The sequence below is a fragment of the Afifella sp. IM 167 genome, assembly GCF_020144925.1.
Lineage (GTDB): Bacteria > Pseudomonadota > Alphaproteobacteria > Rhizobiales > Afifellaceae > Afifella.
On record NZ_NSLC01000004.1, the window covers coordinates 219986 to 276853 of the forward strand.

Here is a 56868-nt window from a genome sequence, read left to right on the forward strand (position 1 = left end):
CGTACGGTGTCGCCGACTTCCACGAAGGGTCGGGCGCCCGGCGAGGAAGCGCGATATGCCGTGCCGACCATCGGCGAGGGAACGCAGCCGGGATGGCGCGCGGGGTCACCATAATCATCCGATTCGTCGCGCCCTGCCGGGGCCTTTCCGGCGCGCGGCGCCTCCTCGGGAACGGCGACCGAGAGGCTGCGGGCCGGGGCCGAGAGGTGACGCGCCACGCGGATGCGCAGATCCTCGTTCTCGATCTCGATCTCGGAGAGCTCCGTCTCCTTCAAAAGCTCGGCGAGCTCGCGCACCAGCTCCTTGTCGATCGCATGTTTCTTGTCGCCCATGCCTCTACTCTCAAGCCTCCCCGGCTTCGTTTATGTGGATCAGCGCCTCGGCGGCGAGCCAATAGGAATACGCACCGAAGCCGCAGATGACGCCGCGCGCCGCCGGTGCGATATAGGAATGATGCCTGAACGCTTCACGCGCGAAGACGTTCGAAAGGTGCAGTTCGACGACCGGCACGGAAACGGACCGCACCGCATCGCCGATCGCCACCGAAGTGTGCGTGAAGGCGCCGGCATTGATGGCAATGCCCTTACCCCCGTCGGCCGCATGGATGAACTCCACCAGCTCGCCCTCGTGGTTCGTCTGGCGGAAGACAAGGCCCCAGCCTCGCTCCTCAAGCCGGGCCGCCAGCATCGCCTCGATGTCGGCAAGCGTCTCCTCGCCGTAGATCGACGGTTCGCGCATGCCGAGGCGGTTGAGGTTCGGACCATTGAGGATGTGGAGGAGAGGCGCCATCTTGCCATTGCGGAGGTGGGCAGTGCGGCGTGTTTTAGACGTTTTCATGGCCTGGTCAAAGGGCAGCACCTCTCAATGCCGTAACCATTTCGCCGCGCCGTACGTAAGAAGAAGATCATGTCCCGCCAAAGTCACCCCGCCCCCGCCCTCAAAGCCAAGCTCGCCACCTTCTTCTCGCCTTCCGCCCTCTGGCAGTCCTCGGCGCTGCGCCTTGCCGATATCGTCACGCCGCATTCGGGCTACCGGCGGACGAAAGACATCGCCTACGGCCCCCATCCCCGCCAGCAGCTCGATTTCTACGCCGCCAGCCAAAGACGAGCCGGCTCGCCGCTGATCGTCTTCTTCTACGGAGGGGGCTGGGACAGCGGCGAGAAAGGCGCCTACCGCTTTGCCGCCCAGGCGTTCGCGGCCGAAGGCTACGACGTCGCGATCCCGGACTATCGGCTCTATCCGCAGGTGCGCTTTCCCGCCTTCGTGGAAGACGCAGCCGAGGCCGTTGCCCTCCTCGCAGAGCGCAAGGATCTCGGCGCAGGCCGCGACATCGTGCTGATGGGCCATTCTGCCGGAGCGCAGATCGCCATGCTCCTGGCGCTCGACCAACGCTATCTGGGATCGGCAGGGCTTGCGAAAGAAGAGCGGGTCGCAGCGGCGATCGGCCTTGCCGGACCCTACGACTTCCTGCCTTTGAAACAGGAACGATACCGGCGTGTCTTTCCCGAGGAGAGCAGAGGGCAAAGCCAACCCATCCGGTTTGCGAAAGCCGGCTCGCCTCCCGTCTTCCTCGCCGTTGGAACCGGCGACCGGACCGTCGATCCCGGCAACTCCAGCCGGCTTGCGGCCCGGATCCGGAGCGAGGGAGGCCAGGTCAGACTCATAACCTATCCCGGCAAAGGCCATGCTGCCCTCGTCGGCTCTCTGCTTGTCCCGCTTCGCCAGGGCACACCCGTTCTTGCCGACATCCTTGCCTTCCTCGAAGAAATCGCCGCCCGCTCCTTCCCGAACCAACCGATGTCGCCACAAGCCGCGCAAGCGCCGGCGACCCGCTAATCCGGCAAGGGCGCGCGTCAGGGTCGCGGAAAGGCATACCCAGAAGGCTTCATCTTTCGCTCGCCTGGCGGGGGCAAACGATGGTTTCGAAGCGCCCCGTGGGCGTCCCACGACCAGGCCAAGAGCGCCAAACATTTGAGATGTTGGACCTTTTTACGGTCCGCTGGACCACCCTCGCGCTCAGCCGACCACTCGGAGGAACTTTGCCGGCTACGTCGGGATTAGCGTTCGCAGTCTGTTTTTGCGCCGGCAGCAACGTTACCGGTAGACAGGTCGAGCCAACCGAGGGTCCGCGGTCGCAACATCAGGCCCGATCGCAGGCCCCATAAAACAGAATGAATCGCGCTCATGCCGCACGAGCGTGTAGGGTGCGATTCGAGAGGGACGGAATTGTTTCACGGCTACTTGAACCGCGCGGCGAGCGCGACGGCCACGGAGCACGTCGATGCAATCGCCAAGGCGAGCTCGCTGATCATCTGGCGTGCGGCAGCGGACGGCACGCCGCTGCACACCCGCGCGGTCCCCCTGGAGACGCCGGGAAGCGAAAACGAGCCCGCCTCTGAATCCTGGATCAACGGCCTGCATCCGCAGGATCGCGAGGACGTTCGCCGGATCTGGCGGCGTGCCCTGCGTTCGGCATCCCCCTTCGAGGCGAGCTACCGCCTTATTCAGGACGACGGCAGCTACCGTTGGTCGAAAGGCCATGGAACTCCCCTGTGGAATGCAGACGGCTCCGTGCGCGAATGGATCGGCACGATCACCGACATCCATGACTGGGTCAAAGCGGAGCACGCGGCAACGCTCAGCGAAGACAGGCTGCGGCTGGCGCTCGAAAGCACCGGGCTTGGCATCTGGGATTGCGACGTGCAGGCGAGATGCGTGTGGCTCTCGGAGACGGCGGCAAGCATCATCGGGGCCCCCTCCGCGCGGTACATCACTTCCGAGCAGGGGTGGAGCTTTATCTATCCAGACGACGTCCCCGTCCTGCGGAACCTGAGCGAGAAGGCGCTCAAGAACCCCAAGAGGCGCGGCGATGCGCGGTTTCGTATCGTGCGCGCCGATACGGGCGCTCTCGTCTGGGTCGTCTGCTCCGCCCAGTTCGAGTTCGACCAGCAGGGAAACCCGGTGCGCCTCCTTGGCACGCTCGGCGACATCACCGAGGAGCGACGCCGCAAAGAAACCCTCTTTCGCCTCGCCCATTACGACCATCTGACCGGCCTGCCCAACCGACGGCGGCTGGCGCAGCGCAGCGAGGAGATTTTCAGCGCCGGGCGCGGCGCGGCCTTCTTCGCCATCGACATCGACGGATTCCGCGAGGCGAACGACCGGCTCGGCCACGAGCACGGCGACGAGCTTTTACGCATGGCGGCAAGGCGATTGCACCAGGTATTGCCGGCCGACGCGATCATCGGCCGGGTCGGCGGCGACGAATTTGCCGTCCTGGCCCCCGGTCTCACCAGCGTGGAGGCCGCGGGCAGACTCGCCGAGCGACTGCATGGCGCCTTTGCGGAGCCGCTCAGCATTGCCGAGCGCAGCATTCATGTCAGCGCCTCGATGGGCATCGCCATTACCGGCGAGCCCCCGCGCTGCACGAACGGGCTGATGGTGGAGGCTGATCTCGCCCTCAACGCCGCCAAGACGCGCGCGCCGGCCGCGACGTATTTCTATGCCGACGAGCTGCGCAAGGAGCTCAACGAGCGCCAGCAGCTGATCGACGACCTGCAGGTGGCGATCGCGGAGAATCAGTTCGAGCTCTATTATCAGCCCCAGGTGCGGCTCTCGGACGAAGCCATCGTTGGGGCGGAAGCGCTGTTGCGCTGGCGCCACCCGGTGCGCGGGCTGATGATGCCACGCGATTTCCTGGACGTGCTTGCGAACAGCAAATGGGCCCGGACGGTGGGAGACTGGGTGATCGACACGGCGATCGCCGACGCTGCCAGGCTCGTCGAGCTTGGACATCCCACGCGCATCGCCGTCAATCTCTTCTCCGCCCAGTTCCAGAGCGGCAAGCTGGAGGACATTGTGCGCGCCCGGCTGGCGAAACACGGGCTGGCCCCTGAACTCCTGGAAATCGAGATCACCGAGAATGTGATCCTTTCCAACGACGACCGCACGGTGGACAGCCTCGCCGCCATCCGCGCGATTGGCTGCTCGCTCGCCTTCGACGATTACGGCACCGGGTATGCCTCCCTCTCCATGCTGAAGCGATTCCCGATGACGCGGCTGAAGATCGACCGCAGCTTCGTCAACCGGATCTGCGACGACGAGGCCGACGGGGCAATCGTCGACGCCATCCTCTCGCTCGGCCGTACTTTCAGGCTCTCCGTCACAGCGGAGGGCGTGGAAACGCCCGAGCAACTGGAATGGCTCAAGGACCGCGGCTGCGAGGAAGCCCAAGGCTTCCATTTCGGCGGGCCGGTGCCGCTTGTGGATTTCGAGTATCGCATACGGCAGCGAGCAGGCATGCGCTGAGCAGCTGACGCAGGGTTCGCGGGCAGTCCAGCGCCGTGGGCCAGATGGCCCGTGCTTCGACCGCGCTTTGACCGACGCCCGCAAGGCCCTCGCAGCAATAGCCTTTTCGATCCGAAATTGGCACTCCCTCCACAATATCTCGATTTTATGACGCGCGGACATACAAGGGATTGACGCCACACAGGCGAAGCACATAGCTTTGCGGATTGTCGGCGCGGGAAACGCGCCTGCAGTTCCAAGTCAGCGTAAAATCACGGTTCTTCGGCGCGACGAAGCCCTTCGCCGCGAGCCGTCTTCGTGTGCCCTGAACTGGGTGGAAGCTGTCACGAAAACGCAATATGTGGTGGATTTAAGGGTTCGTTTACACTACATATGGAGGATGGCGAGGTCGCTTGGGGGCGATCGGCTTCGCTTTCCAAAATTTGAGGATGAAGGGCCTTGCGGAGGCCCTCAGAGCGCCGGCGGACCGCCCAGCGGGCCGGCAGGGGATGAGGAAGAACGATGCGGATTGCGCGCCACTACACGACGGCCGGGGAATCTCCCTACGCCTCCATCGAATTTCGCACGGCCACGAGCGAGATCCGCAATCCGGACGGCTCGGTCGTGTTCCGGCTGGAAGACTTCGAAGTCCCGGCGCAGTTCAGCCAGGTCGCGGCTGACATCCTCGCCCAGAAGTATTTCCGCAAGGCCGGCATTCCGGCCCGCCTGACGCGATTCGAAGAGCATGACGTGCCCTCCTTCCTGTGGCGCTCCGTCGCCGACCAGGAGGCTCTGGCGGAGCTGCCGGAAGAGGAACGTGTCGGTCCGGAGAGCGATGCGCGCCAGGTCTTCGACCGGCTCGCCGGCGCCTGGTCGTACTGGGGCTGGAAGGGCGGCTATTTCGACAGCGAAGAGGATGCCTCGGCCTTCTTCGACGAGCTGCGCTACATGCTGGCGACGCAGAAGGCGGCGCCGAACTCTCCGCAGTGGTTCAACACCGGCCTGCACTGGGCTTACGGCATCGACGGGCCGAGCCAGGGCCACTATTACGTCGACTTCAAGAGCGGCAAGCTGACGAAGTCGAAGACGGCCTACGAGCACCCCCAGCCGCATGCCTGCTTCATCCAGTCCGTCAGCGACGACCTCGTCAACGAAGGCGGCATCATGGATCTGTGGGTCCGCGAGGCGCGCCTGTTCAAGTACGGCTCCGGCACCGGCTCCAACTTCTCGCATCTGCGCGGCGAGGGCGAGCGGCTCTCGGGCGGCGGCAAGTCCTCCGGTCTGATGAGCTTCCTGAAGATCGGCGACCGGGCGGCCGGCGCCATCAAGTCGGGCGGTACGACGCGTCGCGCGGCGAAGATGGTGATCGTCGACATCGACCATCCCGATATCGAGCAGTACATCGACTGGAAGGTGCGCGAGGAGCAGAAGGTGGCCGCGCTGGTCACCGGCTCGAAGATTGTCTCGCAGCACCTGAAGGCCGTGATGCGCGCCTGCGTGAACTGCGAAGGGCCGGACGGCGACTGCTTCGAGCCCGCCAAGAACCCGGCGCTGAAGCGCGAAGTGCGCGCCGCCAAGAGGGCGCAGGTGCCGGAGGCCTATATCCGCCGGGTGATCCAGTTCGCCCGCCAGGGCTATACGGACATGGAGTTCCCGATCTTCGATACCGACTGGGATTCGGAGGCCTATCTCACCGTCTCGGGCCAGAACTCCAACAATTCGGTCTCGGTCAAGGACGACTTCCTGCGCGCCGTGGAGGCGGACGGGACCTGGGACCTCATCAACCGCATCGACGGCAAGGTCGCCAAGCGCGTCTCCGCCCGCGAACTGTGGGATCGCATCGGCTACGCCGCCTGGGCCTCGGCCGATCCCGGCCTGCACTTCAATTCCACGATGAACGACTGGCACACCTGCCCGGCTTCGGGGCCGATCCGCGCCTCCAATCCGTGCTCGGAGTACATGTTCCTCGACGACACGGCCTGCAATCTCGCCTCGCTGAACCTGCTGCAGTTCCTCGGCACCGCGGGTGAGGACGGCAAGCGCCATTTCGACGTCACCGCCTACGAGCATGCCGTGCGGCTGTGGACGGTGGTGCTGGAAGTCTCCGTGCTGATGGCGCAGTTCCCGTCCAAGGAGATCGCCCAGCTTTCCTACAAGTACCGCACCCTCGGCCTCGGCTACGCCAATATCGGCGGCCTGCTGATGAGCTCCGGCATCCCCTATGACAGCGAGGAAGGCCGGGCGATCTGCGGCGCGCTGACGGCGATCATGACCGGCACGTCCTACGCGACCTCGGCGGAGATGGCGAAGGAGCTCGGCCCCTTCCCCGGCTTCGGCCCGAACCGCGAGCACATGCTGAAGGTGATCCGCAACCATCGTCGCGCGGCGCACGGCCTTGGCGGCCGCGAAGCGGGCTATGAGGGCCTCAACGTCCATCCGGTGCCGCTCGACCACGCGGTCTGCGCCGGCGCCGGCATCGGTGGAGCGCGCCTTTCAGAGCGCGCCAAGGCCGCCTGGGACGCCGCCCTCAGCCTCGGCGAGGCGCATGGCTACCGCAACGCGCAGGCGACCGTGATCGCGCCGACCGGCACGATCGGCCTGGTCATGGATTGCGACACGACGGGCATCGAGCCGGACTTCGCGCTGGTGAAGTTCAAGAAGCTCGCCGGCGGCGGCTACTTCAAGATCATCAACCGCGCCGTGCCGGAGGCGCTCAGGATGCTGGGCTACACGCCCGAGCAGATCTCCGACATCGCCGATTACGCGGTCGGCCACGGCTCGCTCGACGAGGCGCCCGGCATCAGCATCGCCGCGCTGAAGGAAAAGGGCCTGTCGGACGCGGCGATCGAGAAGGTGAAGGGCTCGCTCGCCTCCGCCTTCGACATCAAGTTCGTCTTCAACCGCTGGACGCTCGGCGACGGCGAGTTGACGGCGCTCGGCATCGACCTTGCCGAGGCTTCCGATCCTTCCTTCGATCTTCTCGCCCGCCTCGGCTTCTCGAAGGCGGATATCGAGGCGGCGAACACCTGGTGCTGCGGGGCGATGACGCTGGAAGGCGCGCCGCATCTCAAGGACGAGCATCTTGCCGTGTTCGACTGCGCCAATCCCTGCGGGCGGATCGGCAAGCGCTATCTTTCGGTGGAAAGCCATATCCGCATGATGGCGGCGGCCCAGCCCTTCATCTCCGGCGCGATCTCCAAGACGATCAACATGCCGAACGATGCGGGCGTGGAGGATTGCAAGAACGCCTACATGCTGTCCTGGAAACTGGCGCTGAAGGCCAACGCGCTCTACCGCGACGGCTCCAAGCTCTCGCAGCCGCTCAACGCGCAGCTCCTCGCCGACGACGAGGAAGAGGCCGACGAGATCGTGGAAGAGCTCGTGGCGGCGAACACGCCGCAGAAGGCGGCGCTCGCGGCCGAGAAGATCGTGGAGCGGATCGTGGAAGTCGCCGTGCGCGATCGCGAAAAGCTGCCGAACCGGCGCAAGGGCTACACCCAGAAGGCGATCGTCGGCGGGCACAAGGTCTATCTCAGGACCGGCGAGTTCGACGACGGGCGGATCGGCGAGATCTTCATCGACATGCACAAGGAAGGCGCCGCCTTCCGCGCCATGATGAACAACTTCGCCATCGCCATCTCGCTCGGCCTGCAATACGGCGTGCCGCTGGAGGAATATGTCGACGCCTTCACCTTCACCCGCTTCGAACCGGCGGGCATGGTGACCGGCAACGAGGCGATCAAGAACGCCACCTCCATCCTCGACTATGTCTTCCGCGAGCTCGCCATCTCCTATCTCGGACGGCACGACCTTGCGCATGTGTCGCCGGAGAATATGGGCGCGACGACGCTCGGCGGCGGGGTTGCGGCCGACAAGCCGGCCCCGCAGGCGCCCGTCTCGCACGGGCTGGTGCGCGGCCAGACGAGCCGCTTCCGCCTGGTGCCCGGCAGCGAGCCGAAGGGTTCGGCCGAGACGGCTCCGGCGAAGATCTCCGGGGCGAAGGTGACGGCGGTGAACACCAACCAGCCCACCGCCGCGCGCGGTACGGCCGCGGCCGCCTTCAAACGCGAACTCGCGCCGGAGACCGCAGGCGCCGAGCCCGCCGGCTATGCCGCCAACGCCCCGGAAGAGGCGACGGCGGAAGAAGCGCCGAAGGCCGACGACCGGAAGACGCCCGACAAGGTGACCCAGGCCGCGATGGCCCGCATGCAGGGCTATGAGGGCGAATCCTGCACCGAATGCGGCAACTTCACCATGGTGCGGAACGGCACCTGCCTGAAATGCGACACGTGTGGGTCGACGAGCGGGTGCAGTTGAAAAAAAATTGAAACCTCCGCGCCCACTGAATTACAGCAGAAATTAGCAGAGACCGCATGTGTGGGGCGGCAGACTGACGCCCCACCATTTTTAAGGAGCTAATTTTATTCCGGCAGGAGGGGGAAGTGTTCGCATTTGTTGATGAGACTGGCAATACTGGCTCAAATATATTTGATGAAGCGCAGCCGGATTTTTTTACCGGCGCGCTTATTACCAAATGTAACTTTGATATGCTTTATACGAACGCCGTGCGCGCCATTTACAACAAGCACGGCATCGATTCTCTCCACGCTTCGGTCATCGGTTTCGGACCGATCGAGAAAATTGCCCCCGATCTGCTCAATCTTTTGAAAAAAGTCGACGCGAGGTTTTTTGTTTCGCGTGTCGAAAAACGATATCTTGTTGCGACTAAATTCTACGATATTTTTTTCGATTCGGGCGAGAATCCGGCCGCGGTCTGGAGCGCCTATAATTTACGAATTCTGAGACTGACTCTGTGCTTCAAGGTCGCAACGATCCTTACAGACGAGGTCGCACGCGAATTCTGGTCGATGCTGATGGCTCGGAACGAAAAACAGGCGCGGGCAAATATTCCTGCCATTTGTAACGCCGTATTAAAGAATGTGCACTTTCTTGCGGACCAGAGGTCGAGGCATATCGTGACCGAGACTTTGCTGTGGTCTCGCGACCATCCTGAAGCTCTCGATATCTTCATCGCGGGGCGTCAAGCCAAGAATGGGCATATGCCCAACATGGTCGCATTTGTGAACCTTCTCGATGGTTTGGAGGGCTTTTCCAAGCGGTGGCATCGCTCGCTGAGGAAGATCGTTCACGACCGGCAGTCGCAATTCGAGGGCTCGCTCGAGGAGTGGCACCGCCTGTTCTCCAACGCGTCGGGAGAGACCATCCGACGGCCGGGCGAGACAATGGTACTGCGTATGGTGCCAGGATCGACCTTTGAAATCTCCAGCTCAGACAATAGCGTAGGAATTCAAGTCGCAGATCTCGTGCTGTGGTTGTTTCGACAATTTCTTGCGGGGAGGAAATTACCTGAGCGCTCGGCGGCAATCCTTAACTACGTCTTCAAAAAGGGATATCATCAAGACTTATCGTTTCAAGGTGTCGGGAACCAGGTCGAGCAAAAGCTTCGTGAGATTATGGAGAAAGACATCCCGCCAGAGGCGATGGAAGCAGCTCGGCGTTTTGGCGAAGAGCAGGAGCAATTGCGTCAACACCTCATTGCCAGCTACGAAGAAGATGGTCTGATGCCGTATCAGCGAGGGCCGTTGAAATCGGTATCCAACGACGCCGCGTAGCACGTTCCTCAAATCCGCTTCGCTGTCCGAGACGCAGGGCTTCAACGCCCAATTTCGCCTGCACGATATCTCTGTTCCGTACGCGCCGAAATGAGCAAGGCGAGAGCGCGATGTCGTTCAGGGCGATCTGGCAGGCGTTCAGAGAACTCAGTGCGCGTGGACATGAAGGTGCCGGTGCTCTTTCGCCGTAGCGCATTCCGCTTCTGCTTCCACTCCAACGAAGCCTTGCCTCTCGATCCGCTTCATTCCCGCGTTTGTGCAAGCGGCAAGAAAGCAAGGATCTGGCTGGGATGGGAAGGGGCCAATTGTCCGGCAACCATGCCTCCACCCTGCGAGAATTCCGTGCAATCCTGAAGATTGCGATTTCGCACAGCCGCGAGATACTCGAAGTTCGGCATGACCATTGGGGCGGCTGGGGTCCGGTTCGATAATGCCTCGATGTCGGTGTCGCTTTCCGAGGAGGCGGACTATCCGCGTGCCGCTTGCCTGGTTTCCGCGAAGATATTTCGGTGGCCGGGCTTCTCGTCGGCCGTGGGGACGAGTCGCAGCCGCGCGACAAGGCGGCACTCCGGACGAGATCTCCCCCTCCCAGTGGCTCCGCTGACCAGCCTCTGCCGCCAGAGGAGACGGTGATGCCGCGCAGCTTGCTGGCGCCTCGCTTTAGGGCCGACCAACCCTAGGAGAGATCTGCTCCCCCTCTGTCCGAACTCGCCCTCTGCCCGAAAAATGCAGCCTCGCGGAGGTCAGTCCGCGGGCGTGTCCATTGGCGCGCCAATCGCGGCAAGGCTTGCAAAGGCTCTTGCGGCGACCTCGCCCGGCGGCTGCGTGCGGTAATGGGCGTTGAATATCTCCACGGTCGTCACGCCGCGATAGCCCGCCGCCGCGACAGCCCCCAGGAAGGCGACGGCGTCCTCCACCCCCTCGCCCGGAAAGAGGCGGTAGTTGCGGCTCACCTCGATCGCCGGCAGGCGCGTCGCCGGCATGTCGGCGACCTCCACATGCAGGATGCGCGCGGCCGGGATCTCGGCAATGGCGGCGAGCGGCGTTTTGCGCGCGAAGACGTGGAAGCTGTCGACCATGAGGCCGACCGCCGGATGGTCGGCAAGCTCGATCAGCTCGGCCGCGTCGCGGTAATCGGCGATTGCCGTTCCCCAGGCGACGGCCTCGTAGACGATCTTCTTGCCGCGCTCGCCGGCAAGGTCGCCGAGGCGGCGGAGGTCGCCCGCAAGGCGGGCGCGATCGCCGCTCGCGGCGGGATCGGAATTGGAGGGAAGCGCCAGAAGCTCCGCGCCGACAAGGTCCATCTGGTCCATGAGCTGGCGGGCGATTTCGAGCCGGCCCGCGCGCACCGGCTCCGGCATGCCCTCGTAGTTGCGCAGCGCCTGGTAGACGGAGACCGAAAGCCCGCTTTCCTGAAGCGCCCGAAGGGTGAATTCCGGCCCCTCGGCATGCTCGAAGAGGTCTCGTGGCCACAGCTCGGTGAAGGCAAAGCCCGCCCCGGCGATCGCCTTCAGCTTCTGATCGATCGTGCCGCCGAAGGTGACGGTGGTGCAGCCGGCGCGCATTTTCTCTTCCTTTTCCTCTTCAGCCCCATCTTTCCGGGCCCGCGCTCCCAGGCCCGCCATCAGGGAAGCAGGCGTCGCTCGCGGTAGGCGCGCAGATAGGACAGGAGCATCTCCTCGCTGTCGACCATTGCCGTGAAACCGAAGCGATGGGCCTTGGTGACGGCGGCGACCTGGTGCCAGGCGACGGCGAAGGACGCATCGGCGAAATCCCAGTCCCCCATCGCCGCCAGGGGTGAGGCGACAAGGCCGTTCTCGGCGACGATCCGCTGCCAGAGCGGCGCCTTGTCCGCCATGAACGCGGCGAGCTTCACCCCTCGCGCACCGGCGGCCTTCATGCCGAACGCGGCCGCCACCGCCGGCCAGACATCGCGCCAGCGGAAGCAGTCGCCATTGAGGATGTTGAAGTCCTCGCCGGCGCAGCGCGGCTCCGTCGCGGCCCATTCCATCGCCTCGGTCAGAAGATCGACATCGGTGACGTTGAGAACAGCATCGAAGCTCGCCTCGGGTCCCGGAAACCAGAGCGGTTCGCCAAGCGCCTTCAGGATCGCTGCGAAGGTGCCGATGACGGAAACGATGTTGCTGGGGCTCTCGGTAGCGACGCCGCAGACGAGATGCGGGCGGATCGTCGACCATGTCCAGCCGTTCCGCTCGGCAAGGCCGATGAGCAGTTCGCGCTGCGGCGCATAAAAGCTCGCCTGCCGCGCCGGCGGATCGCTCTCGCGGCCGGGGATCTTCGCCGAGGCGAGGTTGAAGCCGTACCATTTGAGGCCGTGCATCAGCTGAATGTGCTTGGGCGCGCCCCGGGCGACCTCGAGGACGGCCAGAAGGTTCGCCAGCATGGCGACATTGGCGTCGTGATCGATCCGGTACCCCTCGCCGAGCGCACGCGAGCCGAAGAAGACATGGGTGACGGGGGCGAGCTTCGGCGCGAGCCGGACGAGCCTTTCGGCATCGAGAAGATCGGCGGAAAGATGCGGGCACGCGCCGTCGTCGGGGCCGGCGGCCCGGCGCGACAGGGTCGTCACGCGCCAGCCGGGCGATGCGGACAGGCGGTCGATCAGATGCGGGCCGAGAAGGCCGGAAGCGCCGACGACGAGCGCATGGCGCGAGGCGGGTTCTTCCGCGCGCGTCGCCGTCTCAGGCAAGATGGGGATCCGGATCGTAGTTCGGCGGCGCCCCCTTCAGCGGCGAGAGGTTCCAGCCGCCGGCGGTGCGGCGCACGGCATTGGCCTCCATGCGCACATCGATGACGGCAGGCCGGCGGGCAGCGAGCGCGGCCGAGATCGCCTCCGAAAGATCGGCGGGGCGGGTCACGCGATAGCCTTCGGCGCCCATCGACTTGCCGAGCATGGCGAAATCGCTGGAGACCGGCGCGCCGCTCCGCTGCGAGCGGAACATCGTCGCGCAGGTGCGTTCGGCGCCGAAATAGCCTTTCTGGATGTCGCGGATGGAGACATAGCCGCCATTGTTCCAGACGACCCAGACGATGGGCAGATCGTATTCGACGGCCGTCGCCACGGCGCTCGCATGCATGAGAAAGCCGCCATCGCCGACGACGGCGACGACCGGCTTGTCGGGCGCGGCGATCTGCGCGCCGAGCGCGCCGCAGACGCCGAAGCCCATCGTGGCAAAGCCGCCCGACTGGAAGAGCCGGCGCCCCTTCGTCACCTCGAACTGCTGCACCATCCAGCTGTGGTGGCTGCCGATGTCGGAAAGGACGAGCGCGCCATCGGGCACGGCGCGGTTGATCTCGGCCATCGCCCGGTCGGGATGGATCGGCTCGTCGTCGCAACCCGCCGTTTCGGCGATGGCGGCACGCCAGTCGCCGCGCCAGCCCTGCGCCCGCTTCAGCCAGGCCTCGGCCTTTTGGAGCGGGCCGATCCCCTTTTCCCCGGCCGCTTTCAGCAACTGGGCGAGCGCGGCGCCGACATCGGCGGCCATGGCGATATCCGGCCGGTAGTTGCGCCCGATCCGGTCCGGATCGATCTCCACATGGATGAGCTTCTGGGCGGAAAAATCATGGGTGATTCCCGGCTCCCAGGCGCTGGTCGAGCGGTCGCCGAAACGGGTACCGAGGGCAAGCAGCACGTCACAGCCCCGCGCCGCCCGGTTGCCGGCATAGACGCCGTCGCGACCCGTGGGACCCAGCATCAGGGGATGGTTCTCGTCGAAGGCGCCCTTGCCCTGCGGCGTGGTCGCGACGGGAATGTTCAGCTTTTCGGCGAGCGCGCGCACCGCCTCCCCCGCCCCGGCGACCTGGCAGCCATAGCCGGCGAGAATGAGCGGCCGCTCGGCCGAAGCGAGGAGCTCCAGCGCCCGCTCGACGGCCTCGGAATCGGCCTGCGGGCGGAACGTGGCGGCAGGCGCGGCGCCGTCGGCGCGCTCCACATCCACCGTTTCGGTGAAAACGTTGAAGGGCACGTCCAGATGCACCGGACCCGGCCGCCCCGCCACCATGACGTCCTGCGCCTGATCCATGATCGCGGGCAGCATGTCGGCGCGCGGTGCCTGGAAGCTGCGCTTCACATAGGGCCGCATGGCGGTGACGAAATCGGCCTGGAAATGCTGGCCGAGTTCCTGGAAGGGCATCCTGTTGAACTGGTCGGTCGGCACGTTGCCGGTGATCGCCAGCATGGCGGAGGAATCATGCAGGGCCGTGGCGACCGCCATCTGGATGTTGACCGAGCCCGGGCCGCAGGACGTGAAGGTGGCGACCGGCTGGCCGGTGACGCGGTAATAGGCGTCGGCCATGAAGCCGGCCACCTGCTCGTTGTGCACCGAGACCATTTCGATCCGGTTCGCCCGGTCGAAGGCGGCGTCCATCAGCCCGACGATGCCGTGACCGCACAGGCCGAAGAGGTAGGGCACGCCCCGCTCGATGAGCGCCTCGACGATGATCTCTGCGCCGTTTTCCTGATTCATGCTCTCAACGTGCCGCCAGTGCCGGGAAGGGTCGCGCGCCATGCGCGCCGGAAGGAAAGAAGCGGGCCCGGCTACGCCGGAGCCCGCCCCAAGGTCTGTCGTGATCAGTTCTTCTGGATACCCGCCTTGGCGATCACGTCCGCCCAGCGGTTGGTCTCGGACTGCACGAATTCCTTGAATTCGGCGCCCGCCTTGTCGCCTGCCGTCGCACCGAGGCCCTGCAGCTTTTCCTGCACGTCGGGCTTGGCCAGCACCTTCTCGCTCGCATCCACCAGCGTCTTCAGCTTTTCCTCGTCGATGCCGGCCGGCGCGAAGAGGCCCTGCCAGGAACCGGAGGTGAAGCCCGGCACGACCGTGGCGATCGTCGGCATGTCCGGGGCCTGCGGCACCGGCTTGGCGCTGGTGACGGCAAGGCCGCGCACCGTGCCCGCCTTCATCTGCGCCAGAGCCGTCGGCATGTTGTCGAAGCTCATGTCGATGTTGCCGGCAATGACGTCGAGGATCATCGAGCCCGAGCCCTTGTAGGGCACGTGCAGGATGTCGGTCCCGGTCGCCGCCTTGAAGCTCTCGGCCGTCAGATGCTGCGAGGTGCCGGCACCGTTCGAGCCGTAGGTGTACTTGCCCGGATTGTCCTTCAGAAGCTGGACGAGCTCCTCAAGCGTCTTGGCCGGCACGTCCGGATTGACGATCAGCATGTTCGGGCTCTGTGCCGCGAGAGCGACGGGCTCGAAATCCTTGATCGGGTCGTAGGGCAGCTCGCCGAAGAGGCTCGCATTGGTCGCATGGGTGCTGATCGTGCCCATGAGGAGCGTGTAGCCGTCCGGCTTGGCACGGGCGACGTATTCGGCGCCGATGATGCCGGAAGTGCCCGGCTTGTTTTCCACGATCACCGGCTGGCCGAGCTCCTGGCTGAGCCCGTCGGCGACGATCCGCGCCACGGTGTCGGTCGTGCCGCCGGCCGAATAGGGCACGACGATGGTGATCGCCTGGGTGGGGTAGTCCTCCGCCGCGGCAGCGCCGCCGAGGAGCGAGAGGCCCGCCATTGCCGCGAGGGCAAGTCTGGCTATGCGCATGATGTTTCCTCCGAGTTCTTTTTCGTCGTTGCGGGCCGCAAGCGGCTTTCCGCCCTCCGCCCGTCTTCACGCGGGCGCAAGCTGGCAATATTGCCTGGAACTAGAGGAAATCCGTGGCTTTACGGCAAACGAGATTTTCGCCCGCGAGGCTTGAGCATTTGTCATGCCTCGGCCGGATCGTCTCAATCCTCCGGCAGGTGGTAGAGATGGCCGGTGTCGAGCGGGGCGATGGAATTAGGGTCGATCCCCTCTTCGGCGAGAACCCGGCGGGCAATCCGGAAGACGTCGGTGCCGGTCGGGATGCCGCAATACATGCCGATGTGGATGAGAAGCTCGCGAAGCTGCTCCAGCGGCACCTTGGTGCGCACGATGGCATTGCGGAAATGCACCTCGAATTCGTGCATGTGACCGGCGCCGCCCAGCATCGCGAGGTTGATCAGGCTGAAGGTGCGCTTGTCGATGATCCCGCGCGACCAGGTGCCGGCCCAGTTGATGTTTGTCACGTACATCTGCCAGGCGCGGTCGAACTCGCTCATCTCGGAGAAGTTCTTCTCGACCCATTCGTCGCCCGCGACGGCGCGGCGGGTGGCCGTGCCCTCCTCGTTGAAGTCAGCCATCACTCCTCCCTTTCTTTTTTACACGTTGAAGATCGCAAGCCGCTCTTCGCTCATCTCGCGGATGGCATAGCGCGGTCCCTCGCGGCCGATGCCGCTGTCGCCGACACCGCCATAGGGCATCTCGTCGGCCCGCCATGTGGAGGTGCCGCCGACCACGAGGCCGCCGGTGCGCAGCGTCTTCATCGCCCGGCGCGCCAGCGGCAGCGACTGGGTGAAGAGGCCGGTCTGCAATCCGTAGCGGCTTCGGTTCACCCAGGCGAACGGCTCCTCGATATCGCGGTAGGGCACGACGCTGACGGCGGGACCGAATATCTCCTCGCAGACGATCGGCGCCTCGGGCGCCGGGGCGAACAGGACGCTCGGCGCAAGCTGCGCCCCCGCCCGTCCGCCGCGCCGGAGCCCCTCGGCCCCACCGGAGACGGCGCGCGCGACCGCCTCATCGACGCGGATCGCTGCCGCCTCGTCGATGAGGGTGCCGATATCGGTGTCCCCGGCGAGCGGGTCGCCGACCTTCAGCGTGTCGACCACCGCCGCCAGCTTTTCCGCAAAGGGCCGGGCGAGGCTTTCATGCACGGCGATGTTCTGCACGGACACGCAACTCTGGCCGGCAAGGCGCATGGAATTGGCGCCGCAGATCGCGGCCGCGGCGTCGATGTCGGCGTCCTCGGCGAGGATGGTGAAGCCGTTGCCGCCGAGTTCCAGGGCGAGGCGGCGCAGGCCCGCGGCCCGCGAGATCAGCGCGCCGACGCGGCTCGATCCGGTAAAGGAGATGAAATCGGCGCGCGCATCCTCCACCAGAAGCGCGCCCGCCTCTTCGCCGAAGACGGTGTTGATCAGTCCCGGCGGCGCGCCCGCCTCCTGAAAAAGCTCGACCAGCCGGTGGACGGTCAGCGAGGAGGCCGGCGAGGGCTTCAGCACCACCGTGTCGCCGGCCGCGATCGCCGGCCCGAGCTTGTGGCAGGTGAGATTGACCGGCGCGTTGAAGGGCGTGATGGCGGCGACCACACCCAGCGGATAGCGCATGAGGAGGGCGAGCTTGCCCGCCCCGTTCGGCGAGGAATCCATCGGCACATGCTCGCCGGCGATGCGCACCGCCTCCTCGGCGGAGATATCTAGGGTGCTGACGGAGCGGTCGATCTCGCGCCGCGCATCGGCGATCGCCTTTCCCGTCTCGCGCGCCATCGTCTCCGCCAGCATGCCGGAGCGGTCGCGCACGAGATCGGCCGTCCGCCGCAGCAGGGCGGCCCGCTCGGCAGGCGGCGTCTCGGCGGCAGCCTCGCGCGCGGCAGAGGCCGCGGCAAGCGCGGCATCCACCTCCTCGCGCCCGCATCGCGGCACCTCGGCCACGGCGTCGCCGCGATAGGGGTCGCAGCGCAGGGAGAAGCTTCGCGCCTCGCGCCACTCGCCGCCGATGAGGAGCGGGATTCTCTGTGCTGTCATGATCGTTTTCCGGAAATCTGGCGGGACGCTAGGTCGGGAGGCGCGCCCCCGGCAACCGACAAAATCTGCCGGACGCTATGAGCTGAGCTCATCCGGGCCCGAACGGGCGCGCAGCTCGCGCATCCAGGCGCGGAAGGCCTCCACCTTGGAGATGCCCGCCCGGGACGCCGGGACGATGAGGTGATAGCCGATGTCGCGCTCCAGCACGGTCTCGAAGGGCGCGATCAGGCGGCCCTCGGCAAGCTCGGCGGCCAGATACTCGATCTGCCCGATGGCAAAGCCGTAGCCGGAGATGGCGCATTCATAGGCGATGGCGAGCTCTTCCAGATAGAGCGTCTCGGCCTCCTCGGCGCCTTCCACCCCGGCGAGCGCCAGCCAGTCGGCCCAGTCGTGCTGGCGGCGCCGCAGATGCAGAAGGGGAAAGGCGAGAATGTCGGACGGAACGGGCGCGCGGCCCAGACCTTCCAGGAGGCGCGGGCTGCAGACGGGCGTCAGACGGTCGTTGAAGACGGGCTCGGAGACAAGGCCGCGCCAGTGCCCCTTGCCGTAGCGGATGCCGATATCGGCCTCCTCGCGGTCGAAATTCACCGAGCCGCTCGCCGCCACGAACTGCACCTTGATGTTGGGGTGGCGGATCTGAAAATCCGGAAGCCTCGGCAGGAGCCAGCGGTTGAGGAAGGTGGTGTAGCCCTTGATCGTCAGGCTGGTCTCGTTGCGGGCCGCCAGAAGCTCGTCCGTCGCCTGGGAGATCTGCTCGAAGCTGTCGGTGAGAGCGGCGGCGTAGATGCGTCCGCTCTGCGTCAGGGCGAGCCCCCGCGGATGACGCTGGAAAAGCTGGAAACCGAGATGGTCCTCCAGCGCCTTCACCTGCCGGCTGACGGCGCCCTGCGTCACGCAAAGCTCGTCGGCGGCCAGCGTAAAGCTCATGTGGCGCGCCGCCACCTCGAAAGCTCTCAGGGGATTGAGCGGTGGAAAGGGGCTCGCCATCCGGTCCTGGTTTCGGTTTCGCCATCGCTCCGCCGGGAAGGCGGAGGACGGAACAGGGACCTCAGGCTTCGGCTTCACGCTCTTTGCGGCCCCTGATGCGCTCTATCGTGATCCAGGCGATGAGCGCAACGGTGGAGAGAAGAAAGGCGGCGCTGATCGGGCGTTCGACGAAGACCCAGGCCGAGCCGCGCGAGATGAGCAGGGCGCGGCGAAAGTTCTCCTCCATCATCGGCCCGAGAACGAGGCCGAGGAGGAGCGGCGCCGGCTCAAACCGCAGGATCTTCAGCCCGTAGCCGACGAGGCCGAAGATCACGACCATCAGGACGTCGAAGGCCGAATTGCGGATCGAATAGACCCCGACGCAGATGAAGACGAGGATCGAGGGAAAGAGCGCCGAATAGGGGATCGACAGGATGCGCACCCAGATGCCGATCAGGGGCAGGTTGAGGATGACCAGCATGACGTTGCCGATCATGAAGGAGACGATCAGCCCCCAGAAGAGCGAGGGCTGTTCGACGATGAGGCGCGGCCCCGGAATGATGCCGTGGATCATCAGCGCGCCGATCATCACCGCCATGACGGCATCGCCCGGGATGCCGAGCGTCAGCGTCGGGATGAAGGCCGTCTGGGCGGCGGCGTTGTTGGCGCTTTCGGGCGCGGAAACGCCCTCCACCGCCCCGCGGCCGAAGCGCTCCGGCTCTTTGGCGATCTTCACCTCCGTCGCATAGGCGATGAAGGAGGCGATGGTGGAGCCGGTGCCCGGCAACGCGCCGAAGAGAGAGCCGATGGAGGTGCCGCGCAGCATCGGGCCCCAGGAGCGGCGCATGTCCTCGCGCGTCGGCAGCAGCGAGCGCCAGGTGATGTCGCGACTGGCGACGCGCCTTTCCGGCGGGCGCACAAGGCTGGAGATGATCTCGGCAACGCCGAACATGCCGGTCGCGACGATGACGAGATGGATGCCGTCGGCAAGCTCCATGACGCCGTAGGTGAAGCGGAACTCCGCCGTATTGACGTCGATGCCGACGATGCCGAGGAGAAGCCCCACCACCACCATCGCCACGGAGCGCAGCGGCGCGCCGCGGCCGACCAGCGAGGCCGCGATCAGGCCGAGCACCATCAGCGAGAAATATTCCGCCGCCGAGAATTGCAGCGCGAAGGCCGCCAGAAGCGGCGCGAAGCCGGCGACGAGAATGACGCCGACGAAGGAGCCGAAGAAGGAGGCGATCGTGGTGATGAACAGCGCCACGCCTGCCCTGCCCTGCTGGGCCATCGGATAGCCGTCGAGGCAGGTGACGGCCGAGGTCGCCGTGCCCGGCACGTTGAGCAGGATCGAGGCGGTCGAGCCGCCGTACTGGGCGCCGTAATAGATGCCGGCGAGCATGATCAGCGCGTCGGTGGGCTCGTGGCTGAAGGTGACGGGCAGGAGGATGGCGATGGTCGCGAGCGGCCCCACCCCCGGCAGGACGCCGATGAAGGTACCGAGCGTGACGCCGATCAGGCAGTTGAGGAGAGCGGAGAAGGAAAAGGCCGCCTCGATGCCGATGCCGAGATGGGAAAAGATTTCCATCTCAAAATCCCTTCAGCAGCGGCATCGGCATGCCGAGGCCGATGCGGAAGACAAGGGCGGCGAAGGCGGAAAGGCCGATCGCCAGGAGCAGGACCGGCATCGGGCGCGCATCGCGCCAGGCAAAGCCGCCGATGACGACGACGGCCATGGTCGCCGGCACCAGCCCCACCCGGCCGATGAGGAGCGCGAAGGCGGCGACGCCGCCACAGATGCACAGAAGCGGGCGGAGCGCCTGGCGCAGCTCTGCGAGCGTGTCGGCGAGGTCCTCCGGCACCGTCTCGCGCACGAAGAGGATCGCCGCACCGAGCACGGCCAGGATCATGCCGAGCATCAGCGGAAAGAAGCCCGGGCCGATATTCGCCATGCGGCCGAGATCGTGCGCCATCCCCTCGCGGATGGCGACGGCGGCCAGGGCGATCATCAGGCCCCCTGCAATTGCGTTCTGTATTCTCACCCGGACGTTTCCTCCCCGGCCGCTCTGGCGGCGGCCTTGGTCCGATTTCTCCCGTCGCCTCAGTAGCCGTTCATGCCCAAGATCCCGTCCGGCGCGTCGGCGCCGGCCATCAGCCGCTTGCCGATGAGATTGCGCAGGGTTTCCGAAGTGCCGCCACCCAGAGTGCCGTAGCGCGCCCCCCGATAGAAGCGCGAAACCGGGTACTCGTCGGTGAAGCCGAAGCCGCCGAAGATCTGGATCGCCTCGCTGGTGACGCGCAGCGCCATCTCGTTGGTGAAGATCTTCGCCACCGCCGCCTTCAGCGGATCGGGGAAAGGATCGGCCGAGACGCAGGCGTCGTAGAGGAGGACGCGCGAGGCCTCGATGTCCTTGTACATGTCCGCCAGCTTCCAGCGCATGCCCTGGAAATCGCCGATCGGCTGGCCGAAGGCGGTGCGCTCCTGCATGTAGCGGCGCGCCTCGTCGAAGGCGCCCTCCGCAAGGCCCAGCGAGATGGAAGGGTTGAGGCAGCGCTGGGTGTTGAAAGCGTGCAGCAGCTTCTTCAGCCCGTCCTCGGCGAGAACGAGGTTCTCCGCCGGCAGCTCGCAATCGGTGAACTGGACTTCGTGGAGATATTCGCCGCCGAGGGTGTGAAAGCGGCCGGTGACGGCAAAGCCGGGCGTGGTGCGCGGAACGAGCACGCAGCCGATGCCCTTGTTGCCGGGCGTTCCGTCGACGCGGGTGAAGACGACGAACATCTCCGCCTCGTCCGCCCGGCTGATCAGCGTCTTGGTGCCGTTGAGGACCACCCTGTCGCCGGCGCGGCGGGTATTGGTGCGGTAGCTGGCGACATCGGTGCCGGCGTCCGGCTCCGTCATGCAGATGGCGAGCAGCGCCTCGCCGGTGCACACGCGCGGCAGGATATCGGCCTTGATGTGCTCCGGCGCGTAGGTGGAGATGACACGGGTCTGCACGCCGACCTCGCCGAGAACGGCCATCGCCGTCACGTAGCAGGTCTTGGCGATCTCCTCGAGGACGAGGGCCGTATCGAGGATCGACAGGCCGAGCCCGCCATACTCTTCCGGCACCGACATTCCGAGAACGCCGAGATCGGCGAGCTTGCGGATGTTCTCCCAGGGAAAGGTGCCGTCGAGATACTTGATGGCGTTGGGCTTGATCTCGTTCTGCGCCAGATCGCGCACACTACGCACGAGCAGCCGCTGCTCCTCCGTCAACTGCATCTAACCTTGTGCCTCCGCTCGCAGATCGGGACTGCCTGCGACAGCCTCGGCCAGTTCCCTGATGGTAAAAAAGACATGCGCGCCGGCGGCCTGAAGCGCCTCCGCCTTGGAGGCCAGCGTGCCGGCGCCCCCGGCGATCAGCGCGCCGGCATGGCCCATGGAAATGCCCTCGCGCGCGCCCTGCCCGGCGATGATGGCGTAAAGCGGCTTGGCAAAGCCGGTGTCGCGGATCGCCGCCGCCAGCTCCTCTTCCTCCGAGCCGCCGATCTCGCCGACGGCGATGACGGCCCGGGTGGCCGGATCTTCGGCGAAATACGGGAGAAGGTCGGCAAAGCGCGTGCCCTTCACCGGATCGCCGCCGACGCCGATCCAGCTCGACTGGCCGAGACCTGCTGCGACCAGCCGCCAGGAAACCTCGTAGGAAAGCGTGCCGCTCTTCGACATGACGCCGAGCGGGCCCGGCGAGAGGGTCGCGTCCGGCAGGAAGCCGAGCTTCAGGACGCCCGGAATGGCGATGCCCGGCGTGGAGGAACCCACCCAGCGCACCCCCGCCTCCTTCGTCAGCGCCAGAGCGCGCATTGCATCGGCGACCGGCACGCCCTCGGTGATGGAAACGACGAGATCGATGCCCGCCGCAACGGCGTCCTCGATGGCGGGCAGCACCTGCAGGGGCGGCACCATGACGACGCTCATGCGGGCGCCGGTGGCGCCGACGGCCTCGGCGCAGGAGGTGAAGACGGGAACGCCGTCCACCTCGCTGGTGCGGCCGGAGGGCGAGACGCCTCCCACGACATTGGAGCCGGCGGCGCGCATCAGGCCCATATGGCGTGCGCCGATGCGGCCCGTCGCACCCTGGACGAGGACGCCGGCGGAGGCCGGGATGCCGAAGATCGCCGGCTCGGCGTGCGTGTTTCTTTCAGCGAGAGCGGCCATCACGCGCCTTTCCGCGCCAGCTCGGCGGTGCGCGCCAGGGCGACGTCGAGATCGGTTTCGATGGCGAGGTCGCGGCCGGAAGCGGCGACGATCTCCCTTGCCTCCTCCAGCCCGTGGCCGACGAGGCGGGCGACGATGGGCAGGCGGAAATCCGGCACGAGGTCGAGCGCTTCCAGCAGCGTCGTCGAAAACTCGCCGAGATGGGTGATGCCGGCAAAAATGTTGACGAGCGTCACCTTCACGTTCGGCGCCGCCGCGATCCAGCCGAGGAGATGGACGAGCCGTTCCGGATTGCCCTTGAGGCCGCCGGCGCGCAGGTCGCAGAAATTGAACGGGCGCGCGCCCATGGCGGTCAGCTCGTCGGCGACCTGCATGGAGAGCCCCGCCCCGGTGGTGACGAGGCCGACATCGCCCTCAGCATCCAGGACGACGAAATCGAAGCCGTGGGCGAGCTTGAGGTTCGCCTCGCGGTAGTCGGCGGCGCGCGCGCTCAGAAGCCCGACGAGCTCGGCCTGGCGCGGCAGGGCGTTGAGGTCGAGAACGATCTTGGCGTCGCCCGCGACGGCGCGGCCCTGCGGGGTGACGAAGAGCGGGTTGATCTCCAGAAGCGTCAGCTCGCGCGCAAAGAACGCCGCCACGACCTCCGCGGCGACGGAGAGAATTCCGGAACGGGCCGGCTCCGGCAGGGCGCCCACCGCGGACCGAAGAGCGGTGAGAACCGCCTTCTCGTCATAGGCCGCATCGGCCCGCGCCAAAGCATCGCCGGCCACGCTCTCGATATCGACGCCGCCGGCGGCAGAGGCGAGCAGCGCGACACGCCCGCTCGCCGTCTCCAGAGCCAGGCTCAGATAGCATTCAAGGCCCGCAGCCGGCCTTTCCAGGCGGCAGGAGCGGATCTCATGGCCCTTCAGCCGGGTGCCGAAGAGGGCGCCCGCCGCCTCGCCGGCCTCGGCCGGGCCGGCGGCGCGGCGGATGCCACCGGCCTTGCCGCGGCCGCCGACCGGCACCTGCGCCTTGACGATCCAGGGCCCCTCGCCGAGCGCAGCCGCCTCGGCGGCATTCTTCACCAGAGCGCCTTCCGGCACGGCGATGCCGAAGCCGGAAAGCAGACCCTTGGCGTCATGCTCCAGGAGCATCATGTGGCGGCGCTTCCTCTTTTTTCGCGCCGGTCATCGCCCGCAAGGGAACGTGCCGGCCTTGCCGGAAGCGGCCGTCGGGGCGGCGCTTCCGGAGACGGGCGCATTCTTTCAACGCGCCGGGCGCGGCAACAAACGAGTTTTGCACGCGCGCGGAATGACTTTTTCTCATTGCCCGGTTGGGGTCTGCGGAGCCGCGACCCCGGCGGCCGCTCTCGGCCACCCACCTCGCGCATCGGGAGGCCGCCGGTCTTCGCCGCCTCGCCCGAAAGGCCGCTGTCTCGGCCTCAGGCCTTCGTGCGCGCCAGATAGACGCTCTGGGTGAAAGGCCGGTCCTGCAGCGGATTGTGGAAGGTGACGGGCTCGATCCAGGCCTCGGCGAAGACGCCGGCGAGGCGCTCGCGGAAAGCCTCGTCCGGCCTGTCGTCGGACCAGAGGGCGAAGATGCCGCCGGGTTTCAGATGGCCGGCGAGCGCGGCGAGCCCTTCGGGACGATAAAAGCCGGTGCTGCGCGCATCGAGGAGCGCTTCGGGGGAGTGGTCGATATCGAGGAGGATGGCGTCAAAGCGGCGCGCCTTCTCGTCGGGATCGAAGCCCTCGGGGACGGCGGCGAGGGCGAAGAAGTCGCCGGCGACGATGCGGCAGCGCCTGTCGGCGACCAGCTTTTCGCCGAGGGGCAGGAGCCCGTCGCGATGCCATTCAATGACCGGCTCCAGCATCTCCACGACGGTGAGCGAGGCGACGCGCTCGTGGCGGAGCACTTCGGCCGCCGTGTAGCCGAGGCCAAGGCCGCCGACCAGAACGTCGAGGCCGGAGCCTTGCAGCGCCGCAATACCGAGGCGGGCGAGCGCCTCCTCCGAAGCGGTGAAGAGGCTCGACATCAGGAACTCTTCGCCGAGCTTGATCTCGAAGAGGTCGATGCCGAGCTTGGGTTCGCGCCGGCGGCGCAGCGTGAGGGTGCCGATCGGCGTCGGGCGGTAGTCCAGTTCGGCAAAGAGATCGCTCATTTGCCCATGCAACACATACGGGCCGCCATGGAAAGGCGAAGTGCCGGATGGGGCCGGGCCCGCAGACAGGTTTGCGAGCCAAAAGGGGCGCGCCCGCCGGCGGAAAGCCGGGCCGGCGGGGGGCTTTCCTCAGCAGACGTCGAAGGTCCAGGCGAACTGGGGACGGCGCGGGACGGCGAGCGCGGCGACGATCTCGCTCATTTCGACGACGCGGGCGCAGGTCTGCGCGGCCTTCCTCAGCCCCGCCTCGTGCTCCTCCGGCGAGAAATCGGCCATGGCGTCGGCGACCATGATCGGGCGGATGTCGCGCATGAAGGCGTCGATCGCCGTCGACAGGCAGCCGATCGAGGTGTGAAGGCCGGCGACGAGGAGGCTGTCGCGCGAGAGCCGGCGCAGCATCACCTCAAGGTCGGAGCCGAAGAAGGCGGAATAGCCGCGCCTCATGACCTCGTGCGCGGCAAGGCCGTCGAGCCTGAGGCCCGGCGCGGGCGCGCCAGGGCTTGCCGCGTTCCCCCACATATCGCGCATCAGGCCCTCGGCGCCGCCGATGCCGGCAGGGGCCATCTCGCAGATGAAGACCGGCATGCCGCGCGCGGCGCAGAGCCGGGCGAGACGCTCCGCCTCGGCATGGAGCGCGGCCCGCTCGCGGGCGGGGAGCGGGGCAAGGTGCGGGCCCTTCAGATCCTGCAGGAGAAGCGCCGATCGGGCGGGGTCGATCTCCCAGTCGACTTTGTTCGAGACGTTCACCGGCTTTCCCTTCAAGTGGGCCGGCGCGGATCGGGAGAAGAAGAGGGAATGGATGACCTTGCTCGCCCGAAACGCGGCGGCAATGGTCCAAGATGACGACTGCCGCTTCCTAGAGGAAGCGCCAATAACGGGTGGCGGTTCGGAGCACGCGGTCGATCATGGCGCCCTTCTGGCCAAGAGCGGCGCCAAGATCAATCGAAAAATGCCGCCTGCGACGGCAAGGCCGGAGCGCGTTGCAGAAGGGCCGCGGTCGGCACGGGCGGGCCCGGGGCGGCACCGGACGGCCCCGCGCGGCGGGGGCGCTAGAGGCCGGCCACCTTCTCCTCAAGCTCCGCCTTCAGCGCCTGGTGGCTGCGGCGGGCGGCCTCGGCCGCATCCATGGCGCGGAGAATCTCGTCCTCGGAGGCAGCGAGATCGTCGAGGAAGCGGTTGGCAAGGTCGCTGCCGCGCGGCGCGGCGGCGAGATTCTGGCGCAGACGCTGCTGGTTCTGCGTCAGCCGCTCCACCTTGCCCTCGGCGCTCTGCAGCGCCGCCTCGGCCTCGCGCTCCCTGGCGCGCAGGGCCGCGATCTCCTTCAGACTGGCCGCCAGATCCGGCGGGGTGCCCTCGGCGGAAGCGACGGTGAGGATGAAGTCGGCGTCGATGTCGGAAAGGCCGTAGCTCTCCTCCACCAGCCGCTCCTCGGTGAGCCGCACCTCCTGGCGGGCGCCGGCCGGAATTTGCGTGCGCACGAGGAGCCGGTTGGCGTCGCTCTCCTTCTCCCGGGTGCCGCCTTCCACGCTCGCCTGCCAGCCGGGGCGGCGCGGCTGCTCGATGCGCAGGCTGCGCGGGGCGTCGGCGGCGCCGGTCACGTCATAGGTGGTGACGGCGCGGTGGCGGCGGGTCGCGACGAGGCTGCCATCGGCGACGCGGGCGGAGACGATGTGCTCGTCCGGCTTCCGCGAGACGGCGATTTTCACCTTGCGGTCGCTGGCAAAGGCGACGGTGACATCGGCGCCCGGCGCCACCGCCGGCAGCATGGCGTCGCCGGTATAGCCGGAGACCGGGTCGAAGAGGGTGACGATGCCTGGCGCCAGCGAGGTTTCGGCCGAATTGACGAGGCGAACCGCCGCGCGCGGATGGACCGATGCGGAGCCGAGGGCGAAGACGGAGAGGCGCTCGGCCTCCATCTGCCGATCGACGACCGGCAGGGTGAGCGACTTTCCCTCGCCGAGATCGACCGGCCAGGGGATGGTGTAGGTGACGGCGACCTCACTCTCGGCCGTCGCGGCCTCCTCAGTCGGAGCGGAGATCGGCGCGGCGGCCATCGGGGCCGGCGCGGCGTCGCCGCGGGACATTTCGGCAAGGCCCGCCTGGAGCTGGTCGAGGGCGCCCTTGGCGCGGAACTGGGCCTGCGGCATGCCGATATCCGGCGCCTCGGAGACGGGCACTTCCTGCCGGTTCGCCCAATGGGCGGCGTGAAGGCTCTGGCGCAGGGTCACCGGCTCGCCGGAGGTCAGCGACAGGCGCACGCCCTGCCAGTCGGCGCCGGAGAAATTCTCGATCACCGCCCAGGACTGCATCCGCGCCCTGCCCTCTTCATCCTGCTCGCCGGGCAGGACGAGACGGTGCGCCGTCTTCCAGACCGGCGCCGGCACGACGTAGCGGATCGCCACGTCGCGCTCGCCTTCGCCGGCGAGCGAGACCTCGACATCGAGCGTGCCTTCCGTGCGGGAGGCAGCGAGGATGTCGATCGCCTCGGCGAGCTTGGCCTTCAGCGCCTCGTCCTCAAGGGTGAGGCGCGTGGCGCCGTCCAGCGGCACGGAGACGATCTCGCCCGCATCGGTCGCGAGCGACAGGAGCGTCTCGCTCGCCCCCTCCCCGACCTTTCGCTCGGAAACGCCGAGGACGCGGCCCTCATAGGTGCTGCCGTCGCGCTCGGCCTTTGCCCGCGCCCCGACGAGCGCGGCCATCAAGGCGCCGGGCGAGCGCATGTCGGATGGCTGGAAGGGCATCGTGCGGAAGGCGGCGACCGTGCCGTCCGGACCCGGCAGCGCCGCGCCGGTCACGGTGCCGGAGGGATCGGAGACGAGAAGGCTCTTGAGAACATCGTCGACCTGGTCGGAAGGGACGGAGACGGAAAGCTCCGCATCGCCGGCGACATGGGCGCGCCGGACGATCTCCGCGAGGCCGCCGGAGGAAAGCGTCACCTCCGTCACCGGGGCGGCATCCAGGGCGGCCGCCGGGGAAGGCAGGAGGAGAGACGGCAGGGCAAGGAGGATTGCGGCGGCCGGCAGCGTCAGCGCGTCGCGACGGCGGGCGGAAGAGGAAGGATACATTGAAAGCCTCTCGGTCCATTGTCGTTCCGGGAACAGTAGGGGCTGGCGATGGAGGCCAGAAGAAGACGTTCCGCCGCCTCTGCGCCACAAGGCAGGCCTGGTTGACGCCTTGTCTCGCGCGGCGCATGGGCCAGATGGATGGATCGGGCGAGGAACCTTCCCATCCGCCGCCAATTTCCGTTTCGCGAACGCCGCCAGGGGGCATGGATGCGCGCCGACGACCACGACCAGTTGATGAACGACGCCACGACCTGGCGCAAGGCGCAGGCCGATGAGCTCACCGTCATCATCGACGCCGCCGCCTTCTTCTTCGCCGCCAAGCAGGCGATGCTGAAGGCGAAGAAATCCGTCATCATCGTCGGATGGGACTTCGACGCCCGCATCAAGCTGGAGCCGGAAGAAAAGACGCTCGAAGGGCCCAACCAGATCGGCAGCTTCCTCAACTGGCTCGCCAAGCATCGCGACGACGTGGAAGTGCGTATCCTCAAATGGGATGCGGGGATCATGGAATCGCTGTCGCGCGGGGAGACGCCCTTCTACATCCTGCAATGGATGACGCATGGGCGCGTGCAGATGAAGCTGGATCACGCCCATCCGCCTCTCGCCGCGCACCACATGAAGATCCTCGCCATCGACGATACCGTCGCGTTCTGCGGCGGCATCGACATGACGCTCGGACGCTGGGACACGCCCGAGCACGAGGAGGGACGCAAGGGACGGCGCTCGCCCTGGCGCAACCAGCTCGGCCCCTGGCACGACGCCACGACATGCATCTCCGGGCCGGCTGCCAGGATGATCGGCGACCTCGCCCGCCGGCGCTGGCAGAAGGCCTGCGACGAGGAGCTGCCCCCTGTGGAAGGGGGCGCCGCCGCCTGGCCGGACTGCCTTGAGCCCGACTTCCGGGATATCACCGTCGGCCTCGCCCGCACCATACCGGCCTACGAGGATAGCCCGCAGATCAGCGAGATCGAGAAGCTCAAACTCCAGATCATCCAGCGCGCGAAGAAGAGCCTTTATATCGAGAGCCAGTATTTCGCCTCCATCGCCATCGCGAAGGCGATCGCGACCCGGCTCCAAGAGGACGACCCGCCGGAGATCGTCATCGTCAATCCGGACACCGCCGAAGGCTGGCTGGAGGCCAAGGTGATGGATTCGGCCCGCATCCAGATGATGCGGCGCGTGCTCGACGCCGACCGGCACGGGCGCTTCCGCATTCTCTATCCGGTCAACGCGGCCGGCACGCCGATCTATGTCCACGCCAAGATCATGATCGCCGACGACACGATCCTGAAGATCGGCTCGGCGAACCTCAACAACCGGTCGATGGGCTACGACACGGAATGCGACGTGGTGCTGGAAGGAACGGACGAGGCGGCCCGAGCGACCATCGCCCGGATCCGCAACAACCTCCTCGCCGAGCATCTCGGGGCGAGCCGCGCGGAGATCGAAGCCTCGCTGGAGCGCTCCGGCGGCTCGTTGATCGCCGCGATCCGGGAGTTCGGCGACGAGCCGCCTGCGATGAAGCTCGTGCCGATGCGCGAGCTGACGGATCAGGAGGAAGCGCTCGGCGACAGCGACCTTGCCGACCCGGAGCGGCCGCACAAACTCTGGAAAAGCCTCAAGGGCCTCGTCGGGGCCTGAGCGGCGGGACCTGCCGGGCGCGGGCCATCCAGCGTTCAGAAATGGCAGTTGCTCGAATAGGCCGCGTCCTGCGTGTAGGTCGTCACCGGGTCGGCGTTCGCCGGCCAGTCGACCGTGATGTCGAAGCCGCAGGCACAGCTCGGCTGCGCCGCGCTCGATCCCTTCACCCAGGAGACGAACTTGTAGGACCAGCTGGCGACCTCGGCCTGCGTGTCCTTGCCCTGGTCGGTGTTGTCCCACCAGCGGGTGAGACCGGGCGCGCGCTCGATCAGCACGGCCGCATTGTCGGCCCAGCGATAATTATCACCGCCGAAGTTCGGAGCCGCCACCGTGCCGCCGCCACGCGGAAACTGCGGAAAGGGATGGGTGGCGTCGTTATCGACGTTGAAGGTGACGTTCGGGACGAGCTGCCCGGCGGCGCCGGTAGCGTTGGTCGGATTGATATCGGGGTTCGGCTCGACGCCGCCCGCACCATTGATGGTGAGGGTGAGGAGCTGGCCGCTCGTGCATTGCGTTTCCGTGCCGGTCAGCACCGCATTGGCGCCGAAGCCGGTCTTCTGCGAGGGCATGGCCGCGGCAAGGCTCTGGCTGTTGGCCCCGGTCGGGCAGGCATATTCATAGGTCGTGGCGCAGGCGTTGCGCGCGCCGCCGGTGCGTTCGTCGCATTCGGGAAAGCCTGGGCGCTGATTGGCGCTGCAGATGATCTGGGTGCCGCCGGCCGCATGGGCGATGGTCAAGCCCGTACAACCACATACTGCAAAAGCCTCGCTCGCGAAGACAGGAAGGGCAAGGCATGCAAGCAAAGCGATCCGGGTGGTGCGCATCGACTTCCTCCGTGTACTGACGCAGCACAGTGTAACCCAGACATCCGCAGAAATATACTTTAAGTTGTGCATCCAATGCGACGGCGAGAGAATTGGCGAGAGCGCCCCGCTCTGCTACCGATCCGCATGACCTGCCGTCTCGCACTTCTCCTCCTCGTCGCCCTTCTCGCCCTGCAGGCAAGCCCCGCGCCGGCCCGCACGAAGGCGGCCGACTACCTGATCGCGGAACAGATCGCGGCGGCGTGCGACGGGGCAGCGGGAAGGATGGACCCTTCCGGCGTGATCGAGCGCGACATTACCGGCGACGGCAAGCTCGACCTCATCCTCAACCACCGGGGCATCGCCTGCGACCGCGAGGGCGAGGGCATCCGCCAGAGCGGTTTCTGCGGGGCGCAGCTGTGCTCCGTGCTCATCTATGTGCGACGCGGGGCGCTCCTGAAGCTGGAGGAGGAGATCCTTTCCGGCGGGCTGGCGCTCGGCGCCGGCAGCCGCCCGGAAATCCATCTGTTCGGGCAGGGCGGCAAGCCCCTCACCCTGCGCTGGAACGGCAACGGCTTTCGCTGAGCCTGCGTCCCGACGCCCCGCTCAGGCGCCGGGACCGGGCGCCGCGCCCCTCGACATGAGGCGGGCGAGAGAGGGGCCGACCAGCAGGACGACGAAGAAGCGGGCCACCTGCATCGCCATGACGAAGGCGGCGTCGACGTTGGTGGCAGCGGCGATGATGGCGACGGAATCGGCCCCGCCCGGCGTGGTGGCGAGGTAGGCGGTCAGCGGGTCGATATCGGCGAAGAGCACGAGAAGACCGGCAAGGCCCCCGCAGAGCGCGATCAGGGCCAGCGTCGAGGCGAGCACCTGCGGGAAGATATGCGCGGCATGGGCAAGGACGGCCGGCGTGAAGCGCATGCCGATGGCCCAGCCGAGGCCGGCATAGGTGATGGCAAGGAGCCAGGGCGGCAGGAAAATCGTCAGGGTGCCGGAAAGCTCCAGGAAGAGGCCGAGGCAGAGCGGCAAGAGGAGCGCGCCGCCCGGAAGGCGCAGGCGAAAGCCTATCCAGGCCGAGCCGAGGGCGCAGGCGAGCGTCGCCAGGAAGGCCGGCCAGGGGATGGCCGGGAACCATTCGACCGGCGCGACCGCCCCGCCCGGCACGCCGACCAGCCGGCCCGCGATGGTGGCGACGACGGCGCAGCAGGCAACGCGCAGATACTGCATGAAGGCGACGAGGCGCATGTCGGCGCCGTAATCTTCCGACATCACCGTCATGACCGCAGCCGCCCCGGGCGCCGAACCCCAGACGGCGGTCGTGCCCGGCAGGAGCCGCGCCCGCGTCAGCACCCAGCCGAGGAGCGCCGCCAGTACGACCGTGGAGAGCGTGCCGGCGACGAAGACCGGCCAGTCGCTGGCCACCTCGCGGAAGATGGTGGCGGGCAGGATACCGGCGATCATGAAGCCGAGAACGCCCTGCGCGCCGATGAAAGCGGAGGGCGGAACGCGCACGACCCCGCCGGATGCGGCCAGCAGGATCGCCGCCAGCATCGGGCCGAGCAGAAGCGCCGCCGGAAGATGGAGGGTTTCCAGAACCGTCAGCAGGAGGAGGGAAAGCGCCAGAAGCGCCGGCCAGCGCAGCCCGGCCGGCCAGGAGGCCGGGCCGAAGCGCCGCCATTTTCGCCCGTCGGCCCCCGGATCAGGCAAAGGCAATCTCGGCGGAGGTCGTGACGCGGCACAGGCGCGGGAAGATCCGCGTCATCGCCATCTCGTGCATGTCGGCCGCAGGGCCGGCGCAGGCATCCTCCGCCACCAGGACGTCGTAGCCCCGCTCCCAGGCCTGGCGGACGGTCGATTCGACGCCGAAATTGGTGGCGATGCCGCCGACGACGACGCTGCGGATGCCGCGGCGGCGCAGGAGCATGTCGAGATCGGTGCCGTAGAAGGCGCCCCAGTTGCGCTTGGTGACGACGAGGTCGCCCGGGTGCTCCAGACCTTCCACCAGCGTGCCGAAACCGGCCGGCAAACCGCCTTCCGGCCGCGGGATAGGCTGGTCGGTCCGGCCCGGAGGCGCGTCGGAGAAATCTGGGGCGAAGACGACGCGAACCAGCACCACGGGGGCGCCGGCGGCGCGGAAGCGCGCGGCGAGCGCCTTGCCGGTCGCCACGACCTCGGCGGCCGGGCGCGGCTCGGCCGGGCGCGAAACGATGCCCTCCTGCAGGTCGATGAGGACGAGACAGGCGGTCTCCGGGGAAAGCTCGGGCATGGGGTCTCTCGTTCGGAAGGTGCGGCCCCGGGGAGAAAGTGACCGGAGCGCCGAAGGATGATATGCGAGGGTACCCTCGCAAAACGGATATGTGAGAATGGCCGCCCAAAAGTCAATCGCTTCCCCCGCCGCCGGCGCCCTGCCGAAGCGCAAGCGCGGCCATGCGCGCGTGGAAGCGATCCTGGAGGCGGCGACGGCCCTCTTCGCGACGCGCGGCTTCGCGGCGGTGACGATGACGGAGGTCGCGTCCCGCTCGGCCACGGCGATCGGCTCGCTCTACCGCTTCTTCCCGACCAAGGAAGCGCTCGCCGCGGCCGTGCTCGAGCGATATGGCGGGCTTCTCACCGGGGCGCTCGACGAGGTCGCGGCCGGCGCCAGGGGCGCTTCCGCCGAGGCGCTCGCCGACCTCCTCGTCGACATGATGCTGGACCTGAAGAGCGCGCGGGCCGCCGCGCTCGCCCTCGTCGATCTCAGCGAGGACGGGGCCGAGCGCCGAAAGGCGATCAGCCAGGCGATGCTGGAGAGGCTCGGGGCGATCCTGGCCGCCTTTTCCGGGCGGCGCGTCTCGCAGGAGACGGAGACGCAGGCGCTGCTGCTTCTGCATGTGCTGAAGACGATCCGCGCGCTCGACACGGAGCGGGGCGGCCCGCTCGACCGCGAAAGCCGGAGGCTCGTCGCGCTTTATCTGGAGGATGCGCGGCGGCGCGAGACCTAGTCCTGCCGCGCTTAGTTGAGCGCGATCAGCTCCTCGATGCTGGCGGGCGAGGCCGGGGCGGGCATTGCGGCGAGCACCGGCGCCGGGCGCGGCTGGAAGGTGATGGGCGGGGGAGAGGCGGAGCCGAAGACGACATCACGCGATGGCGCGGCCGGGCGCGAGGGGGCGGCCGGGCGCGAGGGGGCGGCCGAAGCGACCATCACCGGCGCGGCGGGCCTTGTATGCGGCGGCTCGCTCGGAACGGCGCGGTTGGCCTTGGCGGCGGCGATGACGATCTCCTGCGAGCGGTTCGGTCTGCCCGGCTCTGCCCGCCGTTTCACGTAGAAGGAATTGCCGCCCGCCATCAGCATGTAGTGCATGTTGGTGTAGCGGAAGGAGTAGCCGGCGGTGTGGAAGAAGCGCGCCTCGCCGACGCCCGGATGGCGCTTGCCGCGCAGCACCTGCTTGGCCATGCGCAACGCGCGGGGCTTGCCGGAATCGGTCATCGGCTTGGAAAGGACGCCGGGGGCGAACTGGTTCTTCTGGCCGACCACGGCGCAGACGCTATCGGGAAAGTCGTCGGACTTCACCCGGTTCATCACCACGGTGCCGACGGCGAGCATGCCATCGTCGCTGGAGCGGTTCGATTCGAAGTACATGACGCGCTGCATGCATTCGAGCGACGACATGCGGGCAGACATGTGGCCGCAGCCTCCGGCGGCGAGGAGCGCACCGAGCACGAGAAAGAGGCCGAGCGTGCGAAATTTACGAGATACAGACATTCGCAACCTTGGAGGCGGGGCATGAACCCCCCTCAGGGGCGAATTGTCCAGAAAGCGGTAAATAAAGCCTTAGGGCGCGGGGCCGGATCGGAACATTGCGGGCCCCGGGCCGGCGCTCCGAGGTCGGGCGCCGGAGGGCCGAAACGCCGGCGGGACGGCGCCCGCCGCGGAATGCCTAGCGCAGGCTGACCAGGACCTGATCGCCGCTGTGCTGGCTCAAAGAAATCTGGCGATGCACCACCGGCTCGCTGTCATCGGCCTTCACGCAGCCCGGCGTGATGTTCGGCCAGGTGTCGCGCGCGCAGACATCGTCCCAGGCATGGGCGATGCGGGCGGCGGCGGCCTTCGCCGGCACGTCGGCGCTCGTCGCCTCGCCCATCGTGGCGTAGGAGATGGTGACGAAGACGGCGGCGCCGGCGCACATGGCCGTGAAAATCGCGCGGGTGAAAACGTTCCTGTTCATTTACCCCTCCCTGGGTGCGATGCCCTCTTGTGGGGCAAGGACGCGCCCAGCTCTGTGTTCTCCCACACAAGGCGGAAGGGGGAGGATTCGTTCCTTGGAATCGCCTCAAACTCGCCTTGAAAGGTAAATTTCAAGGCGGAAAGGCGGTGCGCCCGGCCTATTCGGCGAGGTCGCTGTCGCGCTCGGCCACTTCCTGGAAGAGCCGGTCGACGTCCTCGGTGAAGCACAGCGCCGTGCCGGGCGTCAGGGCGGTCGCGGCGCCGGCGGCGGTGGCGTAGCGCAAAGCGTCGAGCGGTCCGTCCCCGCGCGAAAGGCGCAGGATGAGGGCGGCGAGGAAGGCATCGCCCGCGCCCGTGGCGGAGCGGGTCTTCACTTCCGGCGGACGGCAGAAATGCGCCTCCTCGCCGGTCACGACGAGGGCGCCGTCGCGGCCCAGCGTGACGGCCAGCATGTCGGCATGGCCGGTGGAGACGAGTTCCTGCGCAGCCTGCATGGCGGCGCGGGGGCCGTGCAGATCGCGGCCGACGACGCTGGCAAGCTCGCCGAGGCTCGGCTTGGCGATGGCGACGCGGCCGGCTTCCAGCGCATGCTTGAGATGCGCGCCGGAGCTGTCGAGAACGAACTTCGCCCCCTTGTCCTTCACCATGCGGGCGATGCGGGCGTAGAAATCCTGCGGCACGCCCGGCGCCAGGCTGCCGGAGGCGACGAAATACTCGCAGTCAGCCGCGGCGATCTTTTCCAGGCACGCCGCCTGCTCGCTGGCGGAAAGCGTCGGGCCTTCGGGCACGAAGCGGTATTCCTGGCCGGTGGCGCGCTCGAAGACGGTATGGGCCATGCGCGTCTGGCCGGCGATATGCACCTCGGTGCGGCGCACGCCCTCGCGCTCCAGCAGGCCGCCGAGCACCATGCCCGTGGCGCCGCCGGCGCAGACGATCGCCTCCACGTCGCCGCCGAGGCGGGTGAGAACGCGCGCGACATTGACGCCGCCGCCCCCCGGATCGATGTGGCTCTGCGAGGTGCGGATCTTGTGCACCGGCCGCACCAGTTCGGCCTCGCTGGTGTCGTCGACAGTCGGGTTCACGGTGAGCGTGACGAAGACGGGCATGCAATCCTCAGGAAAATCGTTTGGCGGCCGGAATGGCCCTGACGTTTAGCGGGCGCCCTTGAAGCAATCGTGGCACCCATGCGCAAGGGTGCGAGACGCTGGCAGCCATGCAAGATCGATTCCAGCCTATCATGCGCCTTCCGCGCCGCACAAATTCATGTTGCACCGCGACATCTGCGCACGTTTGATCCTTCTGCGACGGCCTGACGCTGACAATGCCCGGCCGGGCAGTTGATTACGCAACTTCTTCATCGCATGAGCGGCAGCCATGGACTTTCTGCTTCCCGACGGGCTCGGCCTTATTCCCGCGCTGCTCCTCATCGGCGCCAGCGCGCTCTCCTCGGCGCTGGCGGCGGCCTTCGGGCTCGGCGGCGGCATCGCCATGCTGGCGGCCCTCGGCCTTGCGCTGCCGGTCCCGGCCCTCATCCCGGTGCATGGCGTCGTGCAGCTCGGCTCCAATGTCGGCCGCGCCGTCGTCCAGCGGCGCTACGCCCAGAAACGGCTCATCTGGCCTTTCGCGATCGGAGCGATCATCGGGGCGATCATCGGCGCGCAGTTCGTCGTGGCGCTGCCGGAAGCGCTCCTGAAAGTCGTGCTGGGGCTGTTCATCCTGGTGATGATCTGGACGAAGACCCCGGCGATGCGGGTCGGGGCGCAAAGGCTGCTGTTTGCAGCGGTGGGAGCGGCGACCACGTTCCTGACGATGTTCTTCGGCGCCACCGGCCCCTTCGTCGCCGCCTTCGTCGGCCCCGCCCTTTCCGACCGGCAGCAGGTCATCGCCACGCATGCGACGATGATGAGCCTGCAGCACCTCTTCAAGGTGATCGCCTTCACCGCGCTCGGCTTTGCCTTCGCGCAGTGGATTCCCATCATCGTCCTGATGGTGGCAGCCGGGTTCGCCGGCACGCTCCTCGGCACACGCGGCCTGCGGCGCATGCGCGAGGAGCAGTTCCGGCTCGGCTTCCGGATCATCGTCTCGCTGCTGGCGCTCGACATGATCCGCCGCGGCGTGATGCTGATGCTCGGCTGAGCGCCGAGCGCCGCCCTCCTACTCGGCTGCCTCCGCCTGCTCTTCCGGTTCCGGCCGCTCCCAGCGCAGCACCGGCTTTCGTGCCGCGCTGGTCTCGTCGAGCCGCCGCCGCGGCGCAAACCGCGGCGCGTTCTCGAAACGCTCGCTCTCGCCCCGCCTTGCCGCGAAAATGAGATCGCGCAGCGCCGCCACGAAGAGGTCGAGCGAGGCGCGGCTTTCCGATTCGGTCGGCTCGATCAGCATGGCGCCGGAAACGACGAGCGGGAAATAGACCGTCATCGGATGGAAGCCCTCGTCGATCATCGCCTTGGCGAAATCGAGCGTCGATATGCCGGTGCCTTCCAGGAAGTCGTCGTCGAAGAGAACCTCGTGCATCGAGGGATGGTCCGGGAAGGGCAGCGACATGAGGTCGGCCAGGCCGGCGCGGACGTAATTGGCGTTGAGCACCGCATCCTCGGCGACCTTCTGCATGCCGTCGGCGCCGTGCGAGAGCATCCAGGCGAAGGCGCGCACGAACATGCCCATCTGGCCGTGGAAGGCGGTCATCCGCCCGAAGGGCGCCTCGGCTTCCGCCGCGCCCTCCGTCTCGACCAGACGATAGCCTTCCTCCGTGCTGGCGATCAGCGGCAGGGGCGCATAGGGGGCGAGAGCCTCCGACAGCACCGTCGGCCCCGCGCCCGGCCCGCCGCCGCCATGCGGCGTGGAGAAGGTCTTGTGCAGGTTGATGTGCATGGCGTCGACGCCGAGATCGCCGGGCCGCACCTTGGCGAGGATGGCGTTGAGGTTGGCGCCGTCGCAGTAGAAATAGCCGCCGGCGGCATGCACGACGTCCGCGATCTCGCAGATCTGCGGCTCGAACAGGCCGCAGGTGTTGGGGTTGGTCAGCATGATCGCCGCGACCTCGCCCTCATGGGCGTTAGCGACCTCGCGCACGGCTTCGGCGGAGACGGTGCCGTCCGGGCCGGCCCGCACGGTGACCACCTTGAAACCGAGAAGGGCCGCCGTCGCCGGATTGGTGCCGTGCGCCGATTCCGGCACCAGCACGACACGCCGGTCCTCGCCGCGCGCCTTCAGCGCCGCCTTGATCGCCATCATGCCGCAAAGCTCGCCATGGGCGCCGGCCTTGGGGCTCATGGCGACGGAGGCCATGCCCGTCAGGGTGATGAGGTAGCGGCCGCATTCGTGGATCAGCTCCAGCGCGCCCTGGACGGTGGAGACCGGCTGCAGCGGGTGGATGTCGGCAAAGCCCGGCAGGCGGGCCATCTGCTCGTTGAGCCGCGGATTGTGCTTCATCGTGCACGAGCCGAGCGGATAGATGCCCATATCGATGGCATAGTTCTTCTGCGACAGGCGCACGTAATGGCGCATCGCCTCCGGCTCGGAGAGGGCCGGAAGGTCGAGCGCGGCCTTGCGCTCATGGCCGCCGAGGCGTGGCGCGAAATCCTCCGGCTCCTCGACGTCGACGCCGGAAATATCGGCGCGGCCGATCTCGAAGAGGAGCGGTTCCTCGATGGCCAGCGCATGGTTGCCGGTGAAGGTCTCGCGCTTCGGCTTCATCGCCGCGATGGGGTGAAGAAGGTCGCCGCTCATGCCACTGCCCTTTCCAGCGCTGCGCCGAAGGCTTCGATGTCTTCCTCGCTCGCCGTCTCCGTCGCACATACGACGAGTAGGTCGTCGAGGTCCTTTTGCGGCTCCAGCCGCGAGACCGGCAGGCCGGCGACGATGCCTTCCGCCGCCAGCCGTTCGACGATCTCGGCCGCATTGCCCGGCAGGCGGACGGTGAACTCGTTGAAGAAGGCCTCGTTGAGGAGTTCCACGCCCGCCACCTTCGCCAGCCGATCGGCGAGCCGGCAGGCCCTGGCATGGTTCGCCCGCGCCAGCGCGCTCAGGCCCTTGGCCCCGAGGAGGGTCATATGCGCCGTGAAGGCGAGCGCGCAGAGCCCGGAATTGGTGCAGATGTTGGACGTCGCCTTGTCCCGGCGGATATGCTGCTCGCGCGTGTTCAGCGTCAGCACGAAGCCGCGCTTGCCGTCGCGATCGCGCGTCTCGCCGCAGAGCCGGCCGGGCATCTGGCGGATGTATTTCTGCTTCGTGGCGAAGAGACCCACGTAAGGCCCACCGAAATTGAGGGCGTTGCCGAGCGACTGGCCCTCGCCCACGACGATATCGGCGCCCTCAGCCCCCGGCGGCTCGATCAGACCGAGCGAGACCACCTCGGTGAAGACGGCGACGAGAAGAGCACCCTTCTCGCGGCAGCGCTCGGCGAGCGGCGCCAGGTCGATGAGGTGTCCATAAAAGGACGGCGACTGGACGACGACGCAGGCCGTCTCGTCGTCGATCCTTGAGAGAATGTCCTCCGTGCCGGCCGGATCGGGCGGCAGCGACAGGCTCTCGTCGTCCTCCATCGAGGCAAGGGTTTCCACCACCTCGCGGTATTGCGGGTGAAGGCCGCCGGAGAGGATCGCCTTGTCGCGCCGCGTCACGCGGCAGGCCATCAGCACGGCCTCGGCGGTCGCCGTGGAGCCGTCGTACATGGAGGCGTTAGCCACTTCCATGCCGGTCAGCTCGCAGATCTGCGTCTGGAACTCGAAGAGCGTCTGCAGCGTGCCCTGGCTGATCTCCGGCTGGTAGGGCGTGTAGGAGGTCAGGAACTCGGAGCGCTGGATGATGTGGTCGACGCTCGCCGGAACATGATGGTGATAGGCGCCCGCGCCGAGGAAGAAGGGTCCCTCCCCCGCGGCGCGGTTCTTTCCGGCAAGGGCGCGCATCTGCCGCCCGACCTCGAATTCGCTCCTGTGCCCCGGAAGGTCGGGCGGCGACTTGAGCAGCTTGCCGTCCGGCACGTCCCTGAAGAGCTCGTCGATGGAGGCCGCGCCGATCGCTCTCAGCATATCGGCACGGTCCTGGTCGGTATGGGGCAGATAGCGCATGTGCCTCCTTTCGGCCGCGCGGGCGGGAATGCCCTATTCGCGGAAATCCACCACGATCTCCGACTTCAGCGAATTGGCGATGAAGCAGAGCTCGTGGGCCTTGTGGTGAATCTCTTCCAGCTTGTCGTGGTCCGGCGCCTCGCCGTCGAAGACGGTCTTCGGGCGCAGGATCACCTTCACGATCGCCTTGCGGCGCGGCTCGATCACACCCAGCACGCCTTCCGCCTCGTCCTCGTAGCGGATGGGCGTGAAGCCGGATTTGCGGATGAGATCGAGGAAAAACAGCATGTGGCAGCTCGACAGGGAGGCGACGAGCCCCTCCTCCGGATCGACCGCATCCTCGCGGATGACGGCGGCCGGCAGCACGGCCGGGCCCGGCGAGGCCGGAACCTTCAGCCCTTCATCCAGCTGCCATTCATGAACACGGCTGTGCTTGTTGGCGCGCACCTCTTCGGCGTCGCCCGACCAGACGATCCTGGCGAAATAGCTACTCATCATCCCTCGCAGAAGGTCTTGTAGGCGGCCTCGTCCATGAGGCCGTCGAGTTGGCTCTTGTCGGAGAGCTTCAGCTTGAAGAACCAGCCTTCACCCTCCGCAGCCTCATTGACCGTCTGCGGCGCCGCTTCCAATGCGGCATTGACCTCCACCACCTCGCCGGAGAGGGGCGAATAGACCTCGCTCGCCGCCTTGACCGACTCCACGACGCCCGCCTCGTCGCCCTTTTCGAGCTTCTTGCCGGGCTCCGGCAGCTCCACAAAGACGACGTCGCCAAGCTCGGATGCGGCGTGGACGGAAATGCCGATGGTGGCGGTATCGCCCTCGACGCGCACCCATTCGTGCTCCTTGGAATAGCGGGTCGTCATATGGATGCTCCTGATCTCAAGCCTGGCGGCGGTAACGGTGTGGAACGAAAGGAAGCGGGACGATTTCGGCAGGTTCCGCCCCACGGCGTCCGGAAAGGCGCACGGCCGTACCCGGCGCCGCCGCGGCGGCGGCGACATAGCCCATGGCGACCGGCGCGCCGACGGTCGGCCCGAAGCCGCCGGAGGTGACGCCGCCGATGACCGAATCGGCCTCGCCGAGGATCTGGGCCCCCTCGCGCACCGGTGCGCGGCCGGAAGGGCGCATGCCGACGCGCAGGCGGGACGGCCCCTCCGAAAGCTCGGAGAGGATGCGCTCCGCGCCTGGGAAATCGGCCCGCTCGCGGCGCGATTTCGGAATGGCGAAAGCGAGATCGGCCTCGACGGGCGAGGTCGTCTCGTCGATGTCGTGCCCGTAGAGCGGCAGGCCGGCTTCCAGGCGCAGCGAATCGCGGGCGCCGAGGCCGACGGGGCGGACCTCCTCCTCCGCCAGCAGGGCGCGGGCGAATTCTTCCGCCCGCTCGCCGGCGAGCGAAATCTCAAAACCGTCCTCGCCGGTATAGCCGGAGCGGGAGACATGGATGTCGATCGATCCGCCGCCCGGAAGCGCGAAGGCGGCGCTCGTCACCTGCATGAAGGAGAGCTCGGCCGCTCTGGGGCAGTGCCGCGCCATCACATCGTGCGCGGCCGGGCCCTGCAGCGCCAGCAGCGCGCGGTCGTCGGCGGCCGTCAGCATGACGTCCTCGGGCAGACGCTCGGCGAGATAGGCGTCGTCGATCTCCTTGCGGGCGGCATTGAAGACGAGGAACAGGCTGCCATCGTCCTCCTCGGCGGGCGAGCGGGCGACCATGAGGTCGTCGAGGATGCCGCCCGTTTCGAGAAGAAGGAGCGTGTAGCGCTGGCGGCCGGGCTTCAGCGCCGAAAAATTGCCGGGCGCGACGCGCTCCAGCGCCTTCGCCACGCTTTCATGGTCCGGCCCGATGAGAAACCGCTGGCCCATATGCGAGACGTCGAACAGGCCGGCCTTGTCGCGCGTCCAGTTGTGCTCGGCGATGATGCCCTCGTACTGCACGGGCATGGCATAGCCGGCGAACGGAACCATGCGTCCGCCGAGCTCGCAATGGAGGTCGTAAAGGGGGGTGTGCTTCAGCTCACTCTGTTCGGCCGCCACTTGACCTCCTGCGCCAGACATGGACACGCAAACGGGCATTGAGCCCGCACGCGCCCCCTCTGTCGCAGAACCTGAGAGATTCCCGGCGTCGGGCGCCTCGCCCGGGCCGGTTACTCCTTCGGTGAGCCGCCGGCGAAAGGCCGGTGCCGCTTTCCAGAGTGTCGCTCGCCGTGCGGTCCCTGGCGCCTGAGAGTTTCCGGGGCGGTTGCTCCTTCGGCGTCCGTCTTCCGGCGCAAAGGCCTTCAAACAGAACTCTCCCGCACGGCTTATCAGCCGTTGCGGGCCGCGACTCGACCCGCGGGCGCCATCATCGGCATCGGCGCGAAGGAGTCAACGCACCGCATTCCTTTTACCCAAAGGTATGATCCCCGGGCAGGCCGAATCAGCGTTTCGCTTCCTCGTCGAAGCCGACATAGATGATGTAGTCGCGGTCCTGGCCGGGCGAGGGAACCGTCAGCTCGTAGACCTGCGAGAACACGGCCGACAGCTCCGGCCCGATGGTGACCGGGACACGGTAGAGCTCGGAGGCGAGCACGTTTTCCTCATTCTTGACGATGACCACGCGCACCGGCACCTCGACGCTGGTGGGGCCGCCCTGCGGGCCGGCGAGGACGCGGCCGGCGACGCCGATGCGGATCGTGACGTTGCCCGCCGTGTCGTAGAGGCATTCGCGGGCCGTATCGCCGAGGCCGGCCTGCCAGACGACGTTGTCGGCCGTCTCCTCCTTGCCGCGGGCAAAGCGCCGGATCGTCTGCGTATCGGCCTTGACGCGCAGCTCCGGGCAGTAATCCGGGCCGATATAGCGGCGCAGATCGACTTGGCCGTCGGCCGTCTTCGGCGCGTCGCCGGCGTTTTTCGAGCCGCCTCCGAAACCGCCGAGACTGGTGCAGGCGGCGAGGAGGAGCGGAAGGAGAAGAAGGCTGGCGGAGGGAAGGAACCGGAAACGACGCACGACGGACCCATGAACTGAAGAAGGAGCGGCCGGCTCTATAGCAGTCCCGGCGCGCAAGTTTAAGGGCAAGGCGACAGCGCGGGCCGCCACGCCTTCACGGAGCCTTAACCCTGTTCCTCAACGACCCGTTCACCCTGTTCTGCGAGCTTTGGCGTCGACAGGAACGGGAGAGATCTGTTGATGCGTACTCTTTCCACCGAGCGCGCCGCCGCGGCGGGCCCGAAAGCGGCCGCCCGCCCCGGCGCCGAATTGGACACCATCATCAAGGGAGATTGCGTCGCCGCGCTGGAACGGCTTCCGGCCAACAGCGTCGACCTCGTCTTCGCCGACCCGCCCTATAACCTGCAGCTGCAGAACGCGCTCCACCGCCCCGACCAGTCGAAGGTCGACGCGGTCGACGACGAATGGGACCAGTTCTCCGACTTCGCCGCCTACGACGCCTTCACCCGGGCCTGGCTGATGGCCTGCCGGCGGGTGCTGAAACCGGATGGCGCGATCTGGGTGATCGGCTCCTACCACAACATCTTCCGGCTCGGCACGATCCTGCAGGATCTCGGCTTCTGGGTGCTGAACGACGTGGTCTGGCGCAAGGCCAACCCAATGCCGAACTTCCGCGGCCGGCGCTTCGCCAACGCGCACGAGACGCTGATCTGGGCGGCGCCCTCGGCGAAATCGAAGCGCTACACCTTCAACTACGATTCCCTGAAGGCCTTCAACGACGACCTGCAGATGCGCTCCGACTGGACGCTGCCGATCTGCACCGGCGAGGAGCGGCTGAAGGACGGGAACGGGCGCAAGGTGCATCCGACGCAGAAGCCGGAATCGCTTCTCTACCGCGTGCTGCTGGCGACGACGAAGCCGGGCGACGTGGTGCTCGATCCCTTCTTCGGCACCGGCACGACCGGCGCCGTCGCCAAGAAGCTCGGCCGGCATTTCATCGGCGTGGAGCGCGAGCAGGCCTATATCGACGCGGCCGAGGCGCGCATCGCCGCCGCCGAGCCCGCCGACATGCCGGCCCTGAAGGTGATCGAGGGCAAGCGCGCTTTGCCGCGCATTCCCTTCGGCTCGCTTCTGGAGGGCGGCGTCCTGAAGGCCGGCGAGCGGCTCTACGATCCGAAGGGCCGGCTCAGCGCGCTCGTTCGGGCCGACGGCTCACTCTCGTGCGAGAGCGAGGGCAAGCGCCACGAAGGTTCCATCCACCGCGTCGGGGCGCTGGTGCAGGGCCAGGAGGCCTGCAACGGCTGGGTCTTCTGGCATGTGCGCACGAGCGACGGGCTGAAGCCGATCGACCATTTTCGCGAGGAGATCCGCAGCGCCCAGGCGGCCTGACGCCAAGCGCCAGCCCGGTGCGCCGCAGGCGGCTCAGCCGAGCGGCACGCCCGCCTGAAGCAGATCGGCGCGGAGCTTCTCGGCGCCGGTGAAATGCACGGCCTGCCAGCCGGCGCGGCGGGCGCCGTCCACATTGGCCTCGCTGTCGTCGATGAAGAAGGTCGCCGCCGGATCCAGCCCGAAGGCCTCGGCGTGGCGGTGGAAGATTTCGGGGTCCGGCTTGATGAGGCCGAGTTCGGCCGAGACGGTGATGCCGCGCGATTCCTCCAGGAACGGAAAACGCGCCCGCGCCTCGGCAAAGGTGTCGGCGGCGAAGTTGGTCAGCATGGTCACGTCCGTGCCGCCGGCGATGACCGAGCGAAAGAGGTTTACGCTCTCCTCATAGGCATGCGGGACCATCATCGCCCAGCGGGCACGGAAGGCGCGGATCAGCTCCGCCTTGTCCGGATGGCGCGCAATCGCCTCGGCCTCGGCCTCTTCCCAGGGACGGCCGCGATCCTGCTCGACGTTCCAGCCGCTGGAGCAGACCTCGCTCAGAAAGAAATCCCGCTCGGCCTCGTCCGGGATGAGCTCAGCGAAGGCGAGATGGGGGTCGTAGTGGAGAAGCACCCGGCCGATATCGAAGACGACGTGGCGGACGGGCGGGGCGGAGGGCTGGGTCATCATGGCCCGCAATAACCGGCAACGGACGGCAAATCCATGACAGCCCTCACCCGCCGAGGCGGGCGCCGCGACTGGAGCCGGGGAGCGCGGCCTCGACGACCTTCAGCATGAGGCTCGGAAGGCCGGCCCCCTTCAGGTCGGAGAGATCGTGCCACCAGAAGCCTGGCGGGGCCTTCGCGTCCGCCGGCAGCTCGGCCGCCCAGACTGTCATCCTGAGCTCGATATGGGTGAAGATGTGGGTGACCTCGCCGCCGCGCTTTTCCCAGGGCGCGGCGAGCGGCGGCTTCGGCATCCCCGTCACCGCCTCCGTCACCCAGTCGGAGTTCGGTATTTCGGCCATCCCGCCGAGAAGGCCCTTGGGGGGCCGGCGGGAAAGGAGGATCTGGCCATTCCTGGCCGCGGGTCCACTGCCTGCGGGGCCCCTGCCAGCCGGGCGAAGCGCCACGAAGGCGGCGGCGAACTTCTTCGCCCGGGCGCGCTTTTTCGCCTTCACCGGAAAGGCCCCCTGCTCGCCTCTCGCCCTTGCGGCGCAGATCGCATCCAGCGGGCAGAGGGCACAGGCAGGCCGCTTCGGCGTGCAGATGGTGGCGCCGAGATCCATCAGCGCCTCGGTGAACTCACCGGGGCGAGATTGCGGCATGAGCGGGCGCAGCGCCTCGCGCACATCCGCCTTGCCCGCCGGCATCGGCGTGTCGATGGCGAAGAGGCGGGTGACGACGCGCTCCACATTGCCGTCGACCGCCGGCACCGGCTCGCCGAAGGCGATCGCGGCGATGGCGGCGGCGGTATAGGGACCGATGCCGGGAAGCTCGGCGAGCGCCGCGGCGCTTTCAGGGAGCCGGCCGGCGTGCTCCCCGGCAACATGGCGGGCGCAGGCGACGAGGTTGCGGGCGCGAGAGTAGTATCCGAGCCCCGCCCAGGCGGCCATGATCTCCGCCTCCGGCGCCGCGGCGAGGGCGGCGAAATCCGGCCAGCGCGCGGTGAAATCGTGGAAATAGGGCGCGACCGCCTTCACGCCGGTCTGCTGCAGCATGATTTCGGAGAGCCAGACCCGGTAGGGATCGGGGCGCTCGCCCCTCGCCCGCGCCTTCGGGCCGGTGCGCCAGGGAAGCGTGCGGGCATGGCGGTCGTACCAGGCAAGGAGAAGGCTTGCGGCAAGAGCGTCCTCGCCGCTTTCCGCATCGCCCGCGCCTTTGGGAGCGGGGATCGCTCGACCGGGTCGTGGGCTCATGAACGGGCCGAAAAGGGCGGCCGGAATGGCAAAAGGAAGCGCGGAGCGGCCAGAAGAGCGGGCTCCTGCCCGCTCGAGGACCGCGACACGGCAGGCTGAAGCCATCTCGACGCCCGAAGGATATGGCGCATTCGCCGTGCAACTTCGTTGCGTTTACAGGTCCACGACCTAGACTGAAGCATCTGTCACATCGTTTCGAAGAGGGCGCCGATTGCAAGCGCGATCCGCCGTGTTTTCCACCATCCAGCGCCTGCCGGTCGCGGCATGACCCGCCCGGTCCTGAAAAGCCGCGCCAAACCGATCGGCGAACTGATCGGCGGAACGCTCGACCCGCTCCTGAGGAAGCGCGGGCTGGCGCGCGCCGAGCTGATCCAGTGGTGGCCGGAGATCGTCGGGCCGCGCTATGCCGGCGTCACGGCGCCGCAGCGCATTTCCTGGCCGCGCACCGGCGAGGGACGCGCGGCGACGCTCATCATCCATGTCGATCCGGCCGTGGCCCTGCCGCTTTCCTACGAACTCGACGGCGTGCGCGACCGGCTGAACGGCTTTCTCGGCTTTCGCGCCGTCGGGGCGATCCGTCTCGTCCAGCACCCGTTTGCCGCGCCGAAGGAAGAAAAGCCACGTCCCCCCGACGCGGAGGTCGAGGCGCGCCTGACGCCGCGGCTCGCGGGCGTGGAAGGCCCGCTGCGCGAGGCGCTCGCCAAGCTCGGCAAGGCCATCCTCTCGCGCTCGTGAGGGCGCGGAAGGCAGTTCGGCTCTTTGACGCCACATTCATTCGTCCTAAACCCCACCCGAAAGCCAGCGTTCAGGCCCGGTTCACGCCATCTCAGCGAGCCTTGCCGGCCACAGGAGGATTGACCTTGCGATTTTTCACCCGCCGCCATTTCACCGCAGCGCTCGCGCTCGGCTCCGTCGTCGCCTTCACGGGCCTTTCGGGGGGTTCCGCCCTCGCCCAGGAGGCGAAGGAGACGGTCTCCGTCGACGAGCTGATGAAGCCGGGTCCGCTCGGCGACCGCAGCCTGGGCAAGGAGGACGCGCCGGTCACCATCGTGGAATACGCCTCCATGTCGTGCTCGCACTGCGCCGACTTCCACAACGAGACCTATCCGGAGCTGAAAGAGCAGTATATCGACACCGGCAAGGTCCACTTCATCTTCCGCGAGTTTCCCATCGACGCGGCCGCCTACGGCATCGCCATGGCGGCGCGGTGCGCCCCGGAGAACCGGTATTTCGACGTCATCGACCTCTTCTTCGAGCATCAGATGGACTGGATGCGCGCCGAAGATCGCTATGCGGCGATCCTAGATCTCGCCAAGCAGGTCGGGTTTTCTGAGGATAGCTTTGAGGCCTGCTTGCAGAATCAGGCATTGTTCGATGGACTGACTGCGGGGAAGGACCGTGCTGTCAAGGATTTCGGTGTCCAGGGCACGCCCACCTTCTTCATCAACGGTGAGAAGAACGTCGGAGCGCTGAGCTTTGATCAGCTCAAGCAGGAGATCGACAAGAACCTGTGACGGCGGGCTCCGCAGGAGCGCCGCCATCGGGCGGATTCCGCGCCTCTCCCAATACCTGACCGGCGGCCGCGGATGAAGATCACGCGGCTCCGGATCGCCGGCTTCAAATCCTTCGTCGACCAGACGGATGTGCTCGTCGAGCCGGGCCTTTCCGGGATCGTCGGGCCGAATGGCTGCGGCAAGTCCAACCTCGTCGAGGCGCTGCGCTTCGTCATGGGCGAAACCTCGTTCAAGGCGATGCGCGGCTCGGGGATGGACGACGTCATCTTCGCCGGCTCGGCCAACCGGCCGGCGCGCAACACCGCCGAAGTCTCGCTGGCCGCCATCGTCGACGCGCCCTCCGGGGCGGCGCGCGGCGCTTCCGGCAAGGGCCTGACGCCGACCGGCGAGGTGGAGATCACCCGGCGCATCGAGCGCGAGCAGGGCTCCATCTACCGGCTCAACGGGCGCGAGGTGCGCGCCCGCGACGTGCAGCTCCTGTTTGCCGACGCCGCCACCGGCGCGCGTTCCTCCGCCCTCGTCCGCCAGGGACAGATCGGCGAGCTGATCGCCGCCAAGCCGAAGGACCGGCGCTCCATCCTCGAAGACGCGGCCGGCATTTCGGGCCTTCATTCGCGCCGCCACGAGGCGGAGCTGAAGCTCAGGGCCGCCGAGCAGAACCTGGAGCGGCTGGAAGACGTCATCGGCGAGATCGGCGGCCAGCTCGAAGCGCTGAAGCGCCAGGCACGGCAGGCGGCGCGCTACCGCAACCTTTCCTTCGACATCCGCAAGGCCGAGGCGCAGCTCGCGCTCATCCGCATCGCCGACACGGAAGAACGGCTGACGCAGGCCGAAGCCGCCCTGACGAAGACAGGCATGGCGCTCGCCAAGGCGGCCGAGGAACAGGCGAAGGCCGCCAGGGAAGAGGCCGTGGCCGGCTCCGGGCTGCCGCAGCTGCGCGAGAAGGCGGCCGCGGCCGGCGCGGCCGTGCAGCATCTGAAACTGAAGGCCGAGGAGCTGCGCCGCGAGGCGGCCCGCCGCGAAGCGCGCCTCAACGAGCTCTCCTCCCGCCAGCGCGAGACGGAAGCCGACATTGCCCGCGAGGGCGAGCATCAGCGCGAGGCGGCCGAGGCCGCCAAGGCGCTCTCCACCGAGGCGAAAGCGCTGGAGCGCGACAAGGCCGGCGCCGCCAAGCGCGAGGCGGAAGCCGCGACGAAGGCCGAGGCGGCCGGGCAGGCCCTCGCAAGCGCGGAGGAGGCGCTTTCGGCCGCGCAGGGCGAACTCGCCACCAAGGCCGCCGAGCGGCGCCAGCACGAAATGCGGCGCAAGGAGGCCGAAGGCGCCCTCTCCCGCCTTGCCGCCGAGGCCGACAAGCTGACGCGGGAAGAAGAGGCGCTCCGCGCCGAGGCCGGCTCGGAGGAAAAGCTCGCCGCCGCGCGCGCCAGCCTGAAAAAGGCGGAAGCGGCGCTGAAGAAAGCGGAGGCGACGGCGCAGAAAGACGAGCTGGCGACGGCCAAGGCCCGCGCCGGCGAGGCGGAGGCACGCGAAAAGCGCTCCGAGGCACTGCGGGCGCTGACGGCGCTGAAGGCCGAGGCGGACGCGCTTTCGAAGCTGCTCAAGCCCCTCAGCGAAGGCGATTTCACCCCGGTGATGGAATCGGTGACGGTCGAGCCCGGCTACGAGGCGGCGCTGGCCGCCGCTCTCGGCGAAGATCTCGACGCTTCGAGCGAAAAAGAGGCACCGATCTCGTGGCGGGCGCGCGGCAAGATCGCCCGCGCGCCGAAGCTGCCGGCCGGCGCCAAGCCCCTTTCCGACTTCGTTTCGGGCGAAGCCTGCCTCGATCCGCGACTTTCCCAGATCGGCGTCGTGGAGAGCGATGCGGGAGACGGCCTCGTTGCCCGGCTCGCCGTCGGCCAGCGCCTCGTCAGCAAGGATGGGGCGCTGTGGCGCTGGGACGGGCTGACCATCAGGGGCGGCACGAAGACCCCGGCGGCCGCGCGGCTGGAACAGAAGAACCGGCTCGGCGCGCTGGCGAAAGACATCGACAAGGCGGAGAAGGCGGCGGCCAAGGCCGAGGCGGCGCTGCAGCAGGCCTGCGAGAAAAGGGCCGCCGGCGAGGAAGCCGAGCGCACCGCCCGCAACGCGCTGAAGGAAGCCCGCAGCGGGCGCGACCGCGCCCAGACGGCGCTAACCGAGGCCGAACGCCAGCTGGCGCGCGAGGCCGAGCGGCGCAGCGTTCTTGCCGCCTCGCTCTCGCGCAACGCGGCCGACCGGGCGGGGCAGCAGGAAAGGCTCGCCGCCGCGAACGAGGCGCTTGCCCTGCATGCCGCCGACGAGGCGGCCGAGGCCAAGGTCGCCGCGCTTCTTGAAAAGGTCGGCGAGGCACGGCGGCTGGCCGCCGATGCGCGGGCCGCCGCCGAGAGCCTTCGCCATGCGGCCAGGGCGCGCGAGGAACGGCTCGCGGCGCTCGCCCGCGACCGGGCCGCCTGGGAAGGCCGGGGCGAACGCGCCGAAAAGCGGGTCTCGGAGCTTCAGGCCCGCCTTGCCGATCTCGGCGAGGAGATCGAGACGCTTTCCGCCGAACCGGAGGATTTCCTGACCCGCGAGCGCGCCTTCCTTGCGGAGATCCGCAAGGCGGAGGAGGCGGCGAAGGAGGAGAGCGACAGGCTGGCGGCCGCCGAATCGGGGCATCGCGGCCTCGCCGAGGCGGCAAGGCATGCGATCGAGGCGCTCTCGGCGGCGCGCGAGGCGAAGGCGCGCGACGAGGAGCGCGCCTCCGCGATCCGAACCAAGCGCGACGAGCTGACCGCCGAGATCGCTTCGCAGTTCCATGTCAAGCCGGACGGGCTGCGCGAGGAAGCGGGGCTGAAGCGTGGGGCGCCGATGCCGGAGCTCGCCGCAACGGAGCAGCGCCACGAGCGGCTGCTGCGCGAGCGCGAAAGGCTCGGCGGCGTCAATCTCAGGGCCGAGGAAGAGGCCAAGGAGGTCGAGGCGCGGCTCGAAAACCTGACCGGCGAGCGCGACGACCTGGTGGCCGCCATCCGGCGCCTACGCCAGGCCGTCGGCAGCCTCAACCGCGAGGGACGCGAGCGGCTGCTCGCCGCCTTCCGCGAGGTGGACCGCCACTTCCAGGCGCTTTTCCACACCCTTTTCGGTGGCGGCTCGGCCGAGCTGATGCTGACCGAATCGGACGACCCGCTGGAGGCCGGGCTGGAAGTGATGGCCCGCCCGCCCGGAAAGAAGCCGCAGATCATGACGCTGCTCTCGGGCGGCGAACAGGCGCTGACGGCGATGGCGCTGATTTTCGCGGTCTTTCTGACCAACCCCTCGCCCGTCTGCGTGCTGGACGAGGTGGACGCGCCGCTCGACGACGCCAATGTGGAGCGTTTCTGCGACCTTCTGGAACAGATGCGCGAGAACACCGATACGCGCTTCCTCGTCGTCACCCACAACCCCATCACCATGGCGCGGATGGACCGCCTGTTCGGCGTCACCATGGCCGAGCGCGGCGTCTCGCAACTCGTCTCCGTCGATCTGGAGACGGCGGAGCGTTTTCGCGAGGTCGGCTGAACGGGGGGCGCACGGCGCCTCGCGGAATCCTCCACGGGCACATTTTTATCTTGTGGATCAAACACTTATCGCAGCGCGAGACGTCCTTGACTTGGGTTGGAGGCAAAATTATGGTGCGCCCGGTTTCGCAGGGGCCCGGACCCGCCCCGTCTTCAACGATGGCGCCGCAGCAAGGCTCCTTTCAAAGGGAGCCCTTGCATGGCCGATGACCGCTCCGAGGAGGAGCGCAAGAAGACGGAAGGTGGGCAAGGGCCTTTTGCCGATGTCGACCTCGCCCGCCGCATGGCCGCGCTGTCGCGCTCCCTGGAAGAGGGAAAGCGCGGACGCGACGAGACGGCCAGGAGGTTCGAGGGCAAGGGCGGTTCGGGCTACGCGGCGGCGATGCGGCTTGCCAGCGAGTTCGTCGCCGGTGTCCTGGTCGGCGCAGCTCTGGGGTGGGGCCTCGACGAGGTCGCCGGCACGTCGCCCTGGGGTCTGATCGGCTTCCTGCTGCTCGGCTTCGCCGCAGGCGTGCTCAACGCGCTGCGGGCCGCCGGCAAGATCGCCGAGCCGGACGATCGGCTGGCGAAGAATAAAGACGGCGGGCCTTCCCGTCACGAATGAGGCTGGGGGCCGGGTGCGGCCGGGAAATACGAGGAACAGGCTTTGGCGAACGAAGCGATAGCGCAGGCGGATCGGGTCGATCCGATCCATCAGTTCCACATCAACAGCCTCGTCGATTTCGGCCGTGTCGGGGATTCGCCCTTCGCGTTCACCAATTCGGCCCTGTTCATGGCCATCACGGTGGTCGTGATCGTGGGCTTCATGCTCCTGACGACGCGCGGACGCGGCCTTGTGCCGGGCCGCATGCAGTCCGTCACCGAGATCTTCTACGAATTCACCGCCAACATGCTGCGCGAGGCCGCCGGAACGGAGGGCATGCGCTTCTTCCCCTTCGTCTTCACGCTGTTCTCCTTCATCCTGGTGGCGAACCTCATCGGCATGGTGCCGTACTTCTTCACGGTGACGGCGCATATCGTCATCACCGGAGCGCTGGCGCTTCTCGTCATGGCGCTCGTCGTCGGCTTCGGCTTCGCCAAGCACGGTTTCGGCTTCCTGAAGCTCTTCGTGCCGGACGACGTGCCGGCGGCGATCATGCCGATGATCGTGGCGATCGAGATCCTCTCCTTCGTGTCGCGGCCGGTCAGCCTCTCCATTCGTCTTTTCGCCAACATGCTCGCCGGCCACATCACGCTGAAGGTGTTCGCGAGCTTCATCCTGTCGCTCGGCGCCTTCGGCGTCCTCGGCTGGGGCGGCGCCATCCTGCCTTTCCTGATGGTCGTGGCGCTCACGGCGCTTGAAATACTGGTCGCTTTCCTGCAGGCGTATGTCTTCGCCATCCTGACCTGCATGTACCTCAACGACGCGCTTCATCCGTCACACTGACGGGGCGGTCCCTCTTCTCAACGCTCGAAGGAGAAAGAATTATGGAAGCAGATGCTGCAAAGCTGATCGGCGCGGGCATTGCCTGCATCGGAATGGGCGGTGCCGGCGTGGGCCTCGGCTCGCTGTTCGGTCACTTCCTGGAAGGCGCCCTGCGCAACCCGGCAGCCGCCGACGGCCAGTTCGGCCGCCTGATCTTCGGCTTCGCCGTGACGGAAGCGCTCGGCATTTTCTCGCTCCTGATCGCGCTCCTGCTCATCTTCGCCGTCTGATTCGGACGGACGCAAGCGCCGGCGGGCCCCGCCCGAATGCGCAAGCAGCTTGAGGAGAAGAGCACGTGGTGACACAGGCACTGGCGCAGGAGGCGGCCGAAATGGCCGCCGAGCACGGTGAGGCGATGGGGGAAGCGCATGGCGCCTTCCCGCCGTTCGATCCGTCGACCTTCCTGTCGCAGCTCATCTGGCTCGCGATCTTCTTCGGCCTGCTCTACATCCTCCTGTCCCGGGTGGCGCTACCGCGCGTCGCCACGATCCTGGAGGAACGCAACGACCGGATCGCCGACGATCTCGCCGAAGCAGAGAAGCTGAAGCGGGAGAGCGACGAGGCCATTGCAGCCTATGAGCAGGCCCTCGCCGAGGCGCGGGCGAAAGCCCACGGCATCGCCCAGGAGGCACGCGACAAGGCCAAGGCCGAAATCGAGGCCGAAAGGTCGAAGGTGGAGGCCGATCTCGACGCCAAGCTAGCGGAGGCCGAAGAGCGGATCGGCGAGGTGAAGACCAAGGCGCTCGCCGAGGTGGACGCCATCGCCAAGGAGACGACCGAAGCGATCGTCACGACCCTTTCCGGCGAAAGCCCCAACGAGGCCAAGGTCGGCGAAGCCGTCAGCCAGGCCCGCGGGGAGCTGAGGTAGACATGACCGCAACCGACTGGGCAACCCTCTGGGTCTTCATAGGCCTCCTCACCTTCCTGGCCATCCTGGTCTATCTGAAGGTGCCGGGCATGCTGACCGCAGCGCTCGACAAGCGCTCGGAGAAGATCAGGCACGAGCTGGACGAGGCACGGCGGCTGCGCGAGGAAGCGCAGGCCCTGTTGGCCGAATACCAGCGCAAGCGCCAGGAGGCGGAAGAAGAGGCCGCCGAGATCGTCTCGCTTGCCGAGCACGAGGCGGCCGCGCATGCCGCGGAAGCCAAGCAGCGGCTCGAGGAATATATCGAGCGGCGCACCAAGGGCGTTGAGATGCGCATCCAGCAGGCCGAGGCGCAGGCCGTGAGCGAAGTGAAGGCGCGGGCGGTCGACGTCGCCGTCGCCGCCTCCGCGAAGATCCTCGGCGAGCAGGCCGAGGGCGCGACGGGAACGCGTCTCGTCGACACCTCGATCGAGGGGCTGAAGCGCCACTAGGCGCCGCCTCTGTCGGCAGGAAACCAGAAGGCGGGCCCCGGCCCGCCTTTTTCTTTGCCCTGCCTTATGCGCCCGGCCCGCTCAGTCGCGCCCGCGCTCCAGCTGGAAGGCAAGGTGGGCGCGCACCGCCGGCCATTCGGCGGCCGTTATGGAGTAGACGCAGGTGTCGCGCAGCGCCCCGTTCGCCGTCTTCTGGTGGCTGCGCAGCACGCCGTCGAGCTTCGCGCCCAGGCGCTCGATGGCGCGGCGGCTCTGCTGGTTGAAGAAATGGGTACGGAACTCCACCGCCAGGCAGCCGAGCCTGTCGAAGGCATGTCCGAGAAGGAGGAGCTTGGCTTCCGTGTTGAGCGGCGTGCGCTGAACGCGCCGGGCATAGAAGGTCGACCCGATCTCCAGGCGCGGCGTGGCGGCGTCGATGTTCATGTAGGTGGTCATGCCCACGATCGGGCTTTGCGCGTGCGCCGCGGCTTTCGAAAGGACCGTGAAGGCCAGCATTGAGCCCGCTTCCTGCAGCGCCAGCCGGCGGGCGATCTCCGCTTGCACCTGATCGGGCGAAGGAACCGAGGTGTACCAGAGCTCCCAGAGCCGCCCATCGGCGACGGCCGCCTTCAGGCCCTCGGCATGGTCGGCGGAAAGCGGGACGAGCTCGACCGTTTTGCCGGTAAGGCTTACCGGGCGGATCGGCTCTCTGTCGGCCTCGGCCATCAAACACTCTTCTCCTTGCAAGCGCCGAGCAGTCTTCGCGGCGCGGCCCGAAGTCAAGCGGGCGAGAGCCAGAGAGGGCTATTTGGCCGGCATCAGGGCCGCGACGGGCGCAAAGCTGGTGCGGTGCAACCGGCAGGGGCCGAGCCGGGCCAGTGCGGCGCGGTGGCCGGGCGTCGCGTAGCCCTTGTGAGAGCCGAGCTCGTAGCCGTGGAAGGTCCGGTCGCAGGCCGCCATCATCCGGTCGCGGCAGACCTTTGCGACGATGGAGGCGGCGGCGATGGAGAGCGAGGATGCGTCCCCACCGATGATCGCCTCGCAGGGAAGGCGGATGCCGGGCGGCACGTCGCGCCCGTCGACCAGCGCCGCGTCGGCCGGCGCCGGCAAGGCGGCCAGGGCGCGCGTCATGGCCAGCAGCGACGCCTGCAGGATGTTGATGCGGTCGACGGTGGCGCAGGAGCAATAGGCGATGGAGACATCGGCGACGCCCAGCAGTTCCTCGTAGAGCGCCTCGCGCCTTTCGGCCGTCAGCGCCTTGGAATCGGCGATTCCGACCGGGATATTGCCGAAGTCGAGGACGACCGCCGCGGCGACGACGGGCCCTGCGAGCGGGCCACGACCGACCTCGTCGATGCCGGCGATGCGCTGGTAGCCCGCGCCCACCAGCCGCCGTTCTGCCTTCAGATCGGGAAAGGCCGGCTTCGTCGTCTTCTTTGGGGCGATCTTCTCTGGGGCCACCTTTTTTGGGGCCGCCTTGCCTCGAATCGCTGCGCCGCGTGTCATATATTTCGGTTACGCGCGAGGGCCGGTTGCTTCAAGGCCGACCGCTCCAGCCGGCAAAGCCTTTCCACCTCCATACCCAACGCGGCATACCCAACCCGGCGCCCCCAGCGTGGGATCGCCCCTCTCCTGGGCCCTGCCTAGAAGAGCTTGAGCTGCCCGCCGACCGGCACCGGAGGCGTGAAGAGATCGGTGCGGAGCATATCGCGCCGGACGTTGAGGCCGAGGCGGCGGCAGGCGAGCTCGAAACGCCGACCGATCTGCCAGGCATATGGGCCCCTGCCCTTCTGGCGCTCGCCCCAGGCGGCGTCATAATCCTTGCCGCCGCGCATGGAGCGCATCACCGACAGGACATGCTCGGCGCTGTCGGGAAAGTTCTCCGCGAGCCATTCCTTGAAGAGCGGCGCCACTTCCAGCGGCAGGCGCAGGAGGACGTAGCCGGCCGAGGTCGCGCCCGCGGCCGAGCCCGCTTCTAGGAGCCGCTCCACCTCGCTGTCGGTCAAGACCGGCACGATCGGCGCGGTCATCACCGCCACCGGCACGCCCGCTTTCGCCAGACCGGCCATCGCCTCGAGGCGCTTCTGCGGCGTGGAGGCCCGCGGCTCCATCTTGCGCGCCAGCTTGCGGTCGAGCGTCGTCAGCGAGATGCCGACCTTGACGAGCCCCTTTTCGGCCATCGGCGCCAGGATATCGAGGTCGCGCAGGACGAGCGCCGATTTCGTGACGATGCCGACGGGATGGTTCGCCTCCGCCAGCACCTCCAGGATCTGGCGCATGATGCGATACTGGCGCTCGACCGGCTGATAGGGATCGGTATTGGTGCCGATGGCGATGGTCTTCACCTCGTAGCCGGGCGCCGCCAGCTCCTTTTCCAGGAGCCTTGCCGCGTCGGGCTTGGCGAAGAGCCGCGTCTCGAAATCGAGGCCGGGCGAGAGGCCCATATAGGCGTGGGTCGGGCGGGCGAAGCAGTAGGCGCAGCCATGCTCGCAGCCGCGATAGGGATTGATCGAACGGTCGAAGGAGATGTCCGGCGAGGAATTGCGGGTGATGATCTTTCTCGGCGTTTCGAAGGTCACCTCGGTCTTCAGCCGCGGCAGCTCGTCGAGGCTCTCCCAGCCGTCGTCGAAGGCCTCGCGCCTTTCCGCTTCGTAGCGGCCGCTCTCGTTGGAGGCGGCGCCGCGGCCGCGACGGCGCTGCGGCAGGACATGCGGAATGGAAGCGGGCGGAACGGAAGCGGGCGGAACGGCGGAGGGCAAGAGGTCTGCCTGGCCGAGCGCCCGCCACGCCGCCTCATTGGCTCCCCTGACGCGCGACGAGGGGGAGGAGGCGGAGCTCCGGCGCGGGGCTGGCGCGGAGGCTGCACCCGGGGTGTGGGGTCTTGGGGCGGTGTCGAGGCTCGGCTCAGGCATAGGCCATCAGATAATGCTAACATCGGAACATTACAAGAACAAATGAGACTTTATTCCCACGAAATGGCGCTGCGCTCTGACGCGCTTCGCGCGACGGCTAAAATTTGTATGATTGTTGTTGGGGTTAGTGAGGGGTTCGGATAACAGGCCGTGATGATCAGCGTCGTGCTCACCCAGCCGCGGGAGGCCCACCACCTTGCCCGGAGCCTCGCCGCCCTCGTTCCGGCGGCGGTGGAAGGGCTGGTGCGCGATGCGCTGGTTCTCG

Annotated in this window: 52 protein-coding genes and 1 riboswitch (2 of these 53 only partly in view); of the genes, 18 read left to right on the top strand and 34 right to left on the bottom strand. The window is 67.6% G+C overall.

The window, feature by feature from the left end:
- Window positions 1–332, bottom strand: the 5' portion of a protein-coding gene (gene accB, locus CLD20_RS08625; RefSeq protein ID WP_224406209.1) for an acetyl-CoA carboxylase biotin carboxyl carrier protein. 142 nt of this gene lie to the left of the window's left edge; the window shows 332 of its 474 coding nt (coding positions 1–332); the start codon lies at window positions 330–332; its stop codon lies off the left edge, out of view.
- A 10-nt stretch (window positions 333–342) separates the two neighbouring features.
- Window positions 343–789, bottom strand: coding sequence for a type II 3-dehydroquinate dehydratase (gene aroQ / locus CLD20_RS08630; RefSeq protein ID WP_224406210.1), 447 nt, complete (start codon window positions 787–789; stop codon window positions 343–345).
- Window positions 790–906: 117 nt separating this feature from the next.
- On the opposite strand from aroQ, the gene CLD20_RS08635 reads away from it, so the two are divergent.
- From CLD20_RS08635 to CLD20_RS08650, 4 genes are all read left to right on the top strand, one after another.
- Window positions 907–1836, top strand: coding sequence for an alpha/beta hydrolase (locus CLD20_RS08635; RefSeq protein ID WP_224406211.1), 930 nt, complete (start codon window positions 907–909; stop codon window positions 1834–1836).
- Window positions 1837–2226: 390 nt separating this feature from the next.
- Complete coding sequence (locus tag CLD20_RS08640; protein ID WP_224406212.1) at window positions 2227–4308, top strand: bifunctional diguanylate cyclase/phosphodiesterase; 2082 nt, start codon at window positions 2227–2229, stop codon at window positions 4306–4308.
- A gap of 501 nt (window positions 4309–4809) precedes the next feature.
- Window positions 4810–8604, top strand: a complete 3795-nt coding sequence (locus tag CLD20_RS08645) for a vitamin B12-dependent ribonucleotide reductase (RefSeq protein WP_224406213.1) — start codon at window positions 4810–4812, stop codon at window positions 8602–8604.
- 125 nt (window positions 8605–8729) lie between these two features.
- The gene (locus CLD20_RS08650) at window positions 8730–9920 is read left to right on the top strand and encodes a DUF3800 domain-containing protein (RefSeq protein ID WP_224406214.1); all 1191 of its coding nucleotides are present in this window, start codon (window positions 8730–8732) and stop codon (window positions 9918–9920) included.
- 743 nt (window positions 9921–10663) lie between these two features.
- Here the strand turns inward: CLD20_RS08650 and CLD20_RS08655 are convergent.
- The 15 genes from CLD20_RS08655 to CLD20_RS08725 all read right to left on the bottom strand — a co-directional run bounded on the left by CLD20_RS08655 (window position 10664) and on the right by CLD20_RS08725 (window position 27906).
- Window positions 10664–11485: a sugar phosphate isomerase/epimerase gene (locus tag CLD20_RS08655; protein WP_224406215.1), complete on the bottom strand. Its 822-nt coding sequence runs from the start codon at window positions 11483–11485 to the stop codon at window positions 10664–10666.
- Between the two features lie 59 nt (window positions 11486–11544).
- Window positions 11545–12630, bottom strand: coding sequence for an NAD-dependent epimerase/dehydratase family protein (locus CLD20_RS08660; RefSeq protein ID WP_224406216.1), 1086 nt, complete (start codon window positions 12628–12630; stop codon window positions 11545–11547).
- Window positions 12623–14407, bottom strand: coding sequence for a thiamine pyrophosphate-binding protein (locus CLD20_RS08665; protein WP_224406217.1), 1785 nt, complete (start codon window positions 14405–14407; stop codon window positions 12623–12625). Before CLD20_RS08665 ends, CLD20_RS08660 begins: the two co-directional genes overlap by 8 nt.
- 104 nt (window positions 14408–14511) lie before the next feature.
- Window positions 14512–15480 carry a tripartite tricarboxylate transporter substrate binding protein gene (locus CLD20_RS08670; RefSeq protein ID WP_224406218.1) on the bottom strand — a complete coding sequence of 323 codons (969 nt, stop codon included), beginning with the start codon at window positions 15478–15480 and terminating at the stop codon, window positions 14512–14514.
- Window positions 15481–15662: 182 nt separating this feature from the next.
- The gene (locus tag CLD20_RS08675) at window positions 15663–16097 is read right to left on the bottom strand and encodes a carboxymuconolactone decarboxylase family protein (protein WP_224406219.1); all 435 of its coding nucleotides are present in this window, start codon (window positions 16095–16097) and stop codon (window positions 15663–15665) included.
- An 18-nt stretch (window positions 16098–16115) separates the two neighbouring features.
- On the bottom strand, window positions 16116–17537 hold the full coding sequence (locus CLD20_RS08680; protein WP_224406220.1) for an aldehyde dehydrogenase family protein: 1422 nt from the start codon (window positions 17535–17537) through the stop codon (window positions 16116–16118).
- Window positions 17538–17612: 75 nt separating this feature from the next.
- Window positions 17613–18524, bottom strand: a complete 912-nt coding sequence (gene gcvA, locus CLD20_RS08685; RefSeq protein WP_224406221.1) for a transcriptional regulator GcvA — start codon at window positions 18522–18524, stop codon at window positions 17613–17615.
- Window positions 18525–18585: 61 nt separating this feature from the next.
- Window positions 18586–20091, bottom strand: coding sequence for a tripartite tricarboxylate transporter permease (locus CLD20_RS08690; protein ID WP_224406222.1), 1506 nt, complete (start codon window positions 20089–20091; stop codon window positions 18586–18588).
- Between the two features lies 1 nt (window position 20092).
- Window positions 20093–20545: a tripartite tricarboxylate transporter TctB family protein gene (locus tag CLD20_RS08695; RefSeq protein ID WP_224406223.1), complete on the bottom strand. Its 453-nt coding sequence runs from the start codon at window positions 20543–20545 to the stop codon at window positions 20093–20095.
- 59 nt (window positions 20546–20604) lie between these two features.
- The gene (locus CLD20_RS08700; protein WP_224406224.1) at window positions 20605–21765 is read right to left on the bottom strand and encodes an acyl-CoA dehydrogenase family protein; all 1161 of its coding nucleotides are present in this window, start codon (window positions 21763–21765) and stop codon (window positions 20605–20607) included.
- Window positions 21766–22698 (bottom strand): CoA-binding protein, encoded by a 933-nt coding sequence (locus tag CLD20_RS08705; protein WP_224406225.1) that lies wholly within the window; start codon window positions 22696–22698, stop codon window positions 21766–21768.
- Entirely contained in the window at window positions 22698–23837 is a 1140-nt protein-coding gene (locus CLD20_RS08710) for an ATP-grasp domain-containing protein (RefSeq protein ID WP_224406226.1), read from the bottom strand. Before CLD20_RS08710 ends, CLD20_RS08705 begins: the two co-directional genes overlap by 1 nt.
- Window positions 23838–24121: 284 nt before the next feature.
- Window positions 24122–24841, bottom strand: coding sequence for a spermidine synthase (locus CLD20_RS08715; protein WP_224406227.1), 720 nt, complete (start codon window positions 24839–24841; stop codon window positions 24122–24124).
- A 129-nt stretch (window positions 24842–24970) separates the two neighbouring features.
- A complete protein-coding gene (locus CLD20_RS08720; RefSeq protein WP_224406228.1) occupies window positions 24971–25588 on the bottom strand; it encodes an isochorismatase family protein in 618 nt (205 codons plus the stop codon).
- A 302-nt stretch (window positions 25589–25890) separates the two neighbouring features.
- A complete protein-coding gene (locus CLD20_RS08725) occupies window positions 25891–27906 on the bottom strand; it encodes a DUF4139 domain-containing protein (protein WP_224406229.1) in 2016 nt (671 codons plus the stop codon).
- A 207-nt stretch (window positions 27907–28113) separates the two neighbouring features.
- Between CLD20_RS08725 and CLD20_RS08730 the strand changes: the two genes are divergently transcribed.
- Complete coding sequence (locus CLD20_RS08730) at window positions 28114–29547, top strand: phospholipase D-like domain-containing protein (RefSeq protein WP_224406230.1); 1434 nt, start codon at window positions 28114–28116, stop codon at window positions 29545–29547.
- Between the two features lie 35 nt (window positions 29548–29582).
- Here CLD20_RS08730 and CLD20_RS08735 read toward each other — a convergent pair whose 3' ends face one another.
- Window positions 29583–30284: a hypothetical protein gene (locus tag CLD20_RS08735; RefSeq protein WP_224406231.1), complete on the bottom strand. Its 702-nt coding sequence runs from the start codon at window positions 30282–30284 to the stop codon at window positions 29583–29585.
- 213 nt (window positions 30285–30497) lie between these two features.
- Here CLD20_RS08735 and CLD20_RS08740 point away from each other — a divergent pair, with 213 nt between their 5' ends.
- Window positions 30498–30935, top strand: a complete 438-nt coding sequence (locus CLD20_RS08740) for a hypothetical protein (RefSeq protein WP_224406232.1) — start codon at window positions 30498–30500, stop codon at window positions 30933–30935.
- Window positions 30936–30956: 21 nt separating this feature from the next.
- Here the strand turns inward: CLD20_RS08740 and CLD20_RS08745 are convergent, their stop codons facing one another.
- Together CLD20_RS08745 and CLD20_RS08750 are read right to left on the bottom strand one after the other, a co-directional pair.
- Window positions 30957–32060, bottom strand: coding sequence for an AbrB family transcriptional regulator (locus CLD20_RS08745; protein WP_224406233.1), 1104 nt, complete (start codon window positions 32058–32060; stop codon window positions 30957–30959).
- The gene (locus CLD20_RS08750) at window positions 32053–32619 is read right to left on the bottom strand and encodes a hydrolase (RefSeq protein WP_224406234.1); all 567 of its coding nucleotides are present in this window, start codon (window positions 32617–32619) and stop codon (window positions 32053–32055) included. Before CLD20_RS08750 ends, CLD20_RS08745 begins: the two co-directional genes overlap by 8 nt.
- Before the next feature lie 97 nt (window positions 32620–32716).
- On the opposite strand from CLD20_RS08750, the gene CLD20_RS08755 reads away from it, so the two are divergent.
- Window positions 32717–33334, top strand: coding sequence for a TetR/AcrR family transcriptional regulator (locus CLD20_RS08755; RefSeq protein ID WP_224406235.1), 618 nt, complete (start codon window positions 32717–32719; stop codon window positions 33332–33334).
- 11 nt (window positions 33335–33345) lie between these two features.
- Here the strand turns inward: CLD20_RS08755 and CLD20_RS08760 are convergent, their stop codons facing one another.
- The 3 genes from CLD20_RS08760 to CLD20_RS08770 all read right to left on the bottom strand — a co-directional run bounded on the left by CLD20_RS08760 (window position 33346) and on the right by CLD20_RS08770 (window position 35663).
- Complete coding sequence (locus CLD20_RS08760) at window positions 33346–34095, bottom strand: cell wall hydrolase (RefSeq protein WP_370636843.1); 750 nt, start codon at window positions 34093–34095, stop codon at window positions 33346–33348.
- A 175-nt stretch (window positions 34096–34270) separates the two neighbouring features.
- Window positions 34271–34558: a hypothetical protein gene (locus CLD20_RS08765; protein ID WP_224406236.1), complete on the bottom strand. Its 288-nt coding sequence runs from the start codon at window positions 34556–34558 to the stop codon at window positions 34271–34273.
- 157 nt (window positions 34559–34715) lie between these two features.
- Complete coding sequence (locus CLD20_RS08770) at window positions 34716–35663, bottom strand: 1-phosphofructokinase family hexose kinase (protein WP_224406237.1); 948 nt, start codon at window positions 35661–35663, stop codon at window positions 34716–34718.
- A 268-nt stretch (window positions 35664–35931) separates the two neighbouring features.
- On the opposite strand from CLD20_RS08770, the gene CLD20_RS08775 reads away from it, so the two are divergent.
- A complete protein-coding gene (locus tag CLD20_RS08775; RefSeq protein WP_224406238.1) occupies window positions 35932–36693 on the top strand; it encodes a sulfite exporter TauE/SafE family protein in 762 nt (253 codons plus the stop codon).
- A gap of 18 nt (window positions 36694–36711) precedes the next feature.
- On the opposite strand, the gene gcvPB is transcribed toward CLD20_RS08775, so the two are convergent.
- From gcvPB to CLD20_RS08805, 6 genes are all read right to left on the bottom strand, one after another.
- Window positions 36712–38283: an aminomethyl-transferring glycine dehydrogenase subunit GcvPB gene (gcvPB, locus tag CLD20_RS08780; protein WP_224406239.1), complete on the bottom strand. Its 1572-nt coding sequence runs from the start codon at window positions 38281–38283 to the stop codon at window positions 36712–36714.
- On the bottom strand, window positions 38280–39623 hold the full coding sequence (gene gcvPA, locus CLD20_RS08785; RefSeq protein WP_224406240.1) for an aminomethyl-transferring glycine dehydrogenase subunit GcvPA: 1344 nt from the start codon (window positions 39621–39623) through the stop codon (window positions 38280–38282). Before gcvPA ends, gcvPB begins: the two co-directional genes overlap by 4 nt.
- A 33-nt stretch (window positions 39624–39656) precedes the next feature.
- Window positions 39657–40118, bottom strand: a complete 462-nt coding sequence (locus CLD20_RS08790; RefSeq protein ID WP_224406241.1) for an OsmC family protein — start codon at window positions 40116–40118, stop codon at window positions 39657–39659.
- The gene (gene gcvH, locus CLD20_RS08795) at window positions 40118–40486 is read right to left on the bottom strand and encodes a glycine cleavage system protein GcvH (RefSeq protein ID WP_224406242.1); all 369 of its coding nucleotides are present in this window, start codon (window positions 40484–40486) and stop codon (window positions 40118–40120) included. The genes CLD20_RS08790 and gcvH overlap by 1 nt, the downstream gene beginning before the upstream one ends.
- Window positions 40487–40502: 16 nt before the next feature.
- The gene (gene gcvT, locus CLD20_RS08800) at window positions 40503–41675 is read right to left on the bottom strand and encodes a glycine cleavage system aminomethyltransferase GcvT (protein WP_370636844.1); all 1173 of its coding nucleotides are present in this window, start codon (window positions 41673–41675) and stop codon (window positions 40503–40505) included.
- A 142-nt stretch (window positions 41676–41817) separates the two neighbouring features.
- Window positions 41818–41924: riboswitch (glycine riboswitch) on the bottom strand.
- A gap of 112 nt (window positions 41925–42036) precedes the next feature.
- Window positions 42037–42606 (bottom strand): hypothetical protein, encoded by a 570-nt coding sequence (locus CLD20_RS08805; protein WP_224406244.1) that lies wholly within the window; start codon window positions 42604–42606, stop codon window positions 42037–42039.
- 180 nt (window positions 42607–42786) lie between these two features.
- Here CLD20_RS08805 and CLD20_RS08810 point away from each other — a divergent pair, with 180 nt between their 5' ends.
- Complete coding sequence (locus CLD20_RS08810; RefSeq protein WP_224406245.1) at window positions 42787–43935, top strand: site-specific DNA-methyltransferase; 1149 nt, start codon at window positions 42787–42789, stop codon at window positions 43933–43935.
- Between the two features lie 33 nt (window positions 43936–43968).
- Here CLD20_RS08810 and CLD20_RS08815 read toward each other — a convergent pair whose 3' ends face one another.
- Window positions 43969–44601, bottom strand: a complete 633-nt coding sequence (locus CLD20_RS08815; RefSeq protein ID WP_224406246.1) for an HAD family phosphatase — start codon at window positions 44599–44601, stop codon at window positions 43969–43971.
- A gap of 43 nt (window positions 44602–44644) precedes the next feature.
- Window positions 44645–45829 carry an A/G-specific adenine glycosylase gene (locus tag CLD20_RS08820; RefSeq protein ID WP_224406247.1) on the bottom strand — a complete coding sequence of 395 codons (1185 nt, stop codon included), beginning with the start codon at window positions 45827–45829 and terminating at the stop codon, window positions 44645–44647.
- Window positions 45830–46093: 264 nt separating this feature from the next.
- Between CLD20_RS08820 and CLD20_RS08825 the strand changes: the two genes are divergently transcribed.
- The 8 genes from CLD20_RS08825 to CLD20_RS08860 all read left to right on the top strand — a co-directional run bounded on the left by CLD20_RS08825 (window position 46094) and on the right by CLD20_RS08860 (window position 53712).
- On the top strand, window positions 46094–46564 hold the full coding sequence (locus CLD20_RS08825) for a DUF721 domain-containing protein (RefSeq protein ID WP_224406248.1): 471 nt from the start codon (window positions 46094–46096) through the stop codon (window positions 46562–46564).
- A 125-nt stretch (window positions 46565–46689) separates the two neighbouring features.
- Complete coding sequence (locus CLD20_RS08830; RefSeq protein ID WP_224406249.1) at window positions 46690–47343, top strand: DsbA family protein; 654 nt, start codon at window positions 46690–46692, stop codon at window positions 47341–47343.
- 72 nt (window positions 47344–47415) lie between these two features.
- Entirely contained in the window at window positions 47416–50892 is a 3477-nt protein-coding gene (gene smc, locus CLD20_RS08835) for a chromosome segregation protein SMC (RefSeq protein WP_224406250.1), read from the top strand.
- A gap of 198 nt (window positions 50893–51090) precedes the next feature.
- The gene (locus tag CLD20_RS08840; RefSeq protein ID WP_224406251.1) at window positions 51091–51495 is read left to right on the top strand and encodes an AtpZ/AtpI family protein; all 405 of its coding nucleotides are present in this window, start codon (window positions 51091–51093) and stop codon (window positions 51493–51495) included.
- 42 nt (window positions 51496–51537) lie between these two features.
- A complete protein-coding gene (locus CLD20_RS08845; protein WP_224406252.1) occupies window positions 51538–52317 on the top strand; it encodes a F0F1 ATP synthase subunit A in 780 nt (259 codons plus the stop codon).
- A gap of 41 nt (window positions 52318–52358) precedes the next feature.
- Complete coding sequence (locus CLD20_RS08850) at window positions 52359–52586, top strand: F0F1 ATP synthase subunit C (protein ID WP_092810041.1); 228 nt, start codon at window positions 52359–52361, stop codon at window positions 52584–52586.
- 65 nt (window positions 52587–52651) lie between these two features.
- A complete protein-coding gene (locus CLD20_RS08855; protein WP_224406253.1) occupies window positions 52652–53224 on the top strand; it encodes a F0F1 ATP synthase subunit B in 573 nt (190 codons plus the stop codon).
- A 2-nt stretch (window positions 53225–53226) separates the two neighbouring features.
- Window positions 53227–53712, top strand: a complete 486-nt coding sequence (locus tag CLD20_RS08860) for an ATP F0F1 synthase subunit B (RefSeq protein WP_224406254.1) — start codon at window positions 53227–53229, stop codon at window positions 53710–53712.
- An 81-nt stretch (window positions 53713–53793) separates the two neighbouring features.
- Here CLD20_RS08860 and CLD20_RS08865 read toward each other — a convergent pair whose 3' ends face one another.
- From CLD20_RS08865 to CLD20_RS08875, 3 genes are all read right to left on the bottom strand, one after another.
- Window positions 53794–54417: a GNAT family N-acetyltransferase gene (locus tag CLD20_RS08865; protein ID WP_224406255.1), complete on the bottom strand. Its 624-nt coding sequence runs from the start codon at window positions 54415–54417 to the stop codon at window positions 53794–53796.
- A gap of 78 nt (window positions 54418–54495) precedes the next feature.
- Window positions 54496–55152: a ribonuclease HII gene (locus CLD20_RS08870; RefSeq protein ID WP_224406256.1), complete on the bottom strand. Its 657-nt coding sequence runs from the start codon at window positions 55150–55152 to the stop codon at window positions 54496–54498.
- 182 nt (window positions 55153–55334) lie between these two features.
- Window positions 55335–56408 carry a PA0069 family radical SAM protein gene (locus CLD20_RS08875; protein WP_224406418.1) on the bottom strand — a complete coding sequence of 358 codons (1074 nt, stop codon included), beginning with the start codon at window positions 56406–56408 and terminating at the stop codon, window positions 55335–55337.
- Window positions 56409–56753: 345 nt separating this feature from the next.
- Here CLD20_RS08875 and CLD20_RS08880 point away from each other — a divergent pair, with 345 nt between their 5' ends.
- Window positions 56754–56868, top strand: the 5' portion of a protein-coding gene (locus CLD20_RS08880; protein ID WP_224406257.1) for a hypothetical protein. The gene runs 395 nt beyond the window's last position; 115 of the gene's 510 nt are visible here — the first part of the coding sequence; it begins with the start codon at window positions 56754–56756; its stop codon lies off the right edge, out of view.

Excerpts from the sequence above, each read along its gene's own strand:
- aroQ (WP_224406210.1), bottom strand. The coding sequence starts at position 789 with ATGGCGCCTCTCCTCCACATCCTCAATGGTCCGAACCTCAACCGCCTC.
- CLD20_RS08635 (WP_224406211.1), top strand. The coding sequence starts at position 907 with ATGTCCCGCCAAAGTCACCCCGCCCCCGCCCTCAAAGCCAAGCTCGCC.
- CLD20_RS08645 (WP_224406213.1), top strand. The coding sequence starts at position 4,810 with ATGCGGATTGCGCGCCACTACACGACGGCCGGGGAATCTCCCTACGCC.
- CLD20_RS08655 (WP_224406215.1), bottom strand. The coding sequence starts at position 11,485 with ATGCGCGCCGGCTGCACCACCGTCACCTTCGGCGGCACGATCGATCAG.
- CLD20_RS08665 (WP_224406217.1), bottom strand. The coding sequence starts at position 14,407 with ATGAATCAGGAAAACGGCGCAGAGATCATCGTCGAGGCGCTCATCGAG.
- CLD20_RS08670 (WP_224406218.1), bottom strand. The coding sequence starts at position 15,480 with ATGCGCATAGCCAGACTTGCCCTCGCGGCAATGGCGGGCCTCTCGCTC.
- CLD20_RS08675 (WP_224406219.1), bottom strand. The coding sequence starts at position 16,097 with ATGGCTGACTTCAACGAGGAGGGCACGGCCACCCGCCGCGCCGTCGCG.
- CLD20_RS08680 (WP_224406220.1), bottom strand. The coding sequence starts at position 17,537 with ATGACAGCACAGAGAATCCCGCTCCTCATCGGCGGCGAGTGGCGCGAG.
- gcvA (WP_224406221.1), bottom strand. The coding sequence starts at position 18,524 with ATGGCGAGCCCCTTTCCACCGCTCAATCCCCTGAGAGCTTTCGAGGTG.
- CLD20_RS08690 (WP_224406222.1), bottom strand. The coding sequence starts at position 20,091 with ATGGAAATCTTTTCCCATCTCGGCATCGGCATCGAGGCGGCCTTTTCC.
- CLD20_RS08700 (WP_224406224.1), bottom strand. The coding sequence starts at position 21,765 with ATGCAGTTGACGGAGGAGCAGCGGCTGCTCGTGCGTAGTGTGCGCGAT.
- CLD20_RS08705 (WP_224406225.1), bottom strand. The coding sequence starts at position 22,698 with ATGGCCGCTCTCGCTGAAAGAAACACGCACGCCGAGCCGGCGATCTTC.
- CLD20_RS08710 (WP_224406226.1), bottom strand. The coding sequence starts at position 23,837 with ATGATGCTCCTGGAGCATGACGCCAAGGGTCTGCTTTCCGGCTTCGGC.
- CLD20_RS08715 (WP_224406227.1), bottom strand. The coding sequence starts at position 24,841 with ATGAGCGATCTCTTTGCCGAACTGGACTACCGCCCGACGCCGATCGGC.
- CLD20_RS08725 (WP_224406229.1), bottom strand. The coding sequence starts at position 27,906 with ATGTATCCTTCCTCTTCCGCCCGCCGTCGCGACGCGCTGACGCTGCCG.
- CLD20_RS08730 (WP_224406230.1), top strand. The coding sequence starts at position 28,114 with ATGCGCGCCGACGACCACGACCAGTTGATGAACGACGCCACGACCTGG.
- CLD20_RS08740 (WP_224406232.1), top strand. The coding sequence starts at position 30,498 with ATGACCTGCCGTCTCGCACTTCTCCTCCTCGTCGCCCTTCTCGCCCTG.
- CLD20_RS08750 (WP_224406234.1), bottom strand. The coding sequence starts at position 32,619 with ATGCCCGAGCTTTCCCCGGAGACCGCCTGTCTCGTCCTCATCGACCTG.
- CLD20_RS08755 (WP_224406235.1), top strand. The coding sequence starts at position 32,717 with ATGGCCGCCCAAAAGTCAATCGCTTCCCCCGCCGCCGGCGCCCTGCCG.
- CLD20_RS08760 (WP_370636843.1), bottom strand. The coding sequence starts at position 34,095 with ATGTCTGTATCTCGTAAATTTCGCACGCTCGGCCTCTTTCTCGTGCTC.
- CLD20_RS08765 (WP_224406236.1), bottom strand. The coding sequence starts at position 34,558 with ATGAACAGGAACGTTTTCACCCGCGCGATTTTCACGGCCATGTGCGCC.
- CLD20_RS08770 (WP_224406237.1), bottom strand. The coding sequence starts at position 35,663 with ATGCCCGTCTTCGTCACGCTCACCGTGAACCCGACTGTCGACGACACC.
- CLD20_RS08775 (WP_224406238.1), top strand. The coding sequence starts at position 35,932 with ATGGACTTTCTGCTTCCCGACGGGCTCGGCCTTATTCCCGCGCTGCTC.
- gcvPB (WP_224406239.1), bottom strand. The coding sequence starts at position 38,283 with ATGAGCGGCGACCTTCTTCACCCCATCGCGGCGATGAAGCCGAAGCGC.
- gcvPA (WP_224406240.1), bottom strand. The coding sequence starts at position 39,623 with ATGCGCTATCTGCCCCATACCGACCAGGACCGTGCCGATATGCTGAGA.
- CLD20_RS08790 (WP_224406241.1), bottom strand. The coding sequence starts at position 40,118 with ATGAGTAGCTATTTCGCCAGGATCGTCTGGTCGGGCGACGCCGAAGAG.
- gcvH (WP_224406242.1), bottom strand. The coding sequence starts at position 40,486 with ATGACGACCCGCTATTCCAAGGAGCACGAATGGGTGCGCGTCGAGGGC.
- gcvT (WP_370636844.1), bottom strand. The coding sequence starts at position 41,675 with ATGTCTGGCGCAGGAGGTCAAGTGGCGGCCGAACAGAGTGAGCTGAAG.
- CLD20_RS08810 (WP_224406245.1), top strand. The coding sequence starts at position 42,787 with ATGCGTACTCTTTCCACCGAGCGCGCCGCCGCGGCGGGCCCGAAAGCG.
- CLD20_RS08815 (WP_224406246.1), bottom strand. The coding sequence starts at position 44,601 with ATGATGACCCAGCCCTCCGCCCCGCCCGTCCGCCACGTCGTCTTCGAT.
- CLD20_RS08820 (WP_224406247.1), bottom strand. The coding sequence starts at position 45,829 with ATGAGCCCACGACCCGGTCGAGCGATCCCCGCTCCCAAAGGCGCGGGC.
- CLD20_RS08825 (WP_224406248.1), top strand. The coding sequence starts at position 46,094 with ATGACCCGCCCGGTCCTGAAAAGCCGCGCCAAACCGATCGGCGAACTG.
- smc (WP_224406250.1), top strand. The coding sequence starts at position 47,416 with ATGAAGATCACGCGGCTCCGGATCGCCGGCTTCAAATCCTTCGTCGAC.
- CLD20_RS08840 (WP_224406251.1), top strand. The coding sequence starts at position 51,091 with ATGGCCGATGACCGCTCCGAGGAGGAGCGCAAGAAGACGGAAGGTGGG.
- CLD20_RS08850 (WP_092810041.1), top strand. The coding sequence starts at position 52,359 with ATGGAAGCAGATGCTGCAAAGCTGATCGGCGCGGGCATTGCCTGCATC.
- CLD20_RS08860 (WP_224406254.1), top strand. The coding sequence starts at position 53,227 with ATGACCGCAACCGACTGGGCAACCCTCTGGGTCTTCATAGGCCTCCTC.
- CLD20_RS08865 (WP_224406255.1), bottom strand. The coding sequence starts at position 54,417 with ATGGCCGAGGCCGACAGAGAGCCGATCCGCCCGGTAAGCCTTACCGGC.